Genomic DNA, 57,671 nt, shown 5'->3' with positions numbered 1-57,671 from the left:
GCATCGAGCCAGGCCTTGAGGGCCCGCACGGCACAGATTTCTTCATCGGGGGCGTAGGGGATGGCGATGGTGGAGCCGCGGCCGTATTGGTCGCCCTTGGACTGCGGTACAAAAATCATGAGGCCCTGCGGCGTGAAGGTCAGCTCCTCGACCTGGATGCGCACGAGCTCCGAGCGGCGGAAAGCACCGGCAAAGCCGAGGAAGATCAGCGCGCGGTCGCGCAGGGAGACAAGGTCGTTAGCCTCAAAGCAGTCTGCCAGCAGGTAGAGGGTCTCCATGAGGATGGGGGATTTGCCGCGCTGGAAGGTGCCCTTCTCGCGGCGGATGGCAGCCATGGCGGCCCGCACGATGCCGTCCTTGGCGGGATTGTTCTTGCCGCCGTAGCCAGCCGCGATATGGTTCTCGGATATGGCAGTGACGCGGCGGGAGACGGTGTTGGCCTTGGCGTCATCTGCCAGGTCGTTGATGTAGTTGACGATGGTCTCGGGCAGGGCGGGCAGGTCGCGCTCGCCCTGGTGCTGGCACCAGTCGGAAAAGTCGCTCCAGTCCGAGGAGTAGGCCTTCAAGGTGTTGTCGGCCTTGGATTTCTCGAGACGCCGCTTGGCCTTGGCCGAGAGGCGCTGATTGCTTTCGATGCGCTGGTTTTTGACCAGCATGAAATTATCTTTGGGTTTCATAGTTCATCCGTCTTTCTGAAAATATTAACTCTATTATATACGAAAACTGCGGAGGCGTCACGTTGGGAAGTATGTGCGAAAAGACAGAAAAAGGTATATAATGATAGAGATAGTATCTTAGATTGAAAGTGAGGTGCGGCGATGGAATGGCTGCGCAGTATGATAAAACGAAAAGTGATTTGGCTGGCGCTGACCATGGTAGTGGTCAGTCTGAGCTGCTTTTTGCTGATGGTCCAGCACGAGGCGCATTCGGGCTTGCTGCTGTCGCCGCCCTCTGAGCTCACGGCATCGAGCCGCGAGGATCCGCTCTCCTATTCGCCGATGCTCTCGTGGAGCAAGGATACGGAGGCTGTTTATTACGAAGTGGAGTTCTTTGCCTCTAAGCCGCTGCTGCTGTCGGCGACCAGTGATTCGGAGGCGGCAATCTTCCGCAGCTATGCGATATTCCAGAATCACTACAATCCGCCGCTGCGGCAGTTCGCCGCCGGGTATTTAGGCAAGGAGCCGCTCTACTGGCGGGTGCGGGCCGTGGATTTTAATGGCAATCCCTGCACGTCCTTCAGTGAGCTGGCGGAGCTCTGGACGAGCGCTGAGGTTGCACCGCTGCAGGCGCCGGTGCCGTTGACGGATTACAACAACGGCAATGGGTCGGTGCTGCTCTATCCGGTGTACCATTGGCTGCCCCTCAGCGAGGTCACCGGCGGCTACGAGGTGGAGATCTATGCGGGCAATCCCGCCAAGCCGGAGGAGGCACAGCTGCTGGATACGCTGCGCAGCGATGTGGCCGAGCTTTACGATCCGAATCCGCGGTATAGCGACCGGGATCTCTACTGGCGGGTGCGGGGCTTGGATCAGGAGGGCGAGGCGGTCACGCAGTGGTCGCAGCCGAGCCGGTTCCGCACGGCCCCCTCGGACGATTGGCAGGTGGCGGTGCTCGGCGACAGCATCTCCCATGGCGGCGGTCATTATTCGTATGGGCCGGAGGACTTTGAGTTCAGCTGGCTCAGAAGCCTTGGCTTTGCCGCCATCAACCTGTCGGAGTCGGGGGATACGGTGCAGATGACCCTCAGCCGCTTTGAACGTGACGTGCTGCCCTTCCATCCGCAGTATCTGCTGATCCTGACAGGGTCCAACAGCCTGCGGGCAGGCGAGGAACCGGATGTGGTCATTTCGTGCCTGCAGGAGATGCAGCGCCGCTGCCGGGAACACGGGATCCGGCCCATCCTGCTGACCCTGCCGGCCATCAATCCGGACAACATCCAGCATGTGTTCAAGGAAGAGACTGTACCGGATTGGTACAACCGTTTTGCACGGGTGAACTCGTTCATCCGCACGCAGGTGCATATCGATGTCGCTGCTGCCTTTGAATGCCCCGAGCGGGTGCTGCCCACAGTCTATGCGATGGATGGCCTGCATCCCGATGTGATGGGCAAGCGTTTGATGGGCAGGACGGTGAGTGCCGCCTGGCCAAAGGTAAAGGCACAGGCAGATAAGGAATGGGAGAAGCATCATGTACGCGAAAATCCGTGATTACTGTAAGGCCCATCCCCGCCTTTGGCAAGGCTTTTTGCTGGGGGTGGTGATTTTTTTGCTCGGGGCTCTGCTGGTGCTGGAGCTTCTTAGCCGTGGCGCGGCGATGATTTTCAATCATGAGATGCAGAATCAGGACATGCTCAAGGGAACGATAACCGCCGACAGGATTCTGGCGGATTTGACCGGTCATGTGGTGTTCGAGCATCTGGTCTGGAAAAATCCTGAGGGGCAGACCATCCTGGAGGTTCCTTCGGGGAGCCTCCAGGTGCGTCCCTGGGACATCGTGACGAAAAATGTCAAGGCTACGACGCTGCAGGCAGTCACGTTGAACGATGCGCAGGTTTCTGTTTATCTGTCCGATGATATGCAGGTAGACTTCGTGCGGCAATCGCGGGCCATGAATAAGATCGAGGATGAGGATGACGGTGAGGACTGGCGTGACAAGGTCAGTCTGGCTGGCATGAGTGAACAAGAGCGGAAAGCCATTGGCGAGTGGCGGCGCAAACGGCAGGCAGAACGCCTGCATAAGCGCTGGGACAACTTCAACCGGCAGGGCCGCAAGATCCATACGGTGCTGTCGCTTGACAATTGCCGCATGGAGGTATTCTTCAAGAATCGCCATTACCTGATGGATCATGTCGAACTCGAAGCCGATATCAATACTGCGGACAAAATGACAATCTGGCTAAAGACTGGCGGTTTTGGCGGCACGATGATAGGCAATGGCATCACGCTGGAAGGGGAAATCGATTTCCAGGCAGAAAAAGTGCCGGTTTGTGATCTGTATATGAAATTCATCGACGTCGATCCCTCCTCGCTGGATATGGGCATCAACATCCATGATAAGATGACGCTTGATACCCATCTGGAAGGGCCGCTGGCAGATCTTTCGGGGGAAGGCCATGTCCAGATGGATACGCTGCATATCCCAGGCCTTGACTTCACGCATGTGTTTGGCGATTTGTATTACGATGGCCAGTCGCTGCTGTTCAAGGATGTCCACGCCGATGTTTTTGGCGGAATCCTGCAGGCGGAAGGGACGTATGATCTTGATACGCGCTACTACATGCTGCAGGGGCATGGGAAGGATCTGCAAACTGCGCGGGGGCTGCCGGGCAGCAAGCTTTATTGCAGTGTCGATATGGATGTGAATGTGTATTCGCGTGGCAGCGCACGGGAGACGACGGTCTGGGGCGCTTTCGAGTCGAAGCCTGGCTCTTATAAACTGCTGCCGTTTAACCGGCTGTCGGGAAAATTCACCAATGAGTACCGCAGCCTGACGTTTACGGATGTCGTGATGGAGCTGCCGGGCTTTACCGCGAAAACAGATGCGCTGAGCATCAAGAATGGCCGGTTGACTTTTGCGCCCATCCGGCTGACCGATGTGCAGGGGCAGCCACTTACGGTTATCGAGAAATATTGACAGTATTTGAAAAATGGTCTTTGTTTATGCTATCATAGTGTTTGTTAGACGTAGAGGAGGACTGTGGTTTGCTGGTTTTGTCCAGAAAAGCAAAAGAAGAAATTATAATTGGTGACAAGATTGTGTTGACCGTCATCAAAGTCGCAGCAGGCAAGATCAAGGTCGGTATCACGGCACCTGAGGATTTCAAGGTGCACCGGCTGGACAAAAAATTGGTGACGCAGCAGGAAAGTGGAGAGGATTCTCATGAAATTTGATACGCAAGCAGGCTATGCTTTCATGCATCTTTATCTGAGCCTGCATCCTAAAAAATCGCCGGCATATGATCCGACGGAGGAAGGTTATCTTTCCGATGTAGAGGAGTCACGCCTGCATCATTTTGCCGAGTTCATTCGCTGCAACGAGCGCGTCCGCGCCCAGCAGCAGTCTCTGCGTGCGGAGACCGAGAGCCAGGGAGCTGGCTGGCAGGACTTCACGCAGCACTTCATGGAGAATGTCCACGGCGATATCGAGTTTGATGATAAGGAGCTCGCCGCGGCCTTTGAGAAATTCAAGGCAGATGTGCATCGCATCTGCAGCCGTCCGCATACGCAGCTGGAAATCGAGATTGCCAAGTCACTGGAGTGACAGAAAACAGCCCTTCGCAGAAGCGAAGGGCTGTTTTTATGATCTATTGTTGCGCCGCTGCTCGTGCAGTGCCGCACATTTTTCGACAATGAGGCGGACGACCCAGGAGGCTGGCCGGGTGGACTTGGTGTGGAACCACTGCTCCACGGTACGGCTCGGGGCGCCGAGCAGGCGCTCACAGTCCCGCGGGGTGATTCCCCAGAGCTCACGCATGAGCTTCATGGGTTCGTCGGCGCAGGCGATGCGGTCGAGCTCGACTGCCTTCTTGAGTTCCTGGACGTCGACGTCGAAGCCGGTCTGGCGCTGGAACCAGTTGGGAATGTCCTCACGGGTAACCTTGGGCATGAATGGCACTTCCTTTCTTGTTTTGCATTCCATATGTTTTATATTCGACGGCTTGGACGTGAATCCTCTTATTTTTCTTTTGCGTGCAGACAAAACGGTGTATTTATGGTAATATAGTGAAGATAAAATTTTGTAAGGAGATGCCCTCACACAATGAAAACCACGATTATCGGCATTGCCGGCGGCACGGGTTCCGGCAAATCGACGTTTACGAATCGCCTCAAGAAACATTTCGGTGATGATGTTACGGTAATCTATCACGACAATTATTACCGTCCGCATGATGACCTGTCCTTCCAGGAGCGTCAGCATATCAACTATGACCATCCGAAGTCCTTGGAGACGGATCTGCTCATCGAGCAGCTGACGGAGCTGCGGCAGGGTCGCAGCGTCGAGTGTCCGGTCTATGATTTTGCCCAGCACACGCGCGCCAAGGAGACGACGATCATCGAGCCGAGCCGCGTCATCATCGTTGAGGGAATCCTGATCCTGCAGGATGAGCGCCTGCGCGATCTGTTCGATATCAAGATCTTTGTCGAGGCCGATGCCGACGAGCGCATCCTGCGCCGCGTGCTGCGCGACATCAACGAGCGCGGCCGTGACCTAGAGAACATCATCGAGCAGTACCTCGAAACCGTAAAGCCGATGCATTATCTCTATGTCGCACCGACGAAGAACGTAGCCGATATCGTCATCAACAGCGGCCTCAACAATGTCGCCTTTGATATCATCAAGACGAAGATCCAAGCGCTGCTGGCTGCCAGCGAAAACGAATAATTACAAGGATAAAAACAGCGACAGGCTGCAGTGGGAACCTGTCGCTGTTTTTTTACTGCCATTCCAGCCCCAACGAGGTTTCCTCGGCAGGGGCAGTGAATATCAACGTTATGGAGTTATCCTGCAAATCTAGAACTTTGAAATCAATATATCTTATGTATGTAGGTTCCAATTCGTCAATGACATGGCCTTCGCTGTAAACTATCTTTGTCCCATCAGGAGAGGCTGCCCAGCTGCCTAAATGACCGGAATCGTGGATGACAGCGATCAACTTTTTATAGGTTTCGCCATCAAAACCGCCATCGTTGTTCCGGCTGAAATCGGCAGTTACATCTGCTGTTGTTTTCAGCCCCCAAAAGCAACGTTTATACGCAGTTCTTTTGTATTCATGCTTGAACACGATGCCTTCATAATTGTCTACCTGGCGATAGTCTTGCGAAAAATCCAAATATGTATGGTATAGCACGACTTCTTTTATGAATAGCACGAGCAGGACTACAGCCGCCCCTTTTAAAACCAGTCGCCCAAAGCTCTTTTTCTTCATTTCCAGTCTCCTGTGTTGATAAAATCGCGTTTTATAATATAATGTCGTGCTATCATTATATTGACTAAAGGTTAAATTAAGTTTAAAACTGCGTCCATGTTAATTGTAGTAAGAATACAGAATACTTACTTCAAATCTATCAACTTCATAGCTGTAAAGATGTATACTAGTCATAGGTCAAGGGAAAGGAAGGATTCTGTATGAAAAAGTGTTTGGGTATTGTGTTGGGAGCCGCTATCTGGGGAGCGCTGCTGTATGTGCAGGGGACGCCGGTCATCGATGAGCAGATTGCTGAAGATGTGGTGCGGTCTGTGCATCCCGATACGGCGTTCTGCGAGACGGAGCGCATAGGGGCGGGGGATACGGAAAGTTTCCACGTGGCCTATGTCACTGCGGATATGCACCAGGGCGAGGTGACCTTTGCCAAGGATGGTCATGTCCTGCTGGCAGAAGAATAAAAAAGAATGAACGCTGACAGGAAAATGCGAAAGGCCGCCATCAGGCGGTCTTTTTGTGTATGGGGAAAGTTTTTGACCAGTCAAGCTGACCAGTCAAGTTGACAAGTCAATTTTGACTGGTCAGCTTGACGTCTGGCAGGTGATGGCGGCGCGGCTGTCGAATCCTAACAGCGAAAGAAGGTGAGTCTATGGGAAAAACAGGGTTTTGGCAGCGCAACGATTTATCGCTGCTTTTTCTGCTATCGATTTTTATGAATGGCTTTGAGACAGGCGGTTATCAGGCGGCACTTCTCTATATCGGGCAGGAGTTTGATTTATCGATAGGCCAGCAGGGGATTCTGGCCTCGGTGCAGCTCTTTGCGACGATGATCGCGCCGCTGCTTTTGGGGCCGCTGGCTGACCGCATCGGGAAAAAGATCATGCTGGTGCTCTTTACGGCGACACGGGTGCTGTCGGCAGCCGTCATCATGCTCGCGACGGAGTCGCTGCTGTTTGCCGTGGGCATTTTTACGCTTGGCTTTGCCTGCAGCATTGTCCAGTATGTCGCGATTGCCGGCATGCAGGATGCTTATCCGCTGACGCGCAACCGGCGCATGGGCTACATTACGGCGATGTTTGCGCTCGGGGCTGTGGCAGCGCCGCTGGCCGTAGGTATCTCTATGGAGGGGCCTGGCGGCTGGCGCAGTTTTTTCCTGCTGAGCGGGCTTATCTTCCTGCTTTTGACCGTTGGCCTTGTGCGTACGGAGTTTTTGCCGCGTGAGCTGCTGGCTGTAGATGTGCAGGATGTCAGCAGCAAAGGCATGTATGGCAAAGGCGTGGCCTTCCTCTGCCTGATCATGTTCCTCTATGTTGGCGTTGAGAACGGCGTGTGCTTTTTCCTTAGCAATTTTATGCTGGATACGCTTGCTTCTGCCCGCGGCTATCTGGCGTTATCGCTGTTTTGGCTCGCGATGATTCCGTCGCGGTTCCTTTGCGGCCTGTTTGCCAAACATCGTAGCCGGCTTATCTATATTGCCCCGCTGGGGGCGGCATTGATGCTGGCGCTGCTGACTGTGGTGCAGAGCGAGCTTATGGCCTTTGTGGTAGTCTTTGCGCTCGGCTTTTTCTGTGGCGGTGTCTATCCGAACGTGCTTACCTATGTGGCTGACTTTGCCGGCGGCCGTACGGCGACAGTGACAGCTGCCATTACGGTGGCAACGGGCGTCGGCGCGACGATCATTTCGGCGATTTTTGGCTTCCTGCATGCTGGCTTTGGGTTTACGGGGGCTTTCCTGATCCTGGCAGTGTTCTTAGGCATGGATGGTCTTGTGGCCTGGTTTGTCCCGCGTTTGCGTCCGTGAGGACAGGTTTGCTATTTTGTGCTACAATAGGAAGGCAACTATCAATGTTTTGGAGATGACGTTTTGAAGGTAATCAATTTCTACGGCGGCGCTGGCATCGGCAAGAGCACGATTGCGGCCGATATTTATTCCAAGCTCAAGCGCAGAGGCTATAAGACAGAGCTCGTTGGCGAGTTTGCCAAGTGGCTTTGGTATCAGAATGCGACGGATATCGTCGAGGATCAGCTCTATCTCTTTGCGGAGCAGGCGCATCGGACGCGCACGCTGGCGCGCTACGATATCGACTTTGCTGTCTGCGATTCGCCGCTGCCCCTCAATATCATCTACAACCGTGAGCCGACCGAGGCGTTTGATGCGCTGGTCATGCAGGAGTTTGGCCGCTATGACAACATCAATTATCTGCTGCGGCGCAACGATGAATTCCTGTCGATCGATGGCCGCAAGGAGACGGATCTCGCGCAGGCAAAGGAAAAGGATGCGCAGGTCGTTGCGATGCTGGATAAGTGGGCAGTGCCCTATACGGTCATCGCTCCGTGGGAGACGGATAAGGTAATGATGGATTTGAATCTCTGGAAAGGCTGACGGATTATGACTTTAGATGAATTACAGCCGGGACAGGGAGCGTTCATCACGCGGGTGGACGGCAGTGGTGCGCTGCGCCATCATCTGCTCGATATGGGGCTTACGCCGCATACCGAGGTGACGCTGCAGAAGATCGCGCCGATGGGGGACCCGCTGCAGCTCAAGGTGCGCGGCTATGATTTGACCTTGCGCCGCGATGAGGCCCGCAGTATTGCCATCGAGGGCGTACACCAGCAGGAAGATGAGGCCTATAGCGAGCAGCGCAAACGCGATATCGATCATCCGGGCGTCGGTGAGCTAGGTTATGCGCCGCAGCAGCATCGCCATGATCCGGCGCCGATACCGAAGGGCGCGCCCTTGGCGTTTGCCTTGGTCGGCAATCAGAATTGCGGCAAGACGACATTGTTCAATCAATTGACGGGTACGCATCAGCATGTGGGCAATTTCCCCGGCGTGACCGTTGACCGCAAGGATGGGCAGATCCGCGGCCACCGCGAAGCGCGTGTGACGGACCTGCCGGGCATCTACTCGTTGTCGCCGTATTCGAGCGAGGAAATCGTCACGCGGGATTTCCTGCTGCAGACGCATCCCGATGGCATCATCAATATCGTCGATGCGACGAACCTTGAGCGCAATCTGTATCTGACGATGCAGCTCATGGAGCTCGGCATCCCGATGGTGCTGGCGCTCAACATGATGGATGAGGTGCGCGATAACGGCGGCTCGATTCTCATCAATGAGCTTGAGGCCGTGCTTGGCATTCCCGTCGTGCCGATTTCAGCGGCCAAGAATGAAGGCGTCGATGAGCTGGTGGATCATGCGCTGCATATGGCACGCCATCACCGGCAGCCGATGCGCATCGACTTCTGCAAGGACAGCGAGGCGCAGGGCGATCCTATCGCTGCGGTGCATCGCGCCATCCATGCGACGGCGCATATGATTGAGCCCGAGGCGCGGAAAATCGGGATGCCGCTGCGCTTTGCGGCGACGAAGCTCATCGAAAAGGATGGGCGGATGGCGGACAGCCTGGCGCTGCCGCAGGAAAAGCAGGAGATGTTTGCGCATATCATCACCATCCTGCAGGAGGAGACGGGGCTTGATGCCGAGGCGGCTATGGCCCATATGCGTTTTGTCTTTATCACGAATCTTTGCGCGCAGACGGTAGTGCGCCCGCATGAGAGCCGCGAGCATCAGCGCAGTGTGGCAATCGATCGCATCCTGACCGGCAGGTATACGGCCATTCCGGGCTTTATCGCCATCATGGCCTTTATCTTCGTGATGACATTTGCTGGTATCGGCGCACTGCTGACCGATGGCATGGCGGTCGTGGTCGGCGGCGTAACCGATACGGTGGATGGGCTGCTCGCGGCGACCGGCGTGAATCCTGTCGTCCATGATCTCGTTATCCATGGGGCGCTCGAGGGCATCGGCAGTGTCATCAGTTTCCTGCCGACCATCGTGACGCTGTTCTTTTTCCTGTCTATCCTCGAGGATACGGGCTATATGGCGCGCGTGGCCTTTGTCATGGACCGGCTGCTGCGCCGCATCGGTCTGTCGGGGCGCAGCATCGTGCCGATGCTCGTCGGCTTTGGCTGCTCGGTGCCGGCCATCATGGCCACGCGGACGCTTTCCAGTGAGCGCGACCGCAAGATGACGGTGCTCCTGCTGCCGTTCATGAGCTGCAGTGCCAAGCTGCCAATCTATGCGCTGCTCATCGGTGCCTTTTTCCCGCGCGAGTATCAGGCCGTTATCATGATTGCCCTTTATTTTACCGGCATCGGTGTGGGCATCCTGTTTGCGCTGCTGCTGCGGCGGACGCGGTTCCGCGGCGAGCCGGTGCCCTTTGTCATGGAGCTGCCGAATTACCGCATCCCGTCGGCCAAGAGCGTGGCACGGCTCATCTGGGATAAGGCCAAGGGCTTTCTCATGAAGGCGTTCACCATCATCTTCCTGGCCTCCATCATCATCTGGTGTCTGCAGATGTTCGACCTGCGGCTAAACGTTGCCGAATCGCCCGAGCAAAGCCTGCTGGCGGCTATCGGCAAGCTCGCCGCGCCGATTTTCGCGCCGCTGGGCTTTGCGGATTGGCGTGTGGCTACGGCACTTATCACAGGCTTCATGGCGAAAGAAACGGTCGTATCTACGCTTACGGTACTGCTCGGTGGCGATGCGTCGCTGCTGGCGGGGCTGCTGACACCGCTGACGGCCGTGGTGCTGCTGGTGTTTGTATTGCTCTACACGCCGTGTGTCGCGGCGGTTTCGACCATGCGCCGCGAGATCGGCGGGCGCAATGCGTTCCTGACTGTCATCGTGCAGTGCGTGATCGCCTGGATGGCTGCCTATGCAGTCCGGCTGCTGGCACTGCTGATATCTGCCTGAGAGAAGCGATGGATCTTTGCGGGATCCATCGCTTTTTTCGTTCCTCCCTTACGGCAGAATCCTGCCCTGGAGCAGACTAGATTTCATATCGTGGCAGGAAGATGGCACCTGCTGGGCGAATAAGATAAGGAAGGACTAGCATGGTTATCTGAGGTGAATGGAATGATTATACAAGCACAGGTCATGGGCTATATCGTGACGAATTCCTATTTTTATATAGACGATGAGACAAAGCACGGCTTCCTGATCGATCCTGGTGCCGAGCCGGAGAAACTGCTCGCCATCATCCGGGAGCAGGGCTTCACCATCGAGAAGATCCTGCTGACCCATGGGCACTTCGACCACATCGGTGCGGTGCCGGCCCTGCAGCAGGAGCTGGCGGTGCCGGTTCTCATGCAGGGAAATGGCCGCCAGTATGCCGAAGATCCGGTTTGGAACCTTTCGGCCCAGCTGGAGGAGCCGCTGAACTTGTCTGGGGTCACCTATATCGCGGACAATTCCGATGTGGAGCTTAGGGACAAGCCGGCCTTCGGCCTGCATATGGTGCCTGTGCCTGGCCATACGGCCGATGGCTGTATCTACTATAGCGCGCAGGACAAGATCGCTTTTGTCGGCGACTCGGTTTTCAAGAGCAGCTATGGCCGCACGGACCTGCCTGGCGGCGACGAACGCCAACTGATGCAGGGGATTGTCAGGCATATCCTGTCACTGCCGCCGGATACGGCGCTGCTCTCGGGACACTCCGAGCCGACGACAGTGGCTGCCGAGCGGCAGATGCCCTGGTATCAGGCCCTGCTGTCTGACAGCTGAGACGCTATGCGAAGATGAAGGAGAAAAGGGATGGTTACGATTCGTGTTCTGGTAATGGAACCTTCCGCGACCGCACGGGACACGGTATTGGCAGGGATAAGGAGCCGGTTGGCAGGCGCCCAGCTTGAAGGGGCAACGGAGATGGACGACGCCATCATGAAGATACGCATGTTCAAGCCGGACGTCATCGTGCTGAATCTCTTCCTGGGAATCCAGCAGGCTGACAACCAGATGTTCCTCTCGCTGGTGGTGCATATGACAGAAGCACCCGTGGTGACCTACGGCATGCTCGCCAAGACCAGGAGCTGTGCCGAGTCGATGGGGGCATTTTCCTACCTGGCCAAGCCAAAACCGGGAGCGGACAAGACAATATTCTTCGATGAGCTGGCAGCCTCTATCCGGGCGGCCTGCGAGAAAAACGGGACAAAGGGGCAGAGCATCGGCCGCAGTGCGACGGTGGCCCGGGATATCTGGCCGGCACAGCGTCAGGCGCCGCCCAAGCCTGACGCTGTGCCCCTGAGTGATGGGGCAGCACCGACCGGCACGCGCCCGGCAATCCGCCATACGAATGTGCCGATACGCATCATCGCCATCGGCTCCTCGACAGGGGGAACCAAGGCGCTGTCGGATATCCTGCCGTCGCTCCGGCCGCCGCTGCCGCCCATCGTCATCGCGCAGCACATCCCGCCGCTCTTTTCCGAGCGGCTGGCCGAGCGGCTCAACAATGAGTGCCGCCTGCATGTCAAGGAGGCGGAGGCTGGCGATATCGTCCGGTCCAATACGGTCTACATTGCCCCAGGGCATAAGCACATGACGCTGAAGCGCATCGATGGCGGCTTCCAGCTCGACTGCCAGCCCGGAAGGCCTGTGCACGGTGTCTGTCCATCGGCCGATGTGCTGTTTCACTCGGTGGCCCAGGCGGCGGGCGACACGGCGCTGGGCATCATCCTGACCGGCATGGGCCGCGACGGGGCCGAGGGGCTTTTGGACATGCTGCGCTGCGGGGCGCGGACAATCGGACAGGACAAGCTGAGCTCGGTGGTCTATGGCATGCCGAAAGCGGCCTTTGACATCGGGGCCGTCGAGCAGCAGGTGCCGCTTGCGAAGATAGCCAGGACAATCCAGGAGCTTTGCAGCAAGGATTGATGGCAGCTGAATGGAAATAAGGAGCATAGAAATGAACGATATAACCAAGGAAAAGGGCCAGCCGGCATGGCAGAAATCCGTCGGCGCGGTTCTGGCCTTATCGGATGATTATACCTCTGTGTACTGTGTCAACATGCAGGACGGTGCCATGACAGCCTTTACGACCCAGGATGTATTCCGTCAGGCGATGGACAGGCAGGATACGGAGGCGCTGACCTATGCGGAGGCATTGACCTGCTATGCCGAGCGCCAGGTCTATCCGCTTGACCGCCTGCGCGTCCGGGCAGTGGCCTCGCTGGCTTATGTCAGCAAGATGCTCAAGGACCAGCGCACGTATTCGATTTCCTTTAGCCTGTACGTTGACAAAGAGATACACTTTGCCGAAATGAAATTCGTACGGCTCGAGGAGAAGGATGGCAAACTGGTCTCCGTCGTGCTCGGCATCCGCGAAAACGATGAGCGCATTGGCGGCACGCTGGTCCACCAGCATATCATCAAGGAGGTCGACGCCATCTATTTCTGCGATCTCAACCAGGATATCCTGCGCGTCTACAAGCGGCCCCAGATGGTGCCATTGCCCGATGGCCGGCTGACGACATCGTACAGCAGTGTCATGAAGCGCCTGCTGCCATTGGTCAGCAGTGACCAGCGGACGATGATGCAGAATCTTGCCGATCCGCAATTCGTCAAAGACTATATTGCCGATGAAGAAAGCCGTGAGTTTGTCTATGAGCTGCCGGATTACGAAAAGCCGTGGCGCAGGGCTTTTTTCCAGGTGTATGACCGCGGTGAGGATGGCAAAGCCTCGCGCATCATCCTTTCGATTGCACCGATTGATTACAATCGCGCGAAGGAATTCGAGCTGGCCAAACGGCTGGAGCATCAGCGGGAAAAGCTTGCCAAGCAGCATGAACAGCTCGAACTGGCTTTGCAGCAGGCCAATACGGCTAACCAGGCCAAGACCCATTTCCTTACGAATATGTCACACGATATCCGTACGCCGATGAACGCCATCATGGGCTATACGGCACTGGCGGCGGCGCATCTGCAGGATACGGAATGCGTGCGCAACTATCTGAACAAGATTTCGACGGCCAGCGATCATCTGCTGTCCATCATCAACGATGTGCTCGACATGAGCCGCATCGAAAGCGGCAAGATGGCGCTGAACGTATCGGAAAACAGCTTTGCCGATATCGTGCAGGAGCTGACCTATATCCTGCAGCCCGATATGGATGCGCGGCAGCTGACTTTCTGTGTCGATACCGAAAGGATTGCCAACGAGCGCATCTGGTGTGACCGCCTGCGGCTCAATCAGGTCCTGCTCAACTGCTTGTCCAATGCCGTGAAGTTCACCGAACCCGGCGGCACGGTAGCTCTTGAAATCGCGCAGGACAAGCAGGCTCCGAATGGCTATGGCAGCTTTACTTTTGTCATCCGCGATACCGGCATCGGCATGGCGCCGGAGTTCGTCGCACATATCTTCGAGCCGTTCACGCGCGAGCGGACGAGCACGCAGAGCCGCGTGCAGGGGACGGGCCTGGGTATGGCCATCGTCAAGAATCTCGTCGATATGATGGGCGGCGATATCTCGGTCTGGAGTGAGCCCGGAACGGGAACGGAAATCACCATCAACCTCTTGCTGAAGCTCACGGCCGTGACCGGTCAGGCAGGTATTGCCGGGCATCTGCAGCAGGTGGAAGAGATGTTGGCGGGGGATGCGGGGCAGGCGAAGAAAAGCGGTACATCGCTCGAGCACAGCAGCACGGTCCTGCAGCAGCAGGATCTGCGGGGAAATATCCTGCTGGTCGAAGATAATGAAATCAATGCCGAAATCGTCTATGCGCTGCTCGAAAATACCGACATAAAGATCGACCTGGCCGAAAATGGGGCCATCGCCGTTGATAAGATAAAGGCGGCGCCTGAGGGCGGCTACGATTTAGTGCTCATGGATCTGCAGATGCCCGTCATGAATGGCCTCGATGCTTCGCGGGCCATCCGCAGGCTGCCCAGCAAATGGACGCAGGATATTCCCATCCTGGCGATGACGGCCAATGCGTTTGATGAAGACCGTAAAGCCGCGATGGAAAGCGGTATGAACGATTATATCTTAAAGCCCATTGACCTTCCGAATCTGTTCGAGAAATTGCATGAATATCTGGATTGAAGCGCGAAACCGCAGAAAATAAAAAATGCCCGGCAGAGGAAAGCCTCTGTCGGGCGTTTTTGTGCTTAATCAAGCATGAGCGAGGTTATCGTCCTCGTCATAGACCGGCGTATGCGCCGTTGCAAGCTCGGAAAAATCGAACTGCGGCAATTTTTTCTCGGACAGGTTGCGAACTTTTGCCAGGATATCCTCATCAGCAGCAAAAGGACGGCATTCTTCGAGGCTGCGTTCCATCTGCTGGAGTTCCGGCACGTAGAAGCCAAGCTTATCGGCTACGTATTTGAACGCATAGAAATTCTTCGTAAGTTCACACCATTCAAGATTTTTCATATCAACACTCCTTAGTACATCTTTTTTCCCACATACCATGCTGCCGGGATGCTCGGATGATCCATAAAAGCAGCATGTGTGTAAGTATACGCAGGATTATTTGACGTGTCAATATGATTTTTGTAAATAATTGGAAACGATTATATTCGCTATGAAATAAAATTGCTTCATTTCAAGAATTTACTTTGGTTCATATTGATGATTTCGCCCATGAGCTGCTTGCCGAGAATATCGGGATGCAGGCCGTCAACGGAGAATTTGTTGTCCATGAAGCGGTGTGTCGGGTCGTAGAAATAGGGTTCAAGGTCGATGTAGTAGTCCTGCTGGCGGATCCAGCCATTGATGCGGGCGAGTTTCTTCTGCCAGTTCGGATCGGTCGGCGCCTGGAAAGCGAGCTGGATATTGGGGGGATTGACCGGCATCAGGGTCAGGAAAATCGGCCGGATATCGTTCTTGAGGCATTTATCGCGGATAGTCGCCAGATCATTGACTACGGACTCAGCACTGATCGTGGTCGAGCGCAGGCTGTTGGTGCCTGTAAGGATCAGCAGGTTCAAGGGGCGGAACGGCAGGACATCGCTGTCGAAGCGGTCAAGGGTCATCTTTGACGTGTCACCGCTGCGGCCGAGATTCAGATACGGGAAGTCAAAATAGGTCGTATAGCTATACTCGAGCGCGGCTGGTGAGTTCGAGACGGCACCGCCGCCATGCGTGATGCTGTCGCCGAGTACAGCGACGGGGACGCGTTCGGGAAGCTCGGGCATCGTGAAGTGTTCGGTATCCGACCAGGTGCCTAACGTATAGCCCTGCTGGTTGACAGCGCGCACGCGCCAGTAGTAGTCGCCGGCATAGGGGCGTGCATATTCATCGTAGCAGGCCGCGCCGCTTACCGTATTGCGCCAGACCGCATCGGTATCGGCCGTCGTGCCATGCGCCTCAGCTGGCGGATGGATCAAAAGCTCGACTTCATAGCGGGCGGCATCGTGCAGCGGGATCCACTGGTAGACCGGATAGACCGGCATCTGGAAGTTCGGCATCTGGTCAAAGGTGTTGGGCAGCGGGGCCGTAGGCTGCGGCAGGTCAGGATTGATATGCAGTTCCTCGGCCTTGGAGAATTCGCCCATTGGATTGTGATGGATGTCGAGCGCGCGCACGCGCCAGTAGATGAATTTGCGGTTGGCATACTTCTTGAGGTCGGCCTGCCAGCCATTCGTAAAGATCTGGTTGGTGCTCTCGAGGTGGTTGGCCTTGTCATGCGTGATGCCGCCCTCCTGGGCCGGCTTGCCTGCGAGCAGCTCGACCTCGTAGCAGACGGCATTCGGGATGGCATGCCAGACGAGGAACGGCATGAGGCTGGCCGGATGGTCCTCGGTATAGTGATAGATGGTGACCGGTGAAGCCGGTGCCTTCGCGTAGATGGGATTGTCGATCGGCTCGGACGGCGGCGTAAGCTGGCCGAACATGCCATAAGCCGTGACGCGGTAGGTCGTCGGGATACCGCTGCGCGGCACTTCAAATGTCGAATCGAACGTATACCCGCTCGCAAAGAAGTGATACTCCGGCTCGCCTTCTACAAGACCGGTCGTGCGCGAATAGGTCTCTACCTTGTAAAAGCAAGGGTAGGGCAGCGGGTCCCACGATAACACCATATGGCCATCGGTTTCGTGGAACGAGGTCTGCAAGGTCATATTGCGCAGGCCCAGCAGATCGGTCTTTTCGGCCATGAAAGCGGAAAACGCTGTAAAACAAAAAATGATAAACACAAAAAGGAAAAATTTCTTCATATATAACACCAGATAGCAGGATTTTCTTCAAAAATTAGCGTAAAATAGTAAAGGTACAAAAATGTACGCTGTTTATTATATCATATTTCTGAGGTGATAGGTATGGAAAAGCACGGTTTAGTCATCGTTCATACGGGAAATGGCAAAGGCAAGACAACGGCGGCGCTCGGCCTGGCCGTCCGCGCCTGGGGAGATGGTTTTCGCGTCCTTATACTGCAATTCATCAAGGGCGGCTGGAAGTACGGGGAATTGAAGACCATCGAGACGCTTGCGGCTGCGGATGGCCGCATCGAAATCCGCCAGTGCGGGCTTGGTTTCACGAATACCGATGCCCACGAGCAGGCTGAGCACCTGCAGGCGGCAGCTGATGCACTTGCGATGGCCAGGGAAGCGATCACGGGCGGTAAGTACGACCTTGTCATTCTCGATGAGATAAACTATGCCGTCAAGTTCAATCTGATCACGGAGCAGCAGGTACTCGATTTGCTTGCCTGCCGTCCGCCCGAGCTGCACGTCGTGCTGACGGGACGTGATGCAGCCCCGAAGGTCATCGAGCAGGCAGACCTTGTGACCGAGATGAAGGAAATCAAGCATCCTTACACGCAGGGCATCAAGGCCCAGATCGGCATCGAATTTTGAGCAGCCGGGTATCCTGTGCGTGTAACTCTGTAAATTATTTAACGTAAATTGCTTGAATTAATCGCATGCATGCAGTAGAATTATAACTATGTAACGATATATTGTCGGCAAATGTATTGATGCAAAAGACAAAATCTATCGCAGATTAGGAGAGTTGAAAAATGAGAAGTGACATCGTCAAAAGAGGCGCTACGCGCTGTGCCCATCGTTCCCTGTTTCATGCGAATGGCTATGGCCCTGAGGATTTGCGCAAACCGTTGATCGGCATCTGCAATTCCTTCAATGAAATCATTCCTGGCCATATTCATCTGCGCGAAATCGCAGAGGCGGCCAAGCTCGGTGTCGCTGCGGCCGGTGGTACGCCGGTTGAGTTTCCTGCCATCGGTGTCTGCGATGGTATTGCCATGGGCCATACGGGCATGAAATATTCGCTGGCCAGCCGCGAGCTCATCGCCGATTCCGTGGAATCTGTCGCTATGGCTTCTGGTTTTGATGGTCTCGTGCTGATTCCAAACTGTGATAAGGTCGTGCCAGGCATGCTGATGGCAGCCGCCCGTCTCAATATCCCCTGTGTCGTCGTCTCGGGCGGTCCGATGCTGCCGGGTCGCTTCCATGGCCGTGATGTCAGCGTCAGCCAGGCCTTTGAGGCGGCAGGCAAGTTTGCTGCCGGCGAGATGGCAGCTGAGGAGATGGAGGAGCTTGAGGCAAAATGCTGCCCGGGCTGCGGTTCCTGTGCGGGATTGTTCACGGCCAATACGATGAATTCGCTCTCGGAGGTCCTGGGCATGGCCCTGCCGGGCAATGGCACGATTCCCGCTGCCTACACGGGCGCACGCCGCCTGCTGGCCAAGCGCGCGGGTGCTATCATCATGGATCTCATCGAAAAGGATATCAAGCCGCGCGACATCCTGACGCGCAAGGCCTTTGAAAATGCGATTACGGTTGATATGGGCATCGGCGGTTCGTCGAATACGGTACTGCATCTGACGGCGATCGCTCACGAGGCGGGCATTGAGATTCCGGCGCCGCTTTTTGATGAGATTTCGCGCCGCACGCCGTATATCACGAAACTCAGCCCGGCCGGAACGCATCATATGGTCGACCTTGACGAGGCCGGCGGCATCTCGGCCGTCATGCATGAGCTCGCGAAGAAAGACCTCATCCACCTCGATGCGCTGACGGTCACGGGGCCGATGGGCGACCGCATCAAGGATGCCAAGGTGCTTGACCGCAAAGTCATCCATAGCGTCGAAGAGCCGTACCGCAAGGAAGGCGGCATCGCGATCCTCAAGGGCAATCTGGCGCCGGACTATGCCGTCGTCAAGGCGTCGGCCGTCAAGGAAGATATGTTGACTTATGAGGGCAAGGCCAAGTGCTACAACTCGGAGACTGAGGCCTGCGATGCCATCATGGCAGGCGAGATCGTCGATGGCGATGTCGTTGTCATCCGCTACGAGGGCCCGAAAGGCGGCCCGGGCATGCAGGAGATGCTAAACCCGACGGCTGTCATCACGGGCCGCGGGCTAAAGGTCGGCCTCATAACCGATGGCCGCTTCAGCGGTGCCAGCCAGGGCGCCTGCGTCGGCCATGTCTCGCCAGAGGCCATGGAAGGCGGCCCGATTGCCTTGATTGAGGACGGCGATATCATCTGCATCGATATCCCGAACCGCAAGCTTGAGCTCAAGGTCAGCGACGAAGAACTCGTTAGGCGCAAGGCTGACTGGAAACAGCCAGAGCCCAAGATCAAGCATGGCTATCTGTCAAGATATGCAAAACTCACGACCTCGGCCAGCACCGGTGCCGTACTCAAATAGGGTTTCGAGTCTATAATGGAGTAGTCCATACTCACCGCCGTTTCCGCTGTGGGTTTTCCTATTGTCGTGGCATTTTACCTGCTCACGAGATTTCAGGAATCAATGGATAAATTCATCGACAAGCTGGGGAATTGATACAGGAGCTGAAGCGGTTGGAAAAATGACATAAGGCGGGCGGCTGACTGGTCAAAGAGACTGTCGGTAGCCTGCCTGTTTTTTGCTTGCAATGTAGCAAAAATATTACATATAGTATTGTAGTGCTCTTTTTTATGTTATATAATCAAGACAAGAAAGGGTGAGAATGATGGATGCTAAAACATTGGGAGATAGACTGCGTGAACTGCGTACTGCACAGGGAATGAAGCAGGAGACGGTGGCAGAAGCACTCCATGTAAGTCGTCAGAAATATTCCCGCATGGAAAAAGGGGAAAATGATCCGTCGCTAGTGGAATTGAATCGTCTGGCCCTGTTGTTTCGGACGAATGTCAGTGAACTGGTGGCCGAAGATGATAAGGAAGACGCTGTTGTTTCCTTTTATCGCAATGCAGATGATTCACCAGAAATCGATTATATCAATGATGTGATTGATATGTTCTTCAAGAATATGCTGGTACATGATAGAACGTAAGTGAGGACGTGACATGATGGATGAAAAGCGTAAACGGTTGATTGAGCGCAAGGCGCGGGAGTGTCGTCCCAAGGTCGCGTATGGCCTGCATAATCCGTTCCGTCTGGCCCGCGAAAAGGGCTGGTACTTGTTCCGTTATCCGATTGGTGCGGACAAGACTTTGGGATTATCGCAAAACCGCCGGGAGGGAAAGGTGATTTTTACGAATTCGTCTGCCCTTTTGTGCCGGGAAATCTTTACCTTTGCGCACGAAATCGGTCATCTGGTGCTGCATGCCGGGCAGGATGGACTGGTCTTTAAGGATGATGCGATGTTCATGAAAAAAGACCAGGAACGTGAGGCGGATTATTTTGCGTCCTGTCTGCTGATTCCCCGGGAGAATTTGTGCAATTATCTGGAGGATTACTGCGCAGCCTTTCAGGCCAAGGATATTGACGCATTAACAGTAGCGATGGTTATGCATGAGTTTCGCGTCAGCAGTAAAACGGCTTTGATTGCTTTGCGCGAATATAAGCGCATAAACGCTGCGCAGCAAAAAGCCTTGGTTAGTGAGCTGGAAGGGAATGTAAATAAGTTTTTGCAGGCAGCTTCTCAGGAAGACGATGCCCTGTTGAAACCGGCCAATGCCATCCGCTACCCGGAGGAATTTCTCAAAATTATTCGGGATAATTATAAGAACAATAAGATTCCTAAAAGCATGGCGGAGGATTTCTGTGCCTTCAGCATGACGGATTTTGCAACAATTTTCCCGCATAACCATTTGGATGATGAAGAGACCTTCCGAAAGGTGGGATTGGTGTGAACCATACGCCTTGCTTTACTAGTGCCTCTCTTGATACCAATATCCTGATTCATCTTTGGCGCTCTCAGACCGAAGAAATGCTGCGGCAGATGTTTTCCAAGGTATATGTGCATCAATGGCTATTGGACACCGAATTGCCACATCATGCGGATATGGCGTTGCGCGGAAAAATCATCGATTCGATGGACGATGGATTTCTGGTGCCCGTTGATAACGCCATGCTGAAAGAGGAGGGGCTTTATTCGAAATTCAAATGGGAATTGGAAAATCTGGCCATGTTCTTCTCGCATGGGGACACGGGAGAAGGTTTTGTTATTGCCTTGGCCAAAGTATATGGTATCCCTGCCGTAGTAACGAATGATATTAAGAAGGATGGGCCTAAGTGGTACCTGAATATACGAGCAAGTGAACCCTTTGGCTTTTCCAGTGATGAAGTTTTGCTGATTAACTATCTGAAGGGCGCCATATCCGAGGATGAATGCCTGACCAAATTTCAAACCATGAATGAAGTAAATGGGCTTAATTGGCGGATAAAGGTGTGTGTGAATCGTTTTGCCCAGCGTTTCCTGGGGAAAATAGACCGTGAAATCCCGGCTTCTGTGCGGGACCATCAGTGGATTGCTGATTTTGCGCAGGAGTTTCATTTGGATGTGGCCGAGCGGTTGGCTAAATTGCGCGCCTATATCCCTGCGGAGGAGAAATCTGTGGTATCGCAGGCACCTAAGACGCGGCAAGAACTTCTCCTGTCTGATTACCCGCTATCGTGCAGCATGGAAAAACGGGCGGTACAGGAAAGCTATCGTCGGGCTTATCAGTTCATGGAGAAGACCAAAGAGAGTCTGAATGTGCCGGTTGATACGGTCATTGCCTGCGTGTTGGAGCAGCTGGGATATAATCAGAGCGAAATTGTGGACACGATGGATGCTTTGTCTCCTATGGCAGAAAATCGTATCTTGTATAGCAAACTGGCGTTTATGAAACGTAATGAATATGATAATTTTGAAAAAATCCAGGCTTGTTGTGACTATGTCAAACAAGCGTTGGAAGTTTGAATAGTAAAGCACGAGGCGGGCGGCTTGACCGGTCAAAGTTGACTGGTCAAGCCGCCCAATTTGCGATTTATAAAATTCCTTTGCAATCAGGGATTCCTCTAAAATGAACTTGTTGCTCTAACATAGTTTTGAATGGAGGAATTGTTTATGAAAAAGAACAACAATGGTACTGTATACGGTTACATTCGTGTATCTACTGTTTCACAGAGGGATGACCGGCAGTGGATAGCACTGGCAGACTTTGGTATTCCGAAGAAATGTATCTTTGTGGACAAGCAAAGCGGCAAGGACTTTGACCGTCCGGCCTACACCAAGATGATGAAACGCCTTGGCCATGGCGATACTTTGGTGGTAAAGAGCCTGGACAGGTTGGGGCGCTACTACGACGAAATGACCCGTCAGCTGGATATCATCACCAAGGAAAAGGAAGCGGCCATCGTGGTCATCGACCTGCCGCTCCTCGATACCCGCAATAAATACGGGGATGACCTCACGGCAAAACTCATCTCCAATCTGGTCATTCAAGTCTTTTCCTACGTTGCGGAAACGGAACGGAACATGAACCACCAGCGCACCATGGAGGGGCTGGCAGCGGCCCGGGCAAGAGGCGTGACTCTGGGCAGAAAGCCCATGGCAAAACCTGCGGGATTTTCAGCTATCCATTCCCAGTGGAAAGCCGGAAAAGTCTCCGCCCGCAAGGCCGCAGAGGCGCTGGGCGTTTCAACGCCTACTTTCCTAAAGTGGGCCAATGCGCCTGCTGATGCGTAAACGTAAAAAAATCCATCGTTATATTTATAGTTAAAAAATTCTGCATTTTAGCAGAAATTTGAGGTAAAATGCAGAAATAAGACCAAAAACAACGATATTTTCATGCAAATCAAGGATTCCATGGTATTATTTACGCCCTGTGCCTTGAACTGCATCATTTAAGCTGTACGGAGGAATTATCTAGGATTAAAAGATAGCGGAGGGATGGTTATTTTTTGCAGCTCGGAGAACGCCTGCCGGGCTGCCTCTGCATTTACGGCACCATAGACAGTTTTCAGCTGTTTGGTAAAAGATCCCCAGCTCTTACGGGGGATATAGCGTACGGAATTGCGGATAAGATGTACGATGCAGCGCTGAGCAACTACTTGCGGAAAGATTGCTTTCGCCCCTTCTTCCAAGCCGGCAACGCCATCCATAGAAAGAAAACCTAGTTCCTGAACTCCGCGAGCCTTAAGTTCATCGAATATTTGCATCCAGGCATGCTTGCTTTCTGTCTCGTTGATCCAAAGGCCTAGTACATCCTTATATCCGTTCGTGTCGTAGGCTAGCATAACATAGACAGCAACCTGCTGTACGCCACGTTCGGTGCGCATAGAGACGTAGATACAATCTACAAAAGCAAACGGATAGAACGGTTTGAGCGGACGCGTGCGCCAGCGGTCAACCTCTTCTAATACACAGTCTGTGATATTAGAAATCTGCTCATGTGACAGCTCAAAACCGTAAATATCTTCAATGGTGTCTGCGATATCCCGCTGGCTCATGCCACGTGCATACATGGCAAGGACTTTGCTCTCAATGGAAGAAACGTCCTTCTGATGCTTCTTGACTACCTGCGGCTCAAAAGTGCCCTGACGGTCGCGGGGAACGCTCAAAACCTCGCCCAGCGATGTTTTGAGCGTTTTTTCCGAATAGCCATTGCGTGCATTGTCGCAACCGGCAGCGTGCTCATTCTTTTCGTAGCCGAGATGATTTTTCATTTCGCCTTTCAGCATGGATTCGAAGATAGGTCCGAAAATCTGCTTCATGACATTTTGGACATCCTGAGCATCTTTTAGGTCGTAGTGGGACAAAATCTGCTGAGCAATCTGTTCGCCTGGGGTATTCGGTGTCTGTTTGCGTTTCGCCATTGTTACCTTCCTTACTTATACATGATTACCCCAGTATATGGGGCATAAAATAGTTTTGCGCAAATTATTTTTTACACAAACTATATTACACTCCCGGTAATTTGCTACAATTCACCATGCAGAACCTTGTGGTGGGTGATTTGGTCGAAACAAAAACTACGGTATCGGAAGTTGGTAGCACCGCTAAGATAATCAGTGAGGATGATTGCATGGCTCGCATTCGGGCCGTGGAATCCTATGGTGGCACTACCATTGCGACAATGGGCAGGGATATTACGGGGCGTATCAGATAGACTATGGACATTATAACAACTGGGATAGGTGGTGCAGAGATTTTGAGAATAATGGCGGCACGCTTATCCATGATGGGGAGAACTACACGCGTTGGAGTTCTTACGGGGATAAAGATACAGCCCCGGAGCCAAGTACAGAATATCCATGGGCACCACAAAATCAGGATAAAGTGGCCAGATTTATAATCGAGGGCTACTACAATGAATACGGCTCATGGGAGGCTGCTTGTCGTGCGTGGAATCAGGGATCGGGAGGTAGGGAAAGTGCGGCTGCCTATGAGTACCAAGCGGCTATTTTAGGGCACCACGGAGCCAATAAGACCAGCCGTGTGGCAAATCTTGCTTTGCTCTTCCAGCTATTACTGTTGGTTCTGCTCTTTATCTTGATAGCTGACCACATGGAGAAGCTTATCAATAAACAGTTCGGCGGTATGGGCTTCAAGCTCACCAATGAGCATTAACGAAGGGAGGTGAGAACATGCGAAAAGGAAAAGTGATGTACTGCCTTGGTGTGCTTGGGGCTTGCTTTGTAATTGGCATTGGCTCATATGGCATAGGCCATGCCCGGGTAATCCCCGGCGTGGACGAACCCTATGCCCCGGCCAACTACTACAGTATGACCAGCATATCCTATGCAGATAGTGCGCCGTCCCCTTTTGCCCTGAAGGATTTAGCAAGGCAGGGAGGCAATGTCTATGACTATGCCAGACACATGAAGGCCATTATGGACACCCAGAATATGGAAAGCTGGCTATCTACGGCCATGGAAAGATTTGGCATTACGGTCAAGAATATGAATCCCTTGGATAATAGCATCTTGACTACTGTTCAAAGAAATATTGCCAGTCTGAATGCGGACACCAATAGCAGCAGTTTTGGGGATAAGACTATGGACTTCTGGAAAAGCAAGATTTTCCGCAATGATGAAGGCTATGAAGACGAGAATACCTTTAAGGCGCAAGACCAATATCAGGCCGCAGCCGAAATCTATAAGTTATATGGCAATAACGCCAAAGGTTTCATTGACACGGCCAGCAGTGAACAGGCAAACATAGCTGCCATTATGGAGGCCAGCAACAACACCGAAGGGGAACTGCAAGCTGACCAAGCCAAAGCAGATGCTATGGCCATGGTAGAAGCAGAGACAGTCCGGCGAAATACTTTGCTGGGCAACCTCGCCAGTATCAAAGCCGTGGAAGGAAAAATCAAGCAAAACGATGATTTAGCTTTCCGGCGGCAGGTACAAGCAGCCCAAATAAGTATAGAAGACCCTTACCACCGTACCCCAAGGTCGGAAAGCTCTATGAAAAGTCAGTGCCGAAGGGTTTTGTGAGATTTTAAGCCGTCTCTGATTATGCGTTTTTTTTAATTGTGCGATAGAGTTAAATTTATAAGCTTTATCGGAGCAGGTGATGAATGTACTGGCAGAGATCCCACGAGTACTCAATACTATTCTGGAAAGAAATCAGCATGCGAGGAAAGGTAAGAAAATTGACCTCTAAGGAGAAATCCTTAGAGGCTTTTTGTTTTTGAAGGAAAATGGAGTAGTAATGTAGAAATTATCTTTAGGAAATGCATAGTATAGGAGGGCTTATGATTTTATTATTAATGGTTCCTATTTTTATTGCATTAGTGATTTTTATATTTATTGGTGAAATTAAAAAAGGAAAGTTGTTCTATTAGTAGAATAAACACATCTATAGAAAGGAAAATGATAATATGCTTCCAATGTCAAATGCTGCCGGACTGGCTGTGGTATTCGTTTTTTTTATGACAATCCTATATGTTGCTTCTGTGTTATTTATCTTCATAAAGCGGATTATCACTAAGTATTTTCGTATTCTTCTTGCTATTTTTTTATTTTCACCTATATTTTCCGCTATTGTGTCTCTTAGCACCGCATTCGAATCAAACATCTGCTTAATACTATCTTTGTATTTCTCTTTTTCCATAAGTATTATTATATTATATGATTATAAAAAAAATAGCTTAAATGATAATCAAAAAAAACTCATAAGTTGTTATAGTAAAAAGTTTTATAATAATTATCTCTCGATTATCTTTTTTATCATGTCACTAATTTTTTATCCTCTTATATGGGGATTAACAACATATTTCATAACTGGCACTATATTTGTAAAGACGAATACAATAGCTTTCACAGTAGCATACTTTGCTCTGATTGGTTTGTTATTTATTTGTGCTCGAATAATAAGAAAATATTTTTTATAGTGTTAATAACGCGAGGTAAATATAATGAAAAACGAAAAAATCACTCATATTTATACTGCCAATGAAAATGACAAAAATTGGACAATGCCAACTGAACTTGAAATAAAGGCTGCGTATAAGCGATATAAGAAATTTAAGGAGAGTGGAGTTATTGAACTCGATATGTGTTGCTTTTGTAAAACAGACTTAATAGAGTTACTTTCATATCAAAAAGGCTCTATCGATGAAATAGATGGCTATGCAGAAACTTTATTTTACGTTGATGATAGCAGATTTTTGAAAATATTAGAAGAATGTGATGCATTGAGCGGAGAAATATTCAATTTTAATGATGCATATAACTGGGTTATCAAATATTATGATGCTACCATGTCAAAAAATATGTTTGAAGAATGCATTCAAAATACTATTAAAACAGATGACAATAATGCTTTTTTTGAAAGAAGAGTAGAGAAATGGAAAAAAAACCCGAATAGTGACCCTTTATTATCACAAGAGATTAGAGATGGAAAGCATCCAGATTTACTACCATTTCTATATTTATTTGTTGACGAATACCTTCCTGTTGATATTGAAAGCGAATGTCTCACCATTGGCCCTAGGCCAAAGTCATTTTCAAAAAAATACCTTGATTATAAAAAAGCTGAATATGAATTAGATACTATTCACGGAAAATACGCACTGCTACCAAAAAAACTTTCAGACAACGAGTACATTTATATGAAAAGTCATCTAAAAAAAGAAATTAAACTAACTGAAAATATTAATGAAAATAATCCTTTTGAAATTAATTCACCACCATATAGTGATTGGATTGAACGATTACTATATGTTGCTGTTTGTTCAGTTTGTCAAAAAGAATTACATGAACTTCAAAATATTATTAAGAATATCGATATTCCAAGGAAAAAATTATATTTCCGCCAAATTCAAATAGCTAAAAAAGGCATTGCATTCAGAGAAAAATTTATGAATATGCTAGATATTGGAACTGAATATAAGCAAGTAGATTTAAGAAAAATATATAACAGTTACTTGGAGGAAGAATTAGAACATTTCGATAATGATTATGCACACTATATACCAGAAAAAATTGAGTATCTAGTTAATGAAAGTGTTGATGCTGGTCTGTGGAAAAAAGAAAATAGGAAAAACCGTGTTTTTATCACTAGATTACGATAATCCTTATATCTTTTGTGTATTACAACTGTTCTGTTGAGTTATAAACTGCTTAATCTAACTTGCTTTAGAAAAGGAGTAAAACATGACAGTATTATTTACGATCCTTGCTAGCATAATAATAATACCTATTAGTATTGTCTTTGGTCTAGTTTGGGTAATTGTAGGTATGCTCAATATTCCTAAAACCGCAAAGGTAATAATTACTATAATGGTTACTATGATGATTTTTTATTCTTGTGGATCGTTTAATCATCATAACGAAAAAAAAGCCAGCATACAAGAAGAAGTAACAGATATAACAGAAACTAATGAGATTAATGATAAATATCAGCTAGCATTACAAGCAAAAAATCAAAAAGATTGGAACAGAGTTATTGCTGTACTAAATACAATTGATATGGATGCGGTAAAAAAAAATACAGAAGCATTCAAAGCTAAGTATAAAATAAAAAGTGATAAAGATTTAATGACAGCAATCACAGAGGAAAGACGGTCCTCATGGTCATCTGAAGAAAAAAGGGAATCCCGATATAATGAATTAATAAAAAATAAACCAATTACAGTTTCTCAAATTAACATTCTTAAACAATACGCAGAAGGTATGATTGAATTTGAAAAAGGAAATTATCTTAAAGCGTATGATTTATTTTGTAAAATAAAAAATATTTTTGAATCGGATATTGAGGATGATTATCGTAAAATAGTTATGGAGACAGAAGATAAAATAATAGTAGAAGTACCAGTAAAAATAATTGATGGGACTTGTATTATGAAATATGATGATCATTTTCAAACAGAATTGCCATACTTTACATTAACTATTGAAAACCCTTTAGATGAACCTGTTAGCGTTTCGAGTTTAGTTGAACGTGCGGTTCATAAAAACGGAGAATCCGCGCATTATTCTCATCCATTCGAATATGAATATAGTCAAAATGTAAGTTTAGAAATCCCTGCAAGAAGTAGGGCTACTTATAAATTTAGCGGTTCAGTATTTCTACATGATATTAAGTATTATTCATTAAGTATTAAAGATTTTTATATGAAAAATAGTAAAAAACTATTCTCGGAAAGTGTAAGACTTTCAAAAGTAAATAACTTAAAAGTGGAAGCTAAATACTGACGATTAAGTCATGAATTGCAACATATATCAAACAGAAGTCTGTGCTTTAAGCAACAGCGAATCTAAGTACAGAAAGAGAGTGGATGCCTTAACTACTCTCCAATATAACACAAAAGGGGAGTCAAAGGCTCCCCTTTTGTGTTTAAGCGTTGTGGATGTGCTGGACTGTTAGCCTTCTTGTCGATTGCATTCATAAAAAGAATTCCTATTGCAGTTTCGTTTTTTGCATAATGAACATGGAATTAATACGTTATTTCAACTCCCAGATAAACTCTACGGTGTCACTGATTTTTATATCATCCGGCTGCATATCAAATTCTGCGCTGTGCGCCTCAAACACTACATATTTGTCCATTGATTCAAAACAGAACTCCTTCCAGCTATAATCGATGGAAAGCAATCTTCCAAGTTTTACATTTGATGCTTCGCAGAGAATATTTGCTTTTTCAATCGCATCTTTTGTCGCCGATTTAAGTAGTTCCTTTTTTAGGCCATCTTCATCTGATATTGTGAATCCAATACGAACTTCTGGATTCACAACGCATATGGCCAAAACAGACATCACATTGTTTAGAGTTTCCATGTCTAAGGGGAAAGATAGGCTAAGGCTTTGATTTACCTTGTAACCAAGAATGTAGTGGTCAAGCATTTTTGTAACACTTGTGTCTTAATAATTGCTGATTCCTGTCCCGGCTTCGAACGGAGTCTTGTAACCATTATATGAATGTGGCCGCACATGGTTATACCAGACATAAGCAAACTCTTCAACAGATGCATAAAGATCGTCCTCTGCCAGATAGTCATGCAGGTAAATCCATTCATTCTTTAGCGTATTGAAGTAACGCTCCATCGGAGCATTATCATATGGATAGCCAGCCTTGCTCATACTTTGGGTAATACCTGCCGATTCACAGAATTCGGTAAATTCCTTTGAAGTGAACTGAGACCCCTGGTCCGAATGAAGAATCAGATTTTTACTTACGGATGTCTGGGCTTCCAGTGCCTTCTTTACTGTACGGATAGCCAGGTCGGTGGTAATGTTCCTATCCGTAATGCTGGATACCACGCTGCGGTCATGCAGATTGATTACGGAGCAATTATACCGTACACTGCCATCCTTCAGGAAAAGATATGTAAAGTCAGTAGCCCATTTCTGGTTAATCTGTTTGCCTGGAAATCCTGGTTCAACAGATTATCAAAAACCTTGTGTACTGTGCCTTTCTGGTAATTCAGCTTCTTCCTTTGAACAATGGCATGAAGATTCATCTCCTTATTCATGTAGTGATGAACAGTAAGGGCATTAAGATGAACATGCTTTCGTTTCAAGAAAATCTGCATGCTGCGGTAACCATCCACACCGTTATGCTCGTGGTATATCGTGGTGATTTCCTTGAGCACACGCTGTTTCTGGGCACGATAAGCAGACTTCCTGTTTTTCAGGAAGTTGTAGTAGGCATTGGAGCAAATGTTGAACTTACGCAGCAACCAGCGCACGCCAAATTCATGATGATGTTCTTGGATGAACCGATAAGCCTCTAATCGATTTCCTTTGCCAAGAATGCCGCTGCTTTTTTTAGGAAAAGATTCTCCTTTCTAAGTTCTTCCATTTCCTTTCTGAGCTTACGTATTTCTTTCATGGAGTCGTATTCATTCTGGCTTTCAGGATTGTTCTGGCATTCTTCGCGAAATTCGTTGCACCAGTTGATAATGCTGGCTTTTGACATTCCATACTCTTCAATGATGCTTCTTATAGATCGGCCTTCTTTAAGCCGAAGGCGGACAATCTGCTTTTTAAATGTTTCGTCGTAATGTTGTGGCATAATAAAACCTCCAAGGATATTATATTTTATTAGTCACTGGTGTTACAACTTTAGTTTATCACTTCATCTATGGTTTTAAGGATGACAAAACTTACAGGAAACATACCCGTCATTTATCGCTGCCTCACGGGAACTGTACGGAATGAAATTTTCCGGGTGCTTGATGGTGCGGCAGGTAATGTAAACTCCCGCCTTAGATATCCCAATTTCCTGCATTTTCTATGTATAGTATGTTCGAGGCTTGGGCGGAAAATCCGCTTTCGTGTCGGGGGCAAAATAAAAGAGCCTTGCAGGTTACCAGTCTGCAGGCTCTTTTACCGGTGTGAACTTGTGGTTGACACCTTATTTTTGTTGTAGATATTGCCAGCAGTCTAGTGGCTGAATGGCTCTATGACAAGTTCCGTAATGATATTGTACTATTTTCCTTAAATACTGGCAAGGGCTTTTGCGATGTCGTCACTATGGCGGGAAAAAACAAATGTATAATTCTTTGTTCACAGTGCACGTACATTATGAATTTTTGTGCTATACTATTCATTGCCGCTACCTCTAACCATGGTAATCCCACGGCAGCGAGGGAGGTGAAGCCCGTGGTTGATAACCCACTCTTTTCGTTTGTCGTAGGTATCGCCAGTAGTCTTGTGGCTGCATGGCTCTACGACATGATACGCCATAGCGGCAAACACTAAACTTGTCGGAAGTCCGGCCCCACCAACCGGACGGATGACGCAAAAACGCGCCAGTGCATCACAGCATTGGCGCGTATCTTTTTGTAGGCAAAAATAAAAGAGTCTCACAGGTCACCATCCCGAAGACTCTCCTACCGGTGTAAACTCGTGGTCTACCCCTCTTTTTCGTTTGTAGGTTAATTATACCATTTCCGTTATATACTAGCAAGAAATTTTACGCAAAAATTCTAGGGATGACAAACCTTGCAGGCCACATACCCATCATTTACCGCCGCCTCACGGGAACTGTACGGAATGAAATTTTCCGGGTGCTTGATGGTGCGGCAGGTGCTGTAATGAAACTTCATGGAACGCGGATTGGCTAGATAATCCGTGGCCATGGCAGATGTAGCCACCATCAGCGAAAAGGCAGCCAAGCTGCCGAGAAGCACCAACAACTGGTGGCCGGATGGTAACGTACAGGAGGTGTTTTCTCCTCTAAATCATTGCGACCAAGGGAGAGGACTTGTGTGCCCTCGCTATCGATAAAGCCGGTTTCCACTCGCACGGCGGCTATTGAGCACACTTGCTGACAAGTCAAATTGACTTGTCAAAGGTTTGACTTGTCAAATCAATCCATAAAATGAACATGCAGCTCCTTTTCGATGGTTCTTGTCATACTCTGCCTGTTATGCGTAGGTATATGTTAGCAGGAATTGATGGGAAATGTGTAGAAGATAGATTCAATTACAGGGAAGGAGTGTCATGCATGATGAATAGGGGGAAAAACAAACAACTGGTTATTGCTGTCACTTTGGCTTGCCTGGGGGTGCCATCCTGGGCAGGAGCCTATACTACGGATTATGTTTACCATAATGGGAAGGAATTTGCTGAATTAATTATTCTGAATCAAGGGGATACGTTCATTAAGGTAGGCAAGGATAGCGTTGCAGGTCCTGCGAAATATACATTAAGCCCGCTGATGAGAGGGGCGGTGAAATCCGGTACGGCTTACTGGGCAGGCATATTGGGCCCTTATTTGAAAACCAGCCAGCCGGCTCAGATTGTGCTTACCACGGATGCTGACCCCAATGCATCGGCAATACCGGTTTCGCTGTTGCATAAGAAGGGAACAGACCCCAGTGTTGCTGTGGAAAATTATGTGGCGCAGGGGCTTCAGGGAAAGATAATCCGGGCAGATGCCAAAGAGTTCGACAAAAAGCTCTTTGATGCTGACGATGGCATGTATGCCTTCAGCAGGGTGACAGTTGGCCAGCATGCGGGAGCCAATCGCGATGGTGCCAATGCCGGGTGGTGGGTGGATACGGATACGGTGCTGCCAGCCAATGAGCAGGCTGCGGATTTTGTGGGGACTATCCGCCATGAGTTGGGACATGCCTTGGGAATCATGGGCAAGTTTCAGAAATTCGATAGCAAGACAAAGACATGGAGCAGTGTTGTTAATAATCCCATGTACACAAGCAAACTTGAATTCATATCCCGCTTTGATGACCGTGCAAAAGACCGCGACGAATGGAATATGCACCTGATTGACCAGAATGGCAAAGCGGCCAAGCCTGGGATGGTGATTTCCACGACTGCCAGCATCAAGGAGACCCTGGCGGCCATTCCGGGATTGACCGAAGAAGATTTGTTTATCGTTGACAACGGTGACAGTAATCCAAATCTAAGCGGCAAAAAAGGTTATGCTTTTTTTGTGGGCGACCATGTCACGGAAGCGCTGGATGGTGCCACCTTCCATGGTGTGTCCGGCCTGCCGGTGAATGCCTGGGAAAATCTTTTGTTCTATAACTTCGAGGGCTCCCACTTGCAGACTACGGGCATGATGAGTCATCGCGCCTATAGCAACTACACGTCTTTTATGGAAGCTGAGTTGGCGGTCATGCAGGATTTGGGATATGATTTGGACCGCAAGGCTTATTTCGGCTATTCTGTTTATGGCGATGGCGGTGTTATCGATAATACGCATGGCTATTCGGCACGCAATGCAGCGGGAACGGCCTATAAGGGCGGCTACAGCAATGTGCCTCTGGGCATTGGCCTGCATATCTATGGCTCAAGGAATACCGTCACGCAACGTGCCGATATTTTGACGCATGGTACTGGCGCCACAGGCATCCGTGTGGACGGCAGCGAAAATACCTTGGTCATTCCCCAGAGCACCGAGATTCATGCCGATGGCCTGCAGGGCAACGGTGTGCTCATCGCTTATGGCCGCGGGCAGACGGTGAAGCAGAGCGGCACGGTTACAGCCAGGGGGCAGGATGGTACCGGCATCCGCTTTGACTTCGGCTCTAGCACCAACGGTGCCGCGGACGAGTATCGCGGCTCCTATATCCGCTATAAGCGTACGGTAGATGCGCCTACCGGCAAGATTTCCAGTGCAGAAAATCTGCCCCTCACCGAGATGAATAAATTCGAATATAATTCCGCGGCAGATGAACTGCAAGGGGCCATGGTGGATCGTTATGATCTGTCCGGTACTTTGGAGGGCGGGAAGAATGCCATCTATATCGGCAAAAATGCCCTGGTGAAAAATATCAATGTGCAGGCTGGAGCCAAAATCAAGGGCAATATCACTTCAGACTGGAAGCACTTCGATACAGACGGCAGCTATGATGCTGTGGCTGTTGTTGAAAAAGAAGCCAAAGGCGAAGCGCTCAATTTGCAATATAAGGGGATGAAATATAACTATAACGAATACATCCCCGACCTCGTTACCAATCTCAATTTCAGCGGGGAACATGACTATACTGGCAATATCAATGGCAAAGACAATATCAAACTGAATGTCACGGCAGGTACTTTGCGCTATGGCGGTGAGGCCAACGTGGTAAGCGTAACGGTGGACAAGGATGCCACGCTGCTGGATGGCAATTACACGGTAAACAAAATGACCACTATAGCTGCCGGGTTCCGTGATGATGACACGGGGAATGTAATCAACCACGGCACACTGGGGATTTCCTCTCCGGATGGCTGCGTGGAGATCGCTGGGGATCTGAAGGCGGATGGCACACTTAGGGGCATGGCAGGCGGCTCGGATGGACAGATCAGGGTTTCGGGCACAGCTGCTATTGACGGGGCTACCCTGCTGGCTGCCAATATCCTTCCCCATGAAAATTTCAGCGTTCTGGCAGTCAAAAACGGCAACATCCAGGGCAGTCCCCAAAATGCTACGGGTACGCCCTATAAGACCGGTCTTGCCAATATCACGGCCAGCGTGGCAGGCAAAGAAATAAAGGTCACTTCCGAGGCGGCCAATAACCTGGGTAAAGTCGATGCCGTGCAGCAGGAGACCTATGAGGCCATGGAGTCCATGCGGCAGGATCTGGCAGGGGATGAGCGCCTCAGCCAGCTCCGTCCCCTTTACAGTCTGGAGCCAGAGAAGGCCAAGGGTGCCTTATCAGCCATCGGCAGCAGCGGAGCGACGCAGCTTGCCGCACTTGCCCAACAGAGCACCGTTTCTGGCCGGGTCATTTCCGACAGGCTCAATACGGCTTTTTCCCTGCAGCCTGTAGCGCTTACTATTCCGGCCAGCAAGCTGCGGGACAGCGGACAGGAAGAAGAGGCCGGACTTCGTTTGACCACGCAGCTGCCCGTTGCCCAGGATAACAACGCCTGGGTGAAGTTCACCAAGAACTGGGGCGATTTACGCGGCGGTGCCAGCTATCATGGCAGCGCTGTTTCCGGCGGCTATGACCGGGCTTTCGGCAAAAATTTCCGTGGCGGTGTCTTTGTCAGCTACAATGCCGTAAGTTTGGGCGCGGATAGCAGCGGGGGGAATGCCTACGATACTCGCGTGGGGCTCTATGGCGGTTATCATAAGGATGCGCGGGATGCTTATATCTATCTGGACTATGGCATTGTGCGCAACAAACTGCGCCGGGGGATTCCGGCTTTGGGCCTGAATGCCGCTGCAGATTACAACAGCCATATCATCGAGCTGGGCGGCGAGTATAAATACGACTTGCAGAGCGAGAGCGGCAGGGTTTGGCATGTAAGTCCTTATGCGGGCTTCCAGCTGTCGCATATGCGGCAGGGAGCCTATCGGGAAAAGGGGGCCGGGATTTTCAACCAGCAGGCAGCAGGTAACGGCAATACTTATTTCGCCGGAACCTGCGGCGTGGAGCTCAAGCGCTATCTGGATAAGGGCAATTATGGGATACGTCTGGGAGTAAGACACGCTTTTGCCGGGGCAAACCCCGAACTTGACTTCCGTTATGAAGGCTATGATGGCGGGCGCTATACCCTGCGCAACAATCAGGATAAGACGCACTTCGAGCTTGCGTTAAGCGGCGAGGCAGAATTTGCGCCGGATTGGCTATTGGCGGGGGATGCCGGTTTTTTGCGCGGCAGTCATGATAAGGACATTTCCTGTGCGCTGACCTTGCGGAGGGTATGGTAAAGAGCACCTTGTATTTATTGAGGGAATTCGCTATAATAGGGAACGTTGAAAACGATAGGTTGAGGTGTATAGATTGCATATAGTATTGATAGAGCCGGAAATCCCTGGCAATACGGGCAATATCGCCCGTCTCTGCGCAGCGACAGGCATTGAGCTGCATCTGGTCAAGCCGCTGGGATTCTCGACGGACGATAAATATCTGAAGCGTGCCGGTCTTGACTACTGGCATCTGGTCAAGGTGCATTATCATGAGAACTTCGATGAGGTACTCGCGATGTATCACGGGCATAATTTCTATTATCTGTCGACCAAGGCGCCGCGCGCGCATACGGAGGTTCACTACACGGAGGACGACATGCTCGTCTTCGGCAAGGAGTCGGCAGGCATCCCCGAGAAGATCCTCGATGCCAACTGGGAGAGCTGCGTGCGCATCCCGATGATTGCCGAGGCGCGGTCGCTGAACCTTTCGAATGCCGTGGCAATCGTTGCCTATGAGGCCATGCGCCAGATGGACTTTGCCAATCTGGCCGAGAACGGCCCGGGCCTGCGCATGTGGAAACAGGCTTGAGGCCTTGCGAGTTACTGCTGGATAGAATAGATGGGAATGAATACATTGATAGATAAGAATTTCGTTGCCGCCTGCCGTGAGTTCCTGCAGGCTGAACAGGTGCTGCTCGATGAACCGATGCGCCTGCATACGACCTTTGAAATCGGCGGCCCGGCTGACTGCCTGATCTTTCCGGCCAATATGGCCGAGACGCAGCGCATCTTGAAACTGGTCAAGGAATACAAGCTGCCCCTTACGCTCCTGGGCAACGGCTCGAACATGCTGGTGCGCGACAAGGGCATCCGCGGCGTAGTGGTGAAGTTCGCGGAGCCGATGTCCTCGATCCGCTGCGAGGGCACGCGCATCATCGCCGGTGCCGGTGCGCTGCTGAAGGATGTCTCCGAGTGCGCAGCGGCCCATGGCCTGACTGGTCTCGAGTATGCCTGCGGCATCCCCGGCAGCATCGGCGGCGCGGTCTTCATGAACGCCGGTGCTTACGATGGCGAGACGAAGAATGTAGCCGACTGCGTGCGGGCCGTAGATGCCGAGGGCAACATCCACGAGTTTTCCAAGGATGAGCTCGAGCTTGGCTACCGCCACAGCGTCTTCCAGACGAATGGCGAGGCCATCTGTGAGGTCGAGCTGCAATTGCAGCCAGGCGACGAGCAGGAGATCCGCGCGAAGATCGCCGACTACACCCAGCGCCGCGAGAGCAAGCAGCCGCTCGAGATGCCGAGCGCAGGCAGCACCTTCAAGCGTCCCGAAGGGTATTTCGCGGGCACGCTGATCGACCAGACGGGGCTCAAGGGCCTGATGGTCGGCGGTGCACAGGTATCGACGAAGCATGCCGGCTTTGTCGTCAATGCCGGCGGTGCGACGGCAGCCGATGTGGTGAACCTTATCCATGAGGTGCAGCGCCGCGTCAAGGAAAAGCATGGCGTTGAGTTGCAGCCAGAGGTCCGCATGCTCGGCGAAGAGTAAAGCAGAACAAAAGCAAACGGAAAGCCTTCCCTGTATGCGGGAAGGCTTTTGTAGTGGAAAAAATACGGCGAGGAGGAAGTTGCTGGCAGGATGGCGAATATTCGTTATAGGAGATGTGGAAGGAGGGTGTCATGAAGAAGGAAGGAAAGGAACTGCGGGCTATCCTGTCGGCGCTGTCGGACCTTTATATATCGCTGCAGGTCATCGATCTGACGACGCTGGCCAGCGAGACGGTCAAGACGGATTTCCCCTTGCAGGAAATGGGGGCAGGGGCGGCGTTCCAGGAACAGTTCTATGAGATCATACGGCAGGTCGTAGCCCCCGACTATCTGCAGCAGATGCTTGACTTCGTGACGCTCGGTACGCTTGCCAGCCGTCTGCAGGATAAACGGCAGATCGCGGTCGTTTTCCGCAACAAGCAATTCCAATGGCGGCGGGCCTGTTTCATCCGCATCGATGAGGAGGAACCGCTGCTGCGCGTACTTTATGCGGTAGAGGATATCGAAAATGAAAAGGCACGTGAACATATCACAGCCGAGATTGCCAGTGTCCTTTCCGAAAGCTATTCTTCTATCGTCTATGTGAACGTCGCTGATGCGCGGGTCTATCCGCTTTGGATCAGCCATGTCAGCGAAAAGTTTGCCCGCTTTTTGCGGCAGCGGCCTGTCGCCTATGATGTGTTCCGTACTTATATCGATACCATGGTGTATGCGGAAGATCAGGCCGGGATGCGGCGTTTCCTGTCGCGGAAATATATCTTTGACTGCCTGGACCGCGAAGGACAGATCGTTTACTCCTATCGTACATTGCGTGACGATACCCTTGTCTATTATCAACTTAGAATCGCGGCCTTTGATGAACGGCGCAAGCTTATCTTTGCGTTCGAGAATATCGACCAGGATTTGCGCCGCCAGCAGAAGCTCATGTCGGAGCTCGAGCAGCGCAGTGTGCTTCTGCGCGGCCTGTCCAAGGAATACAGCTCTGTCTGGCTCGTAGATGTGCGGACGGAGACGGTTTCCATGGTGATGAACAACAGCAACTCCAAGACGACAAATGCCTTTATCAAGGCGCTCAAGGGCATGGATTATTACAAGGTTACGAACGAGTATATCGACCGCGTTATCGTTCCTGAACAGCGTGAGGAGATGCGCCGCAATTGGCATTTGGGCAATCTGCGCGATAAAGTATGCAAGGATAAGATCTATACGCTGAATTATACGCGGCTGACCTATGAGGGCAAACGGCAGCATTATCAATGCTGCTATATCAAGGATGCAGATGCGGATAGCTATGAATACTTTATCTGCGGGTTCCGCAATATCGAATCCACGATCCAGCAGGAGCAGGAAAAGCAGCGTGAGCTCGATGCGGCGCGCAAGGCGGCGGAAGCTGCCAACGAAGCCAAATCAAGATTCCTGTTCAACATGAGCCATGATATCCGTACGCCACTCAATGCCATCATCGGCTTTACGGAAATGGCCGATCGGGCGCCGGAGGACCTTGCCAAGCAGGCCAAGTGCCGGGCGAAGATCCTTTCGGCCAGCAATCAGCTGCTGTCCATCCTCAATGATGTGCTCGAGATGGCCCGCATCGAAAACAATCGGATTGTCATTGATGAGCAGCTGGTCGATATGCAGGAGTATTTGCGGCTCTCGACGACCATTTTCGATGTGCAGATCGCGGAGAAGCAGCTGACCTTTGAGAAACACAATGATTTTCAGCATCGCTATCTCTATGTGGACAAGACCCATGTGTCGGAAATCTTCATCAATATCATCGGCAATGCCATAAAATACACGCCGCCTGGCGGCCGCATCGTAGCGTGCTTGCGTGAGCTGCCGGGCAGAAAAAGCGGGGAATGTATCATCGAAGTGGTGACCCGCGATACAGGCGTTGGCATGACCAGGGAGTTCTTGCAGCATGCGTTCGATCAGTTTGCCCGTGAACGGACGTCCTCGGCCAACGGTGTGCAGGGCACAGGGCTCGGGCTGGCAATAGTCAAGCGGCTGGTCGGGCTGCTGGGCGGAACCATTTCTATTGCGAGCACTCTGGGCGAGGGGACGACGGTGACTGTCCGTCTGCCGCATCGCATCGGGACGGCGGCTGAAATCGAGCAGCAGAGCATGAAGCGCAGCGACGATGCGCAGCTGGCCGGCCGCCATATCCTGCTCGCGGAGGACAACGAGCTCAATGCAGAGATTGTCATCGCGCTGCTCACAGAGGTTGGCTGCAAGGTCGACTGGGCACAGGACGGGCGGATATGTGCCGAAAAGCTGCAGGCAGCATTGCCCGGAAGCTATGACCTCATCCTGATGGATATCCAGATGCCCCATATGGATGGCTATGAGACGACGCGCTATATCCGCCGCCTGCCCGACAAGCGGCAGGCAGGAATCCCGATTCTGGCCATGACGGCAAATGCATTCAAGGAGGATGTGGATAATGCACTGGCGGCAGGGATGAATGGCCATTTGGCAAAACCTATCGATATCCCCAAGCTCATGCAGACATTGAAGGTTTTATTGCACTAGATAGGGAAGGAGAGGATCGTTATGCGGTTGGAATTCTTAGGTGCAGCACATACGGTAACAGGGTCCTGCTATTTGCTTTCTTCGCGGGAGAACAAGTATCTGATCGATTGCGGCATGTTCCAGGGCTCACGGCGCATCCGTGACCTGAACTTCGAGGAATTTGATTTCAGTCCGGCAGAGATTGACGCGGTGCTGCTGACTCACGCGCATATCGACCATTGCGGCTTGATCCCGAAACTCGTGCGGGAGGGGTTCTCGGGCAGCGTCTATGCTACGAAGGCGACCTGTGACCTGGCGCGCATCATGCTGCCAGACTCGGCCCATATCCAGGAGTATGATGCGGAGCTCACGAACCGCAAGAACCAGCGGCGGGGCGAGACGCCTGTGCAGCCCATCTACTCCATGGAGGATGCCGAGGCGGCCATCGAGCACTTCGTGCCGATGCCCTATCAGGTGAAATTCTCCCTGGCTGACCACATCGATGTGACCTTCTACGATGCGGGCCATATCTTAGGTTCAGCTATTGTCGAGATCGTTGTCAACGAAGATGGCAAGACGACAAAGCTCGTTTTCTCGGGGGACCTCGGCCAGCCGGATCAGCCCATCATCAAAGATCCCACGGTGCTCACGGGGGCGGACTTCCTCGTCGTCGAGTCGACCTATGGCGACCGCGTCCATCAGATCTACGACAAGGAGACAGCGCTGCTGGAGATCGTCAACGACACGATGGACCGCGGCGGCAATCTGGTCATCCCGTCCTTTTCCGTCGGCCGTACCCAGACCTTGCTCTACTATTTTTACAACCTCTGGAAGAGCGGGCGGCTGGATGGGGACATCCCCATCGTGCTCGACAGCCCGCTGGCCATCAATGCCACGCGCATCTTCATGCAGAACTTCCAGGATTTTGACGAAGAAGCTGTCAGGATGTTCGGGCAGAGCGGCAAGATGATCGAGTTCCCGCAGGTCCGTATCTGTGAGACGGCGGAGGAGTCGCGGGCGCTGAACAGCTCCGAAAGCTCGCAGATCATCATCTCGGCCTCGGGCATGGCCGATGCAGGCCGTATCCTGCACCATCTGAAGCACAATCTCTGGCGGCCGGAGTCCACCATCCTGTTTGTCGGCTATCAGGCCGAGGGCAGCCTGGGGCGGCGCCTGGTCGACGGCATCAAGCGCGTGCGCGTACTCGGCGAGGAAGTGGCCGTCAAGGCGCAGATCCAGATGCTCGATGGCTTCTCGGCCCATGCCGATGCCAATCAGCTCATGGATTGGATCGATAAATTCCAGAGCCCTAAGCCGGCAAAGGTATTCATTGTCCATGGTGAAGCCCAGGGGCAGGAGGCCTTGAAGAGCCGCATCCAGAAGGAATGCGGCGAGGAGGTCTACATCCCGTTCCGCGGCGATGTGGTCAAGATCACCGGCCGGGCCTCGGAACTCCAGCCCTCTTCCATCCCCTCCGTCTCGGTGGAGATGGAGATGGAGGAGCAGCTGCGCATCTTCGATGCCGAGTACCGCAGCCTGCGGCGCAAGGTCATGCAACTGGTCATCCGCCAGCCCAAGACGATGGAGCCCCTCATCAAGACCATCACCAAGGGATTCAACTATATGAAGAAACTCTTTGCACCATTTAATATTTGATTTTTTATACAAATTAATATTTGATTTTTTATACAAAAAACGCCAAAAAAGTGTATAATATAACATTGACCATATGAGTTCATACTGATAAGATAAATATTACTAATACAATCGGGCAATGAAATTATCCGTGGTTGGGGGTGTTATGCACAATATGGAACAAATAGAACAAATCGAGTGTGTCAAGAAAATCACCAACGCCTGGGAACCGAAGCTTTGCCGTGCTCCGGTCAACGGAGAGATTCCGGTAACGATGGAAGTCTATCATGAAGGGGCCAAAGAGCCGGAACGCCAGAAGATAAGTCTGGAGCAGGCCTTTGATTATATCAGCAGTATGGCTGCCGTTATGGATATCAAGGCGATGCTGCGCGATCTTGATCATATCACGATCCGCAGCGCCGTGGATGACCGCCTGATCTACCGTGTCACGGCACGTTATGGATATGCCGAGGAAGAATTCGTTCCGTCGGTCATTTGATTGGATACGCTGGGCTTGCGAGCTGCACTTGGTCTGCAGCTCGTTTTCTTTTGCCAGCGCAACAAGGATTTTTGCCAAGAATGACGAAATTATATGGTGATTGGAATGTTTGTTAGGAATATTGTGGAAAAGGAATGAGCTTAGTATGCGATTATTCCCGTATAACCTGCAGGATGCGAGCGGAATCGGAGCCTGTCTGGAGCAATTCGCGCAGGAATGCCCGCCGGAATATGAATCGATCCTGTGCCTGATATTCTCTGCCGATGACAAGACGGAGCACATCGAGACGATGACGCAAGCCATCCATGCGCGGCTGCCGGCGGCGCGGATTGCTGGCTGCACCTCATCGGGCGAGATTGTGAATGGCGAGCTGCGGCTGGATTCCATACAGGTAAGTTTCCTGGTCTTTGCGCGGGCAAGCGTGGCGGTCCATCTTTTTGACTGCGGCCAGCTTACGATGGATGAGGCGGCAGAGAGCTTGCCGGACCTTCTGGACGGAGAGCCGTTAGCTGGTGTGGGCATCCTGACGACGCTCAAGACGCTTGGCGATATCCATGCCTTTACCGATGTGCTGTCGGGCCTTCCGGAGGAAGTGCCGGTCTTTGGCGGTTCATCGGATTCGTATATCAATAAATCTTCATATGTCAACGATGAATACACCTGCGTTTTTGATGGGAAGTCCTATACCAATCAGGGCATCCTCGTCATCCTGTTCCGCGGGCAAGACCTCCATATCCGTGTCAAATCGTATAATGGCTGGAAGCCATTGGGGGCCGAGGCGGTTATCACCGGCATGGACGGCTGCAATGTGGTTACGCAAGTCAACCATAAACCCGTCGTAGCGCTTTATGAGAAGTATCTCGGCATTGCACCGGGCGAAAAATTCTTCCGTGCAATCCTTCCGTTCCCGGTGATGATCGAGCGTGATGAGCAGCCCGTGGCGCGCATGGCGATTTCTTATCAGGCCAATGGTTCCATGCGCTTTGGCGGCGATTTTTCCCTGGGGGAACATGTGCGGCTGGGCTATGGCGATCCCATCAATATGCTGCAGGAGGGCTTCCGTAATATCGAAGGGCTGCGAAATTTCCAGCCCGAAGGCATCCTGCTCTTTTCGTGCATTGTCCGGCGCATGTATCTGCGCGATGATGTGCGCATCGAGCTGCAGCCGTTTCGTGATATCGCTCCTTCGGCGGGCTTCTATACGTATGGGGAGCTGCAGCGCTTTGACGGGCATTCCCAGGTACATCTGCTGAATGGTTCGCTGGTGACAATCTGTTTCCGCGAGGGGCAGCCCGCAGCTGCTCCAACAGCGATACCTTCCCCGCAGAAACTCTCGTTTCACGACGAACGCATTTCGCTGATTACAGGGCTCGCGCATTTCGTTTCGGTCACCAGTGCCGAGCTCGAGCAGGCCAATCAGGCGCTGACGCTGCTGGCGGATACCGACCGGCTCACGGGGCTTTTGAATCGCGGGGCTGTCGAGCAGATCCTGATGAATGAGATTGAGCGCAGCGATACGAGCAGCGATCTTCATCTGGGTGCAATCATGGTCGACCTCGATCACTTCAAGCATATCAATGATACGTTCGGGCACGAGGCTGGCGATGAGGTACTGCGGCAGGTGGCCAAGATCATGCAGAATGCCCTGCGCAGCTCGGACTTCGTGGGCCGCTGGGGCGGCGAGGAATTCATGCTCGTGCTGCCGGGCTGCCATATCGATGACGCGATCATGGTGGCCGAGCGCATCCGCCAGCGCATCGAGGCAGATACCAGGCTTCCCGACGGCCGGCATGTCACGGCAAGCCTGGGCGTGACGGTGGCGGGCAGCAGCGATACGCTCGATGGCCTCTATGGCCGTCTCGACGAAGAACTGTATAAAGCAAAGCATCGCGGACGCAACTGTGTGTCGGCCGCACGCTAAGAGCAGCAGCTTGTAGGAGGAATCTATGGATATTCAATGGTATAATCTCGTCATTTGGTATTTTGTCAGCATCAACGTCATCGCGGTTATTGTCTATGGTGCCGACAAGCTCTGTGCCATGCGCCAGTGGTGGCGTGTGCCGGAGTTTACATTGCTCGGCCTGGCCTTTATGGGCGGCAGCATCGGAGCGCTTGCAGCCATCCAGCTGTTCCGTCATAAGACGCAGCACATCAAATTCCGCTATGGCATACCGCTTATCATCCTGTTGCAGCTGGCGGGTTTTGCTTATATTTGCTGGGCGGTACAGACTGGAAATGTTTGATTTGTCCACTCCAAGCGAAAAATAAGGTCATATGTCCTTGAAATTTTTGACTTTTGCCTTGCATTTCTTGACATGTCAAGTTATAATGGTAAACAAAGCAGACGAGAGCTGCTCAAGGACAAGAGAATACATTACCTTTTAAAATGCGTACCGCGATGCGCATAAGGGAAGCAATATACAACGCTATAAGTTTATCGTAAAGCTGGGGCTTTCTTATGCATACGCATAGGAGAGCCCCTTTTTTGCTAGGCGCGACAAAAAGGCAATGGATATCCCTTGAAAGTTTATGCATAAGTAATGTATAATTATGATTGTCAACATGTTAAGGAGTGATTGACTTGGGAAAAAATAATGTATCCTTGCGAGGCAAGAACGTCCTGGGCCTGGAGGATTTCAGCCCGGAGGAGATTCGTCTCGTACTTGAGACCGCGAAGGAAATGAAGAATATCATCCACCGCGATATCAAGAAGGTACCGACACTGCGCGGAAAATCCATTGTCACGCTGTTTTACGAGCCGAGCACGCGCACGCGCACGTCGTTCGAGCTGGCCGGCAAATACCTCGGTGCCGATGTGGTAAATATCACGGCGGGTACCAGCTCCATCGTCAAGGGCGAGAGCCTGCGCGATACCCTCTACACGGTGGAGGCCATGGGCGTCGATGCCATCGTTATGCGCCATAAGGCCGAGGGTGCCGCTGAATATGCCGCCCGCGTCGTAAGCCCTGTGATCCTGAACGCCGGCGATGGTGCGCATGCACATCCGTCCCAGGGCCTGCTGAATCTCTTCACGATCCAGGAGCACAAGGGACATCTCGAGGGGCTCAAGGTCGCCATCATCGGCGATGTGCTGCACAGCCGCGTGGCGCGCTCGGATATCTACGGCATGCGCAAGATGGGCATGGAAGTCCATATCGCAGGGCCGAAGACGCTGATTCCGCGCTTCCTCTATCAGGAGCCGGGCGTCATTGTCCACGAGCGCATCGAAGATGCCATTGCCAATGCTGATGTCATCGAGGTGCTGCGCATCCAGCTCGAGCGCATGAAGGGCGGCTTGTTCCCGACGACGCGTGAGTATGCGCGCATCTTCGGCCTCAACGACATGCGCCTGAAGCTCGCCAAAGACGATGTGCTCATCCTGCATCCGGGCCCGATGAACAAGGGCTGGGAAATTTCTCCGTTCACTGCCTATGGTGACAACTCAGCCATTCAGGAACAGGTCCAGAATGGTGTCGCAGTCCGCATGGCACTCTTTACCTTGGTATTGACGGGAGGAAAACAGGAATGAAACTTTTGCTTAAAGGCGGCCGCGTCATCAATCCGGCCGAGAAATTCGATAAAATCGCCGATGTTCTCGTCGAGGATGGCAAGATAAAGGCAATTGGCGAAAACCTGGAAGCTGCTGGGGCAGAGGTCTACGATGCCACGGGCAAAGTCGTGACGCCGGGCCTTATCGACCTGCATGTGCATTTCCGCGAGCCAGGCCAGGAGGCCAAAGAGGACTTCGAGTCCGGTGCTAAAGCCGCCGCCGCTGGCGGGTTCACGACGGTCTGCACGATGCCGAACACGAAGCCGGCAGTCGATGATGCCGCCATGGTGCGCAGCCTCGAGAAACGCGCCGAGGATGTCGCCAAAGTCCATGTGAAAATCATCGGTGCGGTGACGAAGGGGCAGGAAGGCAAAGAACTGGCCGAGCTTGGCGATATGATCGAAGCTGGCGCCGTAGCTTTCTCCGATGACGGCCACTACGATCAGAAGGCCAAAGTGCTGCTGAATGCCTTTGACTATCTGCATACGTTTGACAAGGTCATTGTCAACCACGACGAAGAGACGTCGCTCGTCGAAGACGGCGTGATGAACGAAGGCCACCGCAGTGCAATGCTCGGCCTCAAAGGGCGTCCGACGGTCGCTGAGGACATCGCCGTAGCCCGCGACATCATGCTGGCCGAGTACGCTGGTTCCCGCGTCCATGTGGCCCATATCAGCTCGGCCCGCGCGGTGGACATCGTGCGCCAGGCCAAGAAACGCGGCGTGCGCGTCACCTGCGAAGTCACGCCGCAGCATCTGACCATGACCGACGAATGCGTCAACCTGTTTGACACGTCAACGAAAATCAATCCGCCGCTGCGCGCGCAGAAGGACTGCGACGCCCTGCTGGAAGGCCTCAAGGACGGCACCATCGACGCGATCGTCACCGACCACTCCCCGCACGCACAGGAGGACAAGGACCGCGAGTACATCTACGCGCCCAGCGGCTTCCCAGGGCTTGAGACATCCCTGGGCATCATGCTGACGGACCTTTACCACGCAGGCAAGCTCGACCTTGCGACCATCGTTTCCAAGATGACCTGTGAGCCGGCTAAGGTATTCGGCATGGATGCTGGTACGCTGGCAGTGGGCAAGAGCGCCGACATCACGGTCATCGATCCCGAGCTTTGCTGGACGGTTGACGAAAAGAAATTCTACACGAAGGGCAGCCATAGTCCGTTCATCGGCCGCGAGCTCAAAGGCAAAGCGGTACTGACGGTCGTTGCTGGCAAGATTGTCATGCAGGATGGCGAAGTTCTTTAAATATATGAGGTGATTTCATGAAAGGTAAATTGATCCTGGAGGACGGTACCGTTTTCCACGGCAAACTTTTGAATAATATCAAGGCAACCGGCGAGGTTGTTTTCAATACAGGCATGACGGGCTATCAGGAAAGCCTGACCGACCCATCCTACTGCCGTCAGATCCTGACGCTCACGTACCCGATGGTCGGCAACTACGGTATCGCGGACCTTTTCATGCAGTCGCGTAAATCTTTTGTCAACGGCTTCGTCATCGGCGAGCTTTGCGAGATGGGCAGCAACTGGCATTACGAGACGAGCCTTGCAGACTTTTTGACGAAGCAGGGCGTACCGTGCCTCTACGATGTGGACACCCGCGCCGTCACCCGCAAGATCCGCTCGGCCGGCACCATGAAGGGCATCATCGTGTCCGAAGATGCCGCCCAGACCGAAATCGATGAGCTCTTCGCTGTGCCCATCAAGAAGGATGTGGTCATGGAAGTCACGACGCCTGAGGCATACACCATGGAGGCTGAAGCCGCTGATGCACCGCATGTCGTCGCCATGGACTTTGGCGTCAAGCAGAATATCTTAAAATCGCTGCACGACCTTGGCTGCAAGCTCACGGTGGTGCCGGCCCATACGACGGCGGAGGAAGTCCTGGCTCTGCAGCCGGACGGCATCTTCCTTTCGAACGGCCCTGGCGATCCGGCAGACGTTCCGGAAATCGTCGAGGAAATCAAAAAGCTCATCGGCAAGAAACCGATTTTTGGCATCTGCCTTGGACATCAGCTGCTCGCGCGTTCCTTGGGCGCTAAGACCTATAAGCTCAAGTTCGGCCACCGCGGCTGCAACCAGCCGGTCAAGAACCTCTTGACGGGCCGCGTGCAGATTTCCTCGCAGAACCACGGCTATGCCGTCGACGAGGAATCGCTTAAGGATCTGCCGCTCGAAGTCACGCATATCAATGTCAACGACGGCACGGTCGAGGGCATGCGCCATAAAGACCTGCCGATTTTCTCGGTACAGTACCACCCGGAGGCATCGCCGGGACCGGATGACAATATGTATCTTTTCGATCAGTTCTGGACGATGCTCAAGGGGGAATAAACTGTGCCAAAGAAAGAAAATCTCAAAAAAGTCATGGTTGTCGGCTCGGGCCCGATCATCATCGGGCAGGCCGCAGAATTCGACTACGCCGGCTCGCAGGCCTGCCGTTCGCTGAAAGAAGAGGGGCTGGAAGTCGTCCTTGTCAACTCGAACCCGGCCACCATCATGACCGACTCGCATATCGCCGACCGTGTCTATATTGAGCCATTGACGCCGGAATTTCTCGAGGAAATCATCTCGAAGGAGCGCCCGGACGGCTTACTCGCCACGCTGGGCGGCCAGGCTGGCCTGAACCTTGCGGTGCAGCTTGCCGAGCGCGGGGTACTCGAAAAGTACGGCGTCGAGCTTCTCGGTACGCCGCTTGAGGCTATCGAAAAGGCCGAAGACCGCGAAATGTTCAAAGAGACGATGCAGAAACTCGGCGAGCCGATTCCTGAGTCCACCATTGTCGAGGATGTGCCGTCGGCAGTCGAATTCGCCAACGAGATCGGCTACCCGGTCATCGTGCGCCCGGCCTACACCATGGGCGGCACCGGCGGCGGTATCGCTGAGAACGAAGAGGAGCTCATCGATATCGTCATCAAGGGGCTCAACTACTCGATGATCGGCCAGGTCCTCATCGAGCGCAGCGTGGCGGGCTGGAAGGAAATCGAGTACGAAGTCATGCGCGACGGCAATGACAACTGCATCACCGTCTGCAACATGGAGAACTTCGACCCGGTGGGCGTCCATACGGGCGACTCCATTGTCGTGGCACCGTCCCAGACGCTGACGGACCACGAATATCAGATGCTCCGCAGTGCTTCCTTGCGCATTATCCGCGAGCTCGGCATCGAAGGCGGCTGCAACGCGCAGTATGCCCTCGACCCGAACAGCAACAAATACTACGTCATCGAGGTAAACCCCCGCGTCAGCCGTTCGTCGGCACTGGCTTCGAAGGCGACGGGCTATCCGATTGCCAAGGTTTCAGCCAAGATTGCCATCGGCTATACGCTGGACGAAATCACCAATGCGGTCACGCAGAAGACGAAAGCCTGCTTCGAGCCGGCCCTTGACTACTGCGTCGTCAAATTCCCGCGCTGGCCGTTTGATAAGTTCGTCTATGCAGACCGCACGCTGGGCACGCAGATGAAGGCAACGGGCGAGGTTATGAGCATCGACCGCCACTTCGAAGGCGCCATCTTGAAGGCTGTGCGTTCGCTGGAAATCGGCGTACACCGCCTGCATATGGATAAGATGGATGCCTGGGATGACGAGCGCGTCAAGAAGAACCTGGCGCGCATCAACGACGAGCGCATCTTCGTCATTGCCGAGGCACTGCGCCGCGGCATCGCCACCGTCGATGAAATCCATGCCATCACGAAAGTTGACAAATGGTTCATCCATAAAATCAAGAACATCACCGATGTCGAGACGACGCTTAAGAGCGAGCCTCTGACGCCAAAACACATGCTGGCGGCTAAGAATGTAGGCCTTGCCGATGTCTCGATTGCCGAAATCACGGGCAAATCTGTCGATGAAATCCGCACGACGCGCAAGAGCATGGGCATCCTGCCGGCCTACAAGATGGTCGACACTTGCGCCGCTGAGTTCGAGGCCGCTACGCCGTACTACTACTCGACGTTCCGCGCTGAGCAGGACGAGGTACAGACGTCGAACGCCCGCAAGGTCATCGTGCTTGGCTCGGGTCCGATCCGCATCGGTCAGGGCGTCGAATTCGACTACTGCTCGGTTCACTCGGTCTGGGCACTGCGGGAGATGGGCATCGAGGCCATCATCATCAACAACAATCCGGAGACGGTATCGACGGACTTCGATATCTCCGACCGCCTGTACTTCGAACCGCTGACGACCGAGGATGTACTTAACATCATCGACAAGGAAAAACCGGAAGGCGTTATCGTCCAGTTTGGCGGTCAGACGGCAATCAACCTCGCCGCCTCGCTGCAGAAGGCAGGCGTCAAAGTGTTCGGCACGTCGGTTGACGATATCGACCGCGCCGAGGACCGCGAGCGCTTCGACGAAGTCCTCACGCAGACGCAGATTCCGCGTCCGCAAGGCATCAGCGTCACGAATCTTGAGGATGCCATCACGGGAGCTGCCAAGATCGGCTATCCGGTCATGGTCCGCCCGTCCTATGTCTTGGGCGGCCGCGCGATGGAAATCGTCTACAACGAAGACGAGCTGCGCGACTACATGAGCCGCGCCGTAAAAGTCACACCGGATCATCCGGTACTCGTCGACCGCTATATGCAGGGTACCGAGGTCGAGGTAGATGGTATCTCCGATGGCGTCGATGTGGTCATCCCGGGCATCATGGAGCACGTCGAGCGCGCCGGTGTCCACTCGGGCGACTCCATTGCCGTCTATCCGCCGCAGACGCTGCCGTCGAAGGTCATCTACACGATTATCGACTACACGAAACGCCTGGCGGTTGCCCTGCATGTCAAAGGCCTCCTAAACATCCAGTTCGTCGTCGCTGACGGCGAGGTCTACATCATCGAGGTCAACCCGCGCTCCTCGCGTACGGTACCGTTCCTCTCGAAGGTCACGGATGTCAAGATGGTCAATCTGGCCACGCGCATCGCAATGGGGAGCACGCTCAAAGAACTTGGCTACAAGTCCGGTCTCGTACCGCCGAAACCGTATGTCGCTGTCAAGGCACCGGTCTTCTCCTTTGCCAAGATGACCGATGTGGATATCGCCCTCGGACCAGAGATGAAATCGACGGGCGAGGTCATGGGTATCGATTACCATTATGCCCGCGCCCTCTACAAGGCTATCATCGGCTCGGGCACGCATGTGCCGACGAAGGGCTGCGTGCTCTTCACCGTAGCTGATAAAGATAAAGAAGAGATGAAACAGCTGGCCAAGGCCTTCTCGGAGCTTGACTTCCAGATTGCCGCTACCGAAGGCACGGCCAAGACCATCCAGTCGATGGGCATCGATGTCGAAGTCGTCGGCAAAGTCCACGAGCGCAGCACCGATATCATCGAACGCATCAAGAGCGGCAAGATCAATATGGTCATCAATACGCTGACCCAGGGCAAGCACTCCGTAAAGGATGGCTTCAAGATTCGTCGCGCAACGGTAGAGCATGATATCGCCTGCCTGACCTCCCTCGATACGGCCTGGGAAGTCCTGCGCGTGCTCTCCTTCATGCGTGAGCGCCGCCTTGTCTACAGCCTGGCCATTCAGGATTATGTCGGTGGTGGTGATGGCCTTGCCTAAGAAAAAAGTAACGGTTGACTTTCGTATCGTAAGCCAGCGGGAGCTTTACGACCAGGTATTCCAGCTGGTCGTAAAGGCCCCCGAAGTGGCTGAGCTTGCCGAGGCTGGTCAGTTTGTGCAGCTGCGCATTTTAAATGGCAGCTGCCTGCTGCGCCGCCCGGTCGGCATTGCCGCTGCCGATAAGGACAAGGGCACCGTGGCCTTTATCTACCGCGTGGTGGGCAAGGGCACGAAGGCCATATCGGAGCTAAAAGCCGGCGATACCATAAATGTTCTTGGACCTCTTGGTCATGGCTTTGATACTGCAGCGAAAAAACCACTGATTGTGGGTGGTGGCATGGGACTTTCCCCAGTGCTCTTTTATGCAGCTGCCATGCAGGGCAAAGCCGATGTGCTCATGGGAGGAAAGACCGCCGGGGAGCTTTTCTGGCAGGATTTATTCACGGGCAAGGTACAGGAAATCTTTTGTACCACCGATGATGGCAGTCTTGGCACGAAGGGCTTTACCACGACGCTTCTGCCCGAGCTCTTGGAAAAGAAAGACTATGACCTTGTAGTCGTTTGCGGCCCCGAAATCATGATGAAGGGCATTGCGAAAATTGCCAAGGAGCATGGACTGCGCTGTCAGGTATCGCTGGAAAAACGCATGGGCTGCGGCCTGGGGGCCTGCCTGTCCTGTTCCATCGATACGACTGACGGTAAACGCAAGAAGGTCTGCAAGGATGGCCCGGTATTTGAGGCAGGGGAGGTGTTCGCATGAGTCAGGTCATGCAGGAAAAAGATGCAAAACTGCATACGAATCTGGCGGGCATTGCCATGAACACGCCTGTGCTCACAGCCTCGGGTACCTTCGGCTTTGGCGAGGAGTTTGCCGACTTTGTCGACCTCTCGCGTCTTGGCGGCGTCATGGTCAAAGGCACAACGCTGAAGCCTCGCCGCGGCAACGATGGCGTGCGCATCACCGAGTCGCCCATGGGCATGATGAACTGCATCGGCCTGGAAAATCCCGGTGTTGAGGTATTCTTAAAAGATACGCTGCCGCGTATCGGCCAGTATGGCATGAACGTCATCGTCAACATCTCGGGCAGCACCGTCGAGGAATACGGCGTACTGGCTGAGATGCTCGATGTCGAAGGCGTCGCCGCCATTGAGCTCAATGTCTCGTGCCCCAATGTCAAGGAAGGCGGCATCGTCTTCGGCACGGACCCGAAAGCGGCGGCCGCCGTGGTACGCGAGGCCAAGAAACATACAAAGAAACCGGTCATCCTGAAGCTGTCGCCCAATGTCACGGATATCGTGACGATGGCCAAAGCCTGCGAAGATGCCGGCGCCGATATCCTGTCGCTCATCAATACGCTTATGGGGATGGAAATCAACATCCATACCCAGCGGCCGACGCTGGGCAATATCACGGGCGGCCTTTCGGGCCCCTGCATAAAGCCCGTGGCTCTGCGCATGGTCTGGCAGGTTGCTCGCGCCGTCAAGGTGCCAATCATTGGCATGGGCGGCATTTCCTGCTGGGAGGATGCCGTGGAGTTCTTCCTGGCTGGTGCCAGCGCCGTGGCGGTCGGTACGGCAAACTTTGCCGACCCGGCCGTGACCATGAAGATCTGCGATGGACTCAGTGATTATCTGGCAGATCGCGGCCTGGAAAGTATCCAGGATATCGTTGGCAAGGTCCAGATTGGTTGATTCAGAAATGATAGAAGTGAAAGGAGCACGTTATGGCAGATGAACGTTTGATTGCAGCCCTTGATTTCCATACGATGGAGGATGTCAAGGCGCTCGTCAATACGCTGGGAGATAGCGTATCCTATTATAAAGTCGGCATGGAGCTTTTCTACAGCGTCGGTGGCGACGTGGTAAGATGGCTCAGTGCTCAGGGGAAAGATGTATTCCTGGACCTCAAACTGCACGATATCCCCAACACGGTAGCTGGAGGACTGTGCTCGCTGATGGACTTAGGTGCCACGATGCTCAATGTGCATGCTGGTGGCGGCTATACCATGATGAAGGTCGCAGCGGAGCGCCTGCACAAGGAGGCCGACAAGCGCGGCATTCCCTGCCCGAAGCTCATTGCCGTAACGGTACTTACGAGCATCAATCAGGAAGACTGGGAAGGGCTCGGCCAGGAACTGCAGATAAAGAGCGCTGTCGTGCGCTATGCAAAACTGGCGAAAAAAGCGGGGCTTGACGGTGTCGTGGCCTCGCCGCAGGAAGCTGCGCTTATCCGCGAAGCTTGCGGTCCGGATTTCCTGATCGTGACGCCGGGCGTACGGCCCGAGGGCGCAAGCGTCGATGACCAGAGCCGCATCGCAACGCCGGCTAAGGCTTTGCAAAATGGTGCCAGCCATCTCGTCATCGGCCGCCCGATTCGCGCTGCGAAAGATCCCAAGGCCGCAGCCGAGGCCATCCTTAAAGAAATGGAGAGTGTAAGATAAATGACAGAAGCAGAAGTTAAAGAATTGCTCGTAGAGAGCCATGCCATCATGGACGGACATTTCGTCCTGACCTCGGGCCTGCACAGCCCGCATTATGTAGAGAAATTCAACGTACTCCAGAAACCGGAGTACACCGAGAAGCTCTGCAAGGCCATGGCCGAGAAATTCAAGGATGCCAACATCGAAACCGTTGTCGGCCCGATGACGGGCGGCATCCTGCTGGCCCACGAGACCGGCAAGGCATTGGGGACGCGTGCCATCTTCACCGAGCGCGTCGATGGCAAGATGACCTTCCGCCGCGGCTTCTCGCTGCATGAAGGCGAACGCTGCTTGATTGTCGAAGATATCGTAACGACCGGCGGCTCCATCAAAGAAGTCATCGAAGTCGTCAAAGCCCACGGCGGCATCCCCGTAGCCGTCAGCATGCTCGTCGACCGCAGCGGTGGCAAAGCTAACTTCGGCGATGTCCCCTGCGAGGCACTCCTTCATATGAACGTCGAAACCTATAAGCCAGAAGAATGCCCGCTCTGCAAGCAGGGCATCCCGATGACCAAGCGCGGGAGTACGGGAAAATAAGGATATTTCCTTGGATATTTTTAGTCTTCATAGCAGCAAATAAAAAAATCCCCAGCGCACGCGGATATGTGTGCTGGGGAAAAGAAAAAGCCTTAGGTAGCGACCCTAAGGCTTTTTCTTATTGGACGTGACACTCTATTGGCAGTATCACAAACCTCTTAGCTGGATTTATTATATCATGGTATTGCATTTCCTTCAAGCAATATCATATAATATATCATGCTGCGCACCTCATACCTGCAGAAGGAAGGAGGTGCGCAGCAACAGCACAAATGCTTAGGATCGCAACCTGAGCGCAGGCCCGGCCGTATGGTCGGGCTTATTTTTTACGGATTGCACCGCTTGCATGGGACATAGCCTGCGGCGATAGCGTCATCCCGGTTGCTGAACTCGACGAACCTTTCCGGATGCTTTATTGTGGAACAACTGGAGTAGTGGAACTTCATCGACTTCGGGTTGCCAAGGTAGTCTGATGCCAGGGCGGGGGTAGCTATTGATACGCAGATAGAAGCCAGCGTGGCTAATGCTATTTTTTTGAACATGAGAGGTACTCCTTTGGGAAAAGTCTTGGGACGTGACTCTAAGGCTGATTTTTATAGGATGTGTGTTGCTGAGCGGTTTATTCAATAGTAGTGCCGCGAAAGGTCGATAAGGCCCGTTTTCAGCAGGTGCAGGAATTCTGGCTGGGAGATGTGCTCAGCGGTTACGGAAAAGAGCATGCCGTTTACCGACCAGTGGGCTGCATAGCCATCCTGCTCTGCTTTGGATAGGGCGGGGACTTTGGCGATGGCAGTTTCGATGCCATCGATGTTTTGTTTTTCCCATTTGACGCCGTAGATGCCGCTGATGTCAGCGGTTTTCTGCGTGGCAGCTTTGGCACTGCGGATGGCGAGCTTGGTCTGCGGATTTGTGCTTGACGTATACCGGATATCGGCAAGGTCTTTGTGGTAGATGAACACGCTGCTCGTGTAGTAGCCGGAGATTTCTGGCAGGTAGAGCGGCGTAAAGCCGGCTGCCTTGCCTGCGGCAAGGACGTTATCGTATTCGATCATGGGATTTGGCAGGCCGACGGATGCAGCTGCGGCCGAACCGCTGCCCGTCGTTCCGAGCAGTAAAGCACCAGTCGTCAGGCAGACGGCTGCTGGTCTGGCAAAATACGCAATCCAGTTTTCTTTCACAGTAATCACTCCTGTATAAAAATAAGATGGATAATCGCTATCCCTGCAAAGCTGACGTTCCATCTTTCGGTACTAAGGATAGCACACCGTGATATGGATTTCAACGCGAAAAGTTTTGCTTACGCATGCGCTGCTTATAACGGCTATGGTATAATAGGGAAAGAGGACATTTGAAATAGACGAGTTTGTTTTTATTCATGGAGGAATAAATCATGCGGATTTTGAATGATTCTACTGCCAGCCTGACTGGCAGTATCGCGAAGGCGTCCTATACGGCTGCGGCGAAGAAACCATCACTAGCGAAAGATAAAGTAGCGCTGGATACGGCAGAGATTTCGGATGAGGCGCGGGTCATGCAGGAAAAGCGGCAATTGGCAGAGCCGGCTGACTTACAAGATTGGAGCGATGTAATCGATCGCGGCAATGGCAAGTTCACGGCACGTTTTCACAGCGCTGCCGAGATTGCAGGCATCGTAAAGCGCGGCTATCTTATGGTGAAGGGACAGCGCGTGACGCTTGACAAGCAGCAGCAAAAGGAGCTGCTCGCCGCAGGCAGGCAAATGGAAAAAGACCGGCAAAATGTCATGAACCAGTTCATGCTGGAAGAGCAGCTTGCAAGTGCCCGCCAGTCCGCCGACAGCTGGAAGAAGGCGGCGCAGCAGCAGTCCCGTGTGATGCAGACGGCGATGCGCATTATGCATGGCCGTCATGTTTCGGGGGCCGATGAAAAGGAACTGGCCGAGGCGGCGCCGGAGCTTTATAATATGGCCAAATCGGCCGGGACACTCGAAAAGCTCAAAGAAGACCGTGAGCAGCGCGAACGCGACCGCAAGCTGTCAGAAGCCAATGAGCGCCAGCGCGCGGAGGAAAACGAGCCCAAGGACTATTCTACCAAACCGCTTAGCGCCTACCCAACCTATGAGACGGAGCTGGCGATTGACCTTAGCGGCGATGAGCCACTGGCCGGGGCAGCCGGTGAAGTGACTATCCCGCCAGCAGAGGCATAAGAAGCGAGGCGAAAGGACCGAGAATGACTGAAGAAAACGAATGGGACAATATCCTGCATATCCGTACGACCGGCAGGGACGACAGCATAGCCGATTTGACGCGCTATCCTTATGAGCCCACCGATTACTGCGTATTGGAGCGGCTCGCTGGCAGCGGCTATTTTTCCAAGCGCAATACGCTTTTGGACTATGGCTGCGGCAAGGGACGCGTGGATTTCTTCCTGGCCTATCAGACCAAGTGCCGCTCCATTGGCATCGAGTACAACGAGCGCCTCTACGCGCGGGCGGTGCAGAACAAGGCCAATGCCGTAGCGGGTGGCAGGGTGAGCCTGACGCTTGTCGATGCCACGGAATACGCTGTGCCCGCAGCTGTTGACCGCGTGTTTTTCTTCAATCCGTTCTCGGTGGAAATCCTGCGCGTCGTTATGGATCATCTGCAGGCGTCTTATCAGCAAACGCCGCGGGAAATGCTGCTGTTTTTCTATTATCCTTCCGTTTTTTACCGCCAGTATCTGGCAGCTGAGAGCAGGCTGTCCCTGCTGGCGGAGATTTTCTGCGGGGATTTGTTCAAGGAATCGGATGGGCGCGAGGAAGTGCTCGTCTATCAGTTTTCCTGCCCGGATGATAGTTTTTGACGAAAGCAAATGGAGGAGAGCCAATGAATGAGAACATCGTAAAACGCAACGAACTGCTCGCGCAGACGGTAATCAAGGGGCTGCAGTCGCGCAACATGGAAGGCTTTTATGCCGCGAGCAAAGAAGAAGCGCTGAAAATTGCCCTGGAGCTTATTCCTGCGGGCAGCACCGTCACGATGGGCGGCGGCATGAGCGTGCATGAAATCGGCCTGCCAGCGGCTCTGGAGGCGGGAAACTACAACTTTATCGACCGCGATAAATTCGAGGACCGCCGGCAGGCGATGCTGCTGGCCTACGATGCCGATGTATTCCTGACGAGCACCAATGCGATGACCAAAGATGGCGTGCTCGTCAATATCGATGGCAATGCCAACCGCGTATCGGCCATCGCCCAAGGCCCGAAGAAAGTTCTCTTCATCGTCGGCCTCAACAAGGTCTGCGGCGACCTCGACGGGGCGATGAAGCGTGCCCGCAACGTGGCAGCGCCCATCAATGCCCAGCGCTTTGGCCTCGATACGCCCTGTGCCAAGACCGGCGCCTGCTTTGATTGCAAGAGCCCGGACACCATCTGCTGCCAGTTCCTCATAACGCGCTATTCGCTGCACAAGGGCCGCATACAGGTTATCCTCGTCAACGACGATCTCGGCTTTTGACAACAAGATAATATAGTAACTGAAAAAGCCCATTAGCAATGAAATTGGTGTGCTCCCCGTCAAGTGGACAGGTAAAAAAATAAAAATATTCATTGCTGCTCGCAACTAATGCGAGCAGCTTTTTTCATGCAGCTCCAACCAGTTTTTCGTGGTACTCACTTGGGGTTCGTATGCCTAAATGACGCTGTGGTCTGTCATAAGTGTAATATCTTATATATTCCTCAATTGACTCAACCAACTCTTGCCGAGAAGTAAATCTGCGCCTGTAGTACATCTCGCGCTTCAAGATACCCCAGAAGCCTTCCATGGGGCCATTGTCTAGGCAATGTGCTACACGGGACATGCTTTGTGTCATACCGGCCTGTTCAATTTTGGC

The 57,671-nt window shown here is 52.5% G+C and carries 52 protein-coding genes and 2 pseudogenes (1 of these 54 running past the window's edge); 42 read left to right on the top strand and 12 right to left on the bottom strand.

The genetic code is table 11. From position 1 onward, the window contains the following. Positions 1-677: the 5' portion of a site-specific integrase gene (locus BM181_RS10775; protein WP_075444826.1), read on the bottom strand. It extends 310 nt beyond the left edge of the window; 677 of the gene's 987 nt are visible here — the first part of the coding sequence; its start codon is at positions 675-677; the stop codon falls past the left edge of the window. A 159-nt stretch (positions 678-836) separates the two neighbouring features. On the opposite strand from BM181_RS10775, the gene BM181_RS10770 reads away from it, so the two are divergent. From BM181_RS10770 to BM181_RS10755, 4 genes are all read left to right on the top strand, one after another. Further along, entirely contained in the window at positions 837-2,207 is a 1,371-nt protein-coding gene (locus tag BM181_RS10770; protein WP_256211359.1) for an SGNH/GDSL hydrolase family protein, read from the top strand. Continuing rightward, complete coding sequence (locus BM181_RS10765; protein WP_075444822.1) at positions 2,188-3,633, top strand: hypothetical protein; 1,446 nt, start codon at positions 2,188-2,190, stop codon at positions 3,631-3,633. Before BM181_RS10770 ends, BM181_RS10765 begins: the two co-directional genes overlap by 20 nt. A 68-nt stretch (positions 3,634-3,701) precedes the next feature. Then, positions 3,702-3,890 (top strand): carbon storage regulator, encoded by a 189-nt coding sequence (locus tag BM181_RS10760; RefSeq protein WP_075444820.1) that lies wholly within the window; start codon positions 3,702-3,704, stop codon positions 3,888-3,890. Continuing rightward, entirely contained in the window at positions 3,880-4,260 is a 381-nt protein-coding gene (locus tag BM181_RS10755) for a hypothetical protein (protein WP_075444818.1), read from the top strand. Before BM181_RS10760 ends, BM181_RS10755 begins: the two co-directional genes overlap by 11 nt. Positions 4,261-4,296: 36 nt before the next feature. Here BM181_RS10755 and BM181_RS10750 read toward each other — a convergent pair whose 3' ends face one another. Then, complete coding sequence (locus tag BM181_RS10750) at positions 4,297-4,638, bottom strand: hypothetical protein (RefSeq protein WP_255449247.1); 342 nt, start codon at positions 4,636-4,638, stop codon at positions 4,297-4,299. 120 nt (positions 4,639-4,758) lie between these two features. Here BM181_RS10750 and udk point away from each other — a divergent pair, with 120 nt between their 5' ends. Next, positions 4,759-5,382, top strand: a complete 624-nt coding sequence (udk, locus tag BM181_RS10745) for a uridine kinase (protein WP_075444814.1) — start codon at positions 4,759-4,761, stop codon at positions 5,380-5,382. Between the two features lie 52 nt (positions 5,383-5,434). On the opposite strand, the gene BM181_RS10740 is transcribed toward udk, so the two are convergent. Beyond that, positions 5,435-5,926 carry a hypothetical protein gene (locus BM181_RS10740; RefSeq protein ID WP_075444812.1) on the bottom strand — a complete coding sequence of 164 codons (492 nt, stop codon included), beginning with the start codon at positions 5,924-5,926 and terminating at the stop codon, positions 5,435-5,437. A gap of 200 nt (positions 5,927-6,126) precedes the next feature. Between BM181_RS10740 and BM181_RS10735 the strand changes: the two genes are divergently transcribed. The 7 genes from BM181_RS10735 to BM181_RS10705 all read left to right on the top strand — a co-directional run bounded on the left by BM181_RS10735 (position 6,127) and on the right by BM181_RS10705 (position 14,808). After that, the gene (locus BM181_RS10735; RefSeq protein ID WP_075444810.1) at positions 6,127-6,384 is read left to right on the top strand and encodes a hypothetical protein; all 258 of its coding nucleotides are present in this window, start codon (positions 6,127-6,129) and stop codon (positions 6,382-6,384) included. A gap of 188 nt (positions 6,385-6,572) precedes the next feature. After that, positions 6,573-7,724, top strand: coding sequence for an MFS transporter (locus tag BM181_RS10730; RefSeq protein WP_075444808.1), 1,152 nt, complete (start codon positions 6,573-6,575; stop codon positions 7,722-7,724). Between the two features lie 63 nt (positions 7,725-7,787). Beyond that, the gene (locus BM181_RS10725) at positions 7,788-8,306 is read left to right on the top strand and encodes an AAA family ATPase (RefSeq protein WP_075444806.1); all 519 of its coding nucleotides are present in this window, start codon (positions 7,788-7,790) and stop codon (positions 8,304-8,306) included. Between the two features lie 6 nt (positions 8,307-8,312). Further along, positions 8,313-10,685 (top strand): ferrous iron transport protein B, encoded by a 2,373-nt coding sequence (gene feoB, locus BM181_RS10720; RefSeq protein WP_075444804.1) that lies wholly within the window; start codon positions 8,313-8,315, stop codon positions 10,683-10,685. 162 nt (positions 10,686-10,847) lie between these two features. Beyond that, a complete protein-coding gene (locus BM181_RS10715; RefSeq protein WP_075444802.1) occupies positions 10,848-11,495 on the top strand; it encodes an MBL fold metallo-hydrolase in 648 nt (215 codons plus the stop codon). A gap of 30 nt (positions 11,496-11,525) precedes the next feature. Beyond that, positions 11,526-12,641: a chemotaxis protein CheB gene (locus BM181_RS10710; RefSeq protein WP_082336273.1), complete on the top strand. Its 1,116-nt coding sequence runs from the start codon at positions 11,526-11,528 to the stop codon at positions 12,639-12,641. 31 nt (positions 12,642-12,672) lie between these two features. Then, complete coding sequence (locus BM181_RS10705; protein WP_075444798.1) at positions 12,673-14,808, top strand: hybrid sensor histidine kinase/response regulator; 2,136 nt, start codon at positions 12,673-12,675, stop codon at positions 14,806-14,808. A 69-nt stretch (positions 14,809-14,877) separates the two neighbouring features. Here BM181_RS10705 and BM181_RS10700 read toward each other — a convergent pair whose 3' ends face one another. Together BM181_RS10700 and BM181_RS10695 are read right to left on the bottom strand one after the other, a co-directional pair. Further along, positions 14,878-15,138: a hypothetical protein gene (locus BM181_RS10700; RefSeq protein WP_075444796.1), complete on the bottom strand. Its 261-nt coding sequence runs from the start codon at positions 15,136-15,138 to the stop codon at positions 14,878-14,880. Between the two features lie 167 nt (positions 15,139-15,305). Next, a complete protein-coding gene (locus tag BM181_RS10695) occupies positions 15,306-16,922 on the bottom strand; it encodes an SGNH/GDSL hydrolase family protein (protein ID WP_075444794.1) in 1,617 nt (538 codons plus the stop codon). Between the two features lie 102 nt (positions 16,923-17,024). Between BM181_RS10695 and cobO the strand changes: the two genes are divergently transcribed. The 7 genes from cobO to BM181_RS10660 all read left to right on the top strand — a co-directional run bounded on the left by cobO (position 17,025) and on the right by BM181_RS10660 (position 22,625). Next, positions 17,025-17,561, top strand: a complete 537-nt coding sequence (cobO, locus tag BM181_RS10690; RefSeq protein ID WP_075444792.1) for a cob(I)yrinic acid a,c-diamide adenosyltransferase — start codon at positions 17,025-17,027, stop codon at positions 17,559-17,561. A 161-nt stretch (positions 17,562-17,722) separates the two neighbouring features. Then, positions 17,723-19,375, top strand: coding sequence for a dihydroxy-acid dehydratase (gene ilvD / locus BM181_RS10685; protein WP_075444790.1), 1,653 nt, complete (start codon positions 17,723-17,725; stop codon positions 19,373-19,375). A gap of 48 nt (positions 19,376-19,423) precedes the next feature. Then, positions 19,424-19,510, top strand: a complete 87-nt coding sequence (locus tag BM181_RS10680; protein WP_256211360.1) for a YvrJ family protein — start codon at positions 19,424-19,426, stop codon at positions 19,508-19,510. A gap of 166 nt (positions 19,511-19,676) precedes the next feature. After that, on the top strand, positions 19,677-20,003 hold the full coding sequence (locus BM181_RS10675) for a helix-turn-helix domain-containing protein (RefSeq protein ID WP_075444788.1): 327 nt from the start codon (positions 19,677-19,679) through the stop codon (positions 20,001-20,003). A 13-nt stretch (positions 20,004-20,016) separates the two neighbouring features. Then, positions 20,017-20,805, top strand: a complete 789-nt coding sequence (locus BM181_RS10670) for an ImmA/IrrE family metallo-endopeptidase (protein WP_075444786.1) — start codon at positions 20,017-20,019, stop codon at positions 20,803-20,805. Then, positions 20,802-21,857: a PIN domain-containing protein gene (locus BM181_RS10665; RefSeq protein WP_075444784.1), complete on the top strand. Its 1,056-nt coding sequence runs from the start codon at positions 20,802-20,804 to the stop codon at positions 21,855-21,857. The genes BM181_RS10670 and BM181_RS10665 overlap by 4 nt, the downstream gene beginning before the upstream one ends. A 147-nt stretch (positions 21,858-22,004) precedes the next feature. Next, positions 22,005-22,625 (top strand): recombinase family protein, encoded by a 621-nt coding sequence (locus tag BM181_RS10660; RefSeq protein WP_075444781.1) that lies wholly within the window; start codon positions 22,005-22,007, stop codon positions 22,623-22,625. A 212-nt stretch (positions 22,626-22,837) separates the two neighbouring features. Here BM181_RS10660 and BM181_RS10655 read toward each other — a convergent pair. Further along, positions 22,838-23,755 (bottom strand): annotated as a pseudogene (locus BM181_RS10655) (IS256 family transposase); the annotation flags it as partial. Between the two features lie 205 nt (positions 23,756-23,960). Here BM181_RS10655 and BM181_RS15435 point away from each other — a divergent pair. The 4 genes from BM181_RS15435 to BM181_RS10630 all read left to right on the top strand — a co-directional run bounded on the left by BM181_RS15435 (position 23,961) and on the right by BM181_RS10630 (position 28,585). Continuing rightward, on the top strand, positions 23,961-24,509 hold the full coding sequence (locus tag BM181_RS15435; protein ID WP_075444779.1) for a hypothetical protein: 549 nt from the start codon (positions 23,961-23,963) through the stop codon (positions 24,507-24,509). A 17-nt stretch (positions 24,510-24,526) separates the two neighbouring features. Continuing rightward, positions 24,527-25,381, top strand: a complete 855-nt coding sequence (locus tag BM181_RS10645) for a hypothetical protein (RefSeq protein ID WP_075444777.1) — start codon at positions 24,527-24,529, stop codon at positions 25,379-25,381. Between the two features lie 923 nt (positions 25,382-26,304). Beyond that, positions 26,305-27,462: a hypothetical protein gene (locus BM181_RS10635; protein ID WP_075444773.1), complete on the top strand. Its 1,158-nt coding sequence runs from the start codon at positions 26,305-26,307 to the stop codon at positions 27,460-27,462. An 82-nt stretch (positions 27,463-27,544) separates the two neighbouring features. Next, positions 27,545-28,585, top strand: a complete 1,041-nt coding sequence (locus BM181_RS10630) for a hypothetical protein (protein WP_075444771.1) — start codon at positions 27,545-27,547, stop codon at positions 28,583-28,585. A gap of 250 nt (positions 28,586-28,835) precedes the next feature. On the opposite strand, the gene BM181_RS10625 is transcribed toward BM181_RS10630, so the two are convergent. From BM181_RS10625 to BM181_RS10605, 3 genes and pseudogenes are all read right to left on the bottom strand, one after another. Then, the gene (locus BM181_RS10625; RefSeq protein ID WP_075444769.1) at positions 28,836-29,234 is read right to left on the bottom strand and encodes an SIMPL domain-containing protein; all 399 of its coding nucleotides are present in this window, start codon (positions 29,232-29,234) and stop codon (positions 28,836-28,838) included. An 18-nt stretch (positions 29,235-29,252) separates the two neighbouring features. Further along, a pseudogene (locus BM181_RS10620) lies at positions 29,253-30,405 on the bottom strand (IS3 family transposase). Positions 30,406-31,321: 916 nt separating this feature from the next. Further along, positions 31,322-31,474, bottom strand: a complete 153-nt coding sequence (locus BM181_RS10605) for a nuclease (RefSeq protein ID WP_256211357.1) — start codon at positions 31,472-31,474, stop codon at positions 31,322-31,324. A 368-nt stretch (positions 31,475-31,842) separates the two neighbouring features. Here BM181_RS10605 and BM181_RS10600 point away from each other — a divergent pair, with 368 nt between their 5' ends. From BM181_RS10600 to pyrE, 16 genes are all read left to right on the top strand, one after another. Further along, positions 31,843-35,502 (top strand): autotransporter outer membrane beta-barrel domain-containing protein, encoded by a 3,660-nt coding sequence (locus BM181_RS10600; RefSeq protein WP_075444765.1) that lies wholly within the window; start codon positions 31,843-31,845, stop codon positions 35,500-35,502. Positions 35,503-35,575: 73 nt separating this feature from the next. Further along, a complete protein-coding gene (gene trmL / locus BM181_RS10595; protein WP_075444763.1) occupies positions 35,576-36,070 on the top strand; it encodes a tRNA (uridine(34)/cytosine(34)/5-carboxymethylaminomethyluridine(34)-2'-O)-methyltransferase TrmL in 495 nt (164 codons plus the stop codon). A gap of 30 nt (positions 36,071-36,100) precedes the next feature. Continuing rightward, the gene (gene murB, locus BM181_RS10590) at positions 36,101-37,030 is read left to right on the top strand and encodes a UDP-N-acetylmuramate dehydrogenase (protein WP_371263033.1); all 930 of its coding nucleotides are present in this window, start codon (positions 36,101-36,103) and stop codon (positions 37,028-37,030) included. Positions 37,031-37,161: 131 nt separating this feature from the next. Then, entirely contained in the window at positions 37,162-39,561 is a 2,400-nt protein-coding gene (locus tag BM181_RS10585) for a hybrid sensor histidine kinase/response regulator (protein ID WP_177207200.1), read from the top strand. A 21-nt stretch (positions 39,562-39,582) separates the two neighbouring features. After that, complete coding sequence (locus BM181_RS10580) at positions 39,583-41,196, top strand: MBL fold metallo-hydrolase RNA specificity domain-containing protein (RefSeq protein ID WP_075444759.1); 1,614 nt, start codon at positions 39,583-39,585, stop codon at positions 41,194-41,196. A 154-nt stretch (positions 41,197-41,350) separates the two neighbouring features. Beyond that, positions 41,351-41,674, top strand: a complete 324-nt coding sequence (locus BM181_RS10575) for a hypothetical protein (protein ID WP_143092167.1) — start codon at positions 41,351-41,353, stop codon at positions 41,672-41,674. A 145-nt stretch (positions 41,675-41,819) separates the two neighbouring features. Further along, entirely contained in the window at positions 41,820-43,595 is a 1,776-nt protein-coding gene (locus BM181_RS10570) for a sensor domain-containing diguanylate cyclase (RefSeq protein ID WP_075444755.1), read from the top strand. Between the two features lie 25 nt (positions 43,596-43,620). Further along, positions 43,621-43,917: a DUF1294 domain-containing protein gene (locus BM181_RS10565; RefSeq protein ID WP_075444753.1), complete on the top strand. Its 297-nt coding sequence runs from the start codon at positions 43,621-43,623 to the stop codon at positions 43,915-43,917. Positions 43,918-44,255: 338 nt separating this feature from the next. Then, the gene (locus BM181_RS10560) at positions 44,256-45,203 is read left to right on the top strand and encodes an aspartate carbamoyltransferase catalytic subunit (protein WP_075444751.1); all 948 of its coding nucleotides are present in this window, start codon (positions 44,256-44,258) and stop codon (positions 45,201-45,203) included. Next, positions 45,200-46,486, top strand: coding sequence for a dihydroorotase (locus BM181_RS10555; protein ID WP_075444749.1), 1,287 nt, complete (start codon positions 45,200-45,202; stop codon positions 46,484-46,486). The genes BM181_RS10560 and BM181_RS10555 overlap by 4 nt, the downstream gene beginning before the upstream one ends. 17 nt (positions 46,487-46,503) lie before the next feature. Further along, positions 46,504-47,574 (top strand): glutamine-hydrolyzing carbamoyl-phosphate synthase small subunit, encoded by a 1,071-nt coding sequence (gene carA, locus BM181_RS10550; RefSeq protein WP_075444747.1) that lies wholly within the window; start codon positions 46,504-46,506, stop codon positions 47,572-47,574. 3 nt (positions 47,575-47,577) lie between these two features. Beyond that, positions 47,578-50,805, top strand: coding sequence for a carbamoyl-phosphate synthase large subunit (gene carB / locus BM181_RS10545; protein ID WP_075444745.1), 3,228 nt, complete (start codon positions 47,578-47,580; stop codon positions 50,803-50,805). After that, positions 50,792-51,565, top strand: a complete 774-nt coding sequence (locus BM181_RS10540) for a dihydroorotate dehydrogenase electron transfer subunit (protein ID WP_177207202.1) — start codon at positions 50,792-50,794, stop codon at positions 51,563-51,565. Before carB ends, BM181_RS10540 begins: the two co-directional genes overlap by 14 nt. After that, complete coding sequence (locus BM181_RS10535) at positions 51,562-52,497, top strand: dihydroorotate dehydrogenase (RefSeq protein WP_075444743.1); 936 nt, start codon at positions 51,562-51,564, stop codon at positions 52,495-52,497. The genes BM181_RS10540 and BM181_RS10535 overlap by 4 nt, the downstream gene beginning before the upstream one ends. Positions 52,498-52,529: 32 nt before the next feature. Continuing rightward, a complete protein-coding gene (gene pyrF, locus BM181_RS10530; protein WP_075444740.1) occupies positions 52,530-53,246 on the top strand; it encodes an orotidine-5'-phosphate decarboxylase in 717 nt (238 codons plus the stop codon). Beyond that, complete coding sequence (gene pyrE, locus BM181_RS10525; RefSeq protein ID WP_075444738.1) at positions 53,247-53,822, top strand: orotate phosphoribosyltransferase; 576 nt, start codon at positions 53,247-53,249, stop codon at positions 53,820-53,822. 326 nt (positions 53,823-54,148) lie between these two features. Here pyrE and BM181_RS15600 read toward each other — a convergent pair whose 3' ends face one another. Both BM181_RS15600 and BM181_RS10515 read right to left on the bottom strand, forming a co-directional pair. Beyond that, positions 54,149-54,268: an Ada metal-binding domain-containing protein gene (locus BM181_RS15600; RefSeq protein WP_255449251.1), complete on the bottom strand. Its 120-nt coding sequence runs from the start codon at positions 54,266-54,268 to the stop codon at positions 54,149-54,151. A 177-nt stretch (positions 54,269-54,445) separates the two neighbouring features. Continuing rightward, positions 54,446-55,000: a hypothetical protein gene (locus BM181_RS10515; protein WP_075444734.1), complete on the bottom strand. Its 555-nt coding sequence runs from the start codon at positions 54,998-55,000 to the stop codon at positions 54,446-54,448. A gap of 212 nt (positions 55,001-55,212) precedes the next feature. Here BM181_RS10515 and BM181_RS10510 point away from each other — a divergent pair, with 212 nt between their 5' ends. From BM181_RS10510 to BM181_RS10500, 3 genes are read left to right on the top strand one after another with little or no spacing between them, the layout of a single operon-like run. Then, complete coding sequence (locus tag BM181_RS10510; protein ID WP_075444732.1) at positions 55,213-56,007, top strand: hypothetical protein; 795 nt, start codon at positions 55,213-55,215, stop codon at positions 56,005-56,007. 23 nt (positions 56,008-56,030) lie between these two features. Then, positions 56,031-56,642 carry an SAM-dependent methyltransferase gene (locus tag BM181_RS10505; RefSeq protein WP_075444730.1) on the top strand — a complete coding sequence of 204 codons (612 nt, stop codon included), beginning with the start codon at positions 56,031-56,033 and terminating at the stop codon, positions 56,640-56,642. Between the two features lie 23 nt (positions 56,643-56,665). Continuing rightward, positions 56,666-57,295 (top strand): lactate utilization protein, encoded by a 630-nt coding sequence (locus BM181_RS10500; RefSeq protein ID WP_075444728.1) that lies wholly within the window; start codon positions 56,666-56,668, stop codon positions 57,293-57,295. A gap of 124 nt (positions 57,296-57,419) precedes the next feature. Here BM181_RS10500 and BM181_RS10495 read toward each other — a convergent pair. After that, on the bottom strand, positions 57,420-57,671 hold a 252-nt coding region (locus BM181_RS10495; RefSeq protein ID WP_143092166.1), incomplete at its 5' end, for an IS3 family transposase.

The sequence above is a fragment of the Pseudoselenomonas ruminantium genome (assembly GCF_900113715.1).
Classification (GTDB): Bacteria; Bacillota; Negativicutes; order Selenomonadales; family Selenomonadaceae; genus Selenomonas_A; species Selenomonas_A caprae.
This window is presented reverse-complemented; position numbering and strand designations above follow the sequence as displayed.

Excerpts from the sequence above, each read along its gene's own strand:
- BM181_RS10730 (WP_075444808.1), top strand. The coding sequence starts at position 6,573 with ATGGGAAAAACAGGGTTTTGGCAGCGCAACGATTTATCGCTGCTTTTT.
- BM181_RS10505 (WP_075444730.1), top strand. The coding sequence starts at position 56,031 with ATGACTGAAGAAAACGAATGGGACAATATCCTGCATATCCGTACGACC.
- BM181_RS10705 (WP_075444798.1), top strand. The coding sequence starts at position 12,673 with ATGAACGATATAACCAAGGAAAAGGGCCAGCCGGCATGGCAGAAATCC.
- BM181_RS10735 (WP_075444810.1), top strand. The coding sequence starts at position 6,127 with ATGAAAAAGTGTTTGGGTATTGTGTTGGGAGCCGCTATCTGGGGAGCG.
- BM181_RS10715 (WP_075444802.1), top strand. The coding sequence starts at position 10,848 with ATGATTATACAAGCACAGGTCATGGGCTATATCGTGACGAATTCCTAT.
- udk (WP_075444814.1), top strand. The coding sequence starts at position 4,759 with ATGAAAACCACGATTATCGGCATTGCCGGCGGCACGGGTTCCGGCAAA.
- BM181_RS15600 (WP_255449251.1), bottom strand. The coding sequence starts at position 54,268 with ATGAAGTTCCACTACTCCAGTTGTTCCACAATAAAGCATCCGGAAAGG.
- ilvD (WP_075444790.1), top strand. The coding sequence starts at position 17,723 with ATGAGAAGTGACATCGTCAAAAGAGGCGCTACGCGCTGTGCCCATCGT.
- BM181_RS10555 (WP_075444749.1), top strand. The coding sequence starts at position 45,200 with ATGAAACTTTTGCTTAAAGGCGGCCGCGTCATCAATCCGGCCGAGAAA.
- cobO (WP_075444792.1), top strand. The coding sequence starts at position 17,025 with ATGGAAAAGCACGGTTTAGTCATCGTTCATACGGGAAATGGCAAAGGC.
- feoB (WP_075444804.1), top strand. The coding sequence starts at position 8,313 with ATGACTTTAGATGAATTACAGCCGGGACAGGGAGCGTTCATCACGCGG.
- BM181_RS10755 (WP_075444818.1), top strand. The coding sequence starts at position 3,880 with ATGAAATTTGATACGCAAGCAGGCTATGCTTTCATGCATCTTTATCTG.
- BM181_RS10770 (WP_256211359.1), top strand. The coding sequence starts at position 837 with ATGATAAAACGAAAAGTGATTTGGCTGGCGCTGACCATGGTAGTGGTC.
- BM181_RS10660 (WP_075444781.1), top strand. The coding sequence starts at position 22,005 with ATGAAAAAGAACAACAATGGTACTGTATACGGTTACATTCGTGTATCT.
- BM181_RS10675 (WP_075444788.1), top strand. The coding sequence starts at position 19,677 with ATGATGGATGCTAAAACATTGGGAGATAGACTGCGTGAACTGCGTACT.
- BM181_RS10695 (WP_075444794.1), bottom strand. The coding sequence starts at position 16,922 with ATGAAGAAATTTTTCCTTTTTGTGTTTATCATTTTTTGTTTTACAGCG.
- BM181_RS10710 (WP_082336273.1), top strand. The coding sequence starts at position 11,526 with ATGGTTACGATTCGTGTTCTGGTAATGGAACCTTCCGCGACCGCACGG.
- BM181_RS10670 (WP_075444786.1), top strand. The coding sequence starts at position 20,017 with ATGATGGATGAAAAGCGTAAACGGTTGATTGAGCGCAAGGCGCGGGAG.
- BM181_RS10600 (WP_075444765.1), top strand. The coding sequence starts at position 31,843 with ATGATGAATAGGGGGAAAAACAAACAACTGGTTATTGCTGTCACTTTG.
- BM181_RS10765 (WP_075444822.1), top strand. The coding sequence starts at position 2,188 with ATGTACGCGAAAATCCGTGATTACTGTAAGGCCCATCCCCGCCTTTGG.
- BM181_RS10540 (WP_177207202.1), top strand. The coding sequence starts at position 50,792 with ATGGCCTTGCCTAAGAAAAAAGTAACGGTTGACTTTCGTATCGTAAGC.
- carA (WP_075444747.1), top strand. The coding sequence starts at position 46,504 with ATGAAAGGTAAATTGATCCTGGAGGACGGTACCGTTTTCCACGGCAAA.
- BM181_RS10500 (WP_075444728.1), top strand. The coding sequence starts at position 56,666 with ATGAATGAGAACATCGTAAAACGCAACGAACTGCTCGCGCAGACGGTA.
- BM181_RS10585 (WP_177207200.1), top strand. The coding sequence starts at position 37,162 with ATGAAGAAGGAAGGAAAGGAACTGCGGGCTATCCTGTCGGCGCTGTCG.
- BM181_RS10740 (WP_075444812.1), bottom strand. The coding sequence starts at position 5,926 with ATGAAGAAAAAGAGCTTTGGGCGACTGGTTTTAAAAGGGGCGGCTGTA.
- BM181_RS10570 (WP_075444755.1), top strand. The coding sequence starts at position 41,820 with ATGCGATTATTCCCGTATAACCTGCAGGATGCGAGCGGAATCGGAGCC.
- BM181_RS10535 (WP_075444743.1), top strand. The coding sequence starts at position 51,562 with ATGAGTCAGGTCATGCAGGAAAAAGATGCAAAACTGCATACGAATCTG.
- BM181_RS10605 (WP_256211357.1), bottom strand. The coding sequence starts at position 31,474 with ATGGCCACGGATTATCTAGCCAATCCGCGTTCCATGAAGTTTCATTAC.
- pyrE (WP_075444738.1), top strand. The coding sequence starts at position 53,247 with ATGACAGAAGCAGAAGTTAAAGAATTGCTCGTAGAGAGCCATGCCATC.
- BM181_RS10625 (WP_075444769.1), bottom strand. The coding sequence starts at position 29,234 with ATGCTTGACCACTACATTCTTGGTTACAAGGTAAATCAAAGCCTTAGC.
- BM181_RS10580 (WP_075444759.1), top strand. The coding sequence starts at position 39,583 with ATGCGGTTGGAATTCTTAGGTGCAGCACATACGGTAACAGGGTCCTGC.
- BM181_RS10565 (WP_075444753.1), top strand. The coding sequence starts at position 43,621 with ATGGATATTCAATGGTATAATCTCGTCATTTGGTATTTTGTCAGCATC.
- BM181_RS10700 (WP_075444796.1), bottom strand. The coding sequence starts at position 15,138 with ATGAAAAATCTTGAATGGTGTGAACTTACGAAGAATTTCTATGCGTTC.
- BM181_RS10630 (WP_075444771.1), top strand. The coding sequence starts at position 27,545 with ATGACAGTATTATTTACGATCCTTGCTAGCATAATAATAATACCTATT.
- murB (WP_371263033.1), top strand. The coding sequence starts at position 36,101 with ATGGGAATGAATACATTGATAGATAAGAATTTCGTTGCCGCCTGCCGT.
- BM181_RS10635 (WP_075444773.1), top strand. The coding sequence starts at position 26,305 with ATGAAAAACGAAAAAATCACTCATATTTATACTGCCAATGAAAATGAC.
- BM181_RS10510 (WP_075444732.1), top strand. The coding sequence starts at position 55,213 with ATGCGGATTTTGAATGATTCTACTGCCAGCCTGACTGGCAGTATCGCG.
- BM181_RS10575 (WP_143092167.1), top strand. The coding sequence starts at position 41,351 with ATGGAACAAATAGAACAAATCGAGTGTGTCAAGAAAATCACCAACGCC.
- BM181_RS10645 (WP_075444777.1), top strand. The coding sequence starts at position 24,527 with ATGCGAAAAGGAAAAGTGATGTACTGCCTTGGTGTGCTTGGGGCTTGC.
- BM181_RS10750 (WP_255449247.1), bottom strand. The coding sequence starts at position 4,638 with ATGGAATGCAAAACAAGAAAGGAAGTGCCATTCATGCCCAAGGTTACC.
- pyrF (WP_075444740.1), top strand. The coding sequence starts at position 52,530 with ATGGCAGATGAACGTTTGATTGCAGCCCTTGATTTCCATACGATGGAG.